Genomic DNA, 57,671 nt, shown 5'->3' on the forward strand with positions numbered 1-57,671 from the left:
GTTTTCGTGCTGATTATTTCATTTACGGATGAGCTTACGCTGGCCAGCAACGGCTATGCGATTATTCCGGACGTGTGGAGCCTGGATGCCTACCGGTATATATTCAGAACAGGCGATTCCCTGCTTCATTCATACGGCGTCACGATCTTCATCACCGTCGTGGGAACGCTGATCAGCCTGATTTTTATCACCCTGTATGCTTACGCGATTTCCCGCAAAAGCTTCAAGTACCGCCATTTCTTCAGCTTCCTGGCTTTCTTCACGATGCTGTTTAACGGCGGACTTGTCCCGACTTATATCGTCGTAACGCAGCTGTTGCATCTGGGCGACAATATCTGGGCGCTTATTCTGCCGATGGCGGTTAATGCGTTCTACATTATGATTATGCGCACCTTCTTCAGTACGATGGTGCCGGACGCGATCATTGAATCGGGCCGGATCGATGGAGCAGGGGAGCTGCAGACGTTCATCCGTCTGGTTCTGCCGCTCTCTCTGCCGGGTCTTGCGACCATCGGCCTGTTCAGCACGCTGGGCTATTGGAATGACTGGTTCAACGCCCTGCTCTATATCGAAAATCCGGACCTCGTTCCGCTGCAGTCGATGCTGATGCGGATTGAAACCACCATGCAGTTCATTACGCAAAATTCCAATAACTTCAATGCAGGCATGCTTCAGGATATGCCGCAGGAAACCTCGCGTATGGCGATGGTGGTCCTGGCAACAGGGCCGATTATTCTGGCTTATCCGTTTTTCCAGCGGTATTTTGTGCAGGGCCTGACGATTGGCGCGGTAAAAGAATAAATGTAAAGGTTGTTCAAAACGTCCGACTTCAATCGCGAAGATTACCAGGAAGCGGATCTTCTCGGTGCTAAAAGTCGAGCGTTTTGAACTTATATTTAAATGATGATCATATCCCCGTGGGGATGCGGGAGGAAATAAGAGATGAAGCAGTTCCGTTTACCGAAAATCACCATGCCGGAGCTTCCGCTTCCGGCCGCCGTTCAGGCAGTATTGGATGAGGCGGAGGAGAAGCTGGCCCATCGTCCCAAGCTGCTCCAGCTGTTCCGGAATTGTTTTCCCAATACGCTGGAAACCGCAACGAAGCTGATGGACGACGATACCACCTTTATCCTGACCGGCGATATCCCGGCCATGTGGCTGCGCGATTCCGTCGAGCAGGTCATCCACTATGTGCCGCTGGCCGCGGAAGATGCGGATCTGCAGCGGATTCTCGGCGGCTTGATCAAGCGTCATATGGCATCGATTATCATCGATCCGTATGCCAATGCATTCAATGAATCGGCGAATGACTGGCATTGGAATGCCGCAGATGAGACCGAGATGGGACCCTGGGTCTGGGAACGCAAGTTCGAGCTCGACTCCATCTGCTTCTCGGTCCGGCTGGCCCATATGTATTGGAAGGCTACCGGCCTGACAGACATCTTCGATGCGAATTTCAAGGCGGCGATGAAGGTCATTGTGAAACTGTGGAGAACCGAGCAGCGTCATGACGAGCTTTCATTTTACCGCTTCACGCGCAATAACGGCGTTGCAACCGACACCTTGCGCAATGACGGCGCCGGGATGCCGGTGAATTACACGGGAATGATCTGGTCGGGCTTCCGGCCAAGTGATGATGCGTGCGATTTTCACTATAATTTGCCCGCCAATATGTTTGCGGCGGTCTCATTGGCCCAGCTTGGCGAAATTGCCGAGTGGGTGTTCCGGGATTCCGCGCTCGTGCAGGAGCTTGGCAGGCTGGAGGCGGATGTCCGCCACGGCATTGAGCTTTACGGCATCTACCGTCATCCGGAATTCGGCTCGATCTATGCGTATGAGACCGACGGCTTCGGCAATTACTGTCTGGCTGACGATGCCGGCACGCCGGGGCTGATGTCGATTCCTTATTTGGGCTATACGACCGCCGCCAATCCGGTGTATCAGAACACGCGAAGGTTCGCTTTGAGCCGCAGCAACCCTTACTATTACGAGGGCAGTGCCGCCAGGGGAATAGGCAGCCCGCACACGCCTCCGGGTTACATCTGGCATATGGCTTTGTCGATGCAGGGAATTACCGCCTCATCGGATGTTGAGAAGCTGGCGATGATCGCCATGCTGGAGGCGACCGATGCGGATACGGGTTATATGCATGAAGGCTTTCATGCCGATGACCCTGGCGTGTACACGAGAGACTGGTTCGTCTGGTCGAACAGCCTGTTCTCGCAGCTTGTGTACAAAGTGATGAAGGAAGGCATTTTATAGAGCGGATGAAGATGAAAGACGCCGGAACGGTTGCTGTTCCGGCGTCTTTTTTGTGACGTTCACTTCTAAGTCTCACTTTTATAAAATGTCGGTGCACTCCATAATATACTGTTGATAAGCAAGGAGTTTCCCGCTTGGAGCAGCCGATGCTGATACGAGAGCGAATGGACAAAAAGAAAGGACCAAAATGATCCTTTTCTGTTGAGCTTAACGTACCTGTTAGTTTAACGCATCTAACATTAACAATAGGTTTTTATAACGAGATAACGTTTCCGTATCTTCAATTTTATAATCGGATTGAAAAAACAAAATATCCCCTGTACCGCCTCCTACTTGATTCCTTGCTTCGAGTATTCGTCTTAAATTTTTAGCGGTACCAATACTTCCGGAAATAATGTCTACTCCCACAGGAAATATTTTCTTTAGGCTATCTTCAAAAAAGGGGAAATGAGTACATCCCAAAACAACGGTTCCAAACTGGTTCAAATCAAATGACGATAATTCCTCTCTTAAATAGGGCATAATTCTTTCTTCATCGAATTCAAATTTCTCTGCGAATTGAACAAGTCCGGGAAGGGGTAATCTTTCAACTAAGTCTTGATGGTCTATGCTTCTCACAAGAGTATTAAACTTTTCCTCTTTTAGAGTTAAATTAGTCCCTAAAACCAAAACTTTTTTTTGCTTTCCTTCCCATTTTAGAACAGCTGGTTTTACGGCAGGCTCTATACCTACAATTGGGAAATCATACTTTTTGCGAAGTTCTTCAATACTTATACAGGTTGCAGTATTACAGGCAATGACGAGTGCTTTCACGTCTTGCTCGGCAATAAAGTCGACTGCATGGAAAATATAGTCCCTAACCTCTTCCTTTGGTTTTTCACCGTATGGAATATGTAAGGTATCAGCATAAAAGATGTAGTCTTCATGTGGAAGGAATCGCAATGCTTGATGAAGTACTGTTAAACCACCTATGCCAGAATCAAAAAATCCTATTCTCACGAAAATCACTCTTTCGCTTCACAATTTGTGTTCTATCTTATTTTATCATTCATGTCTTTCAAGTAAACTGCCAGTTAGCGTAACGAAGGGCTGCCGCGCGGCAGCCCTTCAGCATTGTGCTATCGTATCTGTTATCGTAATAATTAACGCCAAATCCTTTGAATAGTTGGTGATGCGTCATCAAATTGTAAGTGATAGACATCTGGATTTGATAGACCTTCCCATTCCTCGAAACCGATATTCTTGTCGAAATATTTAAGTAACAAGGACATTAAGTTCCCATGGGTAACGATGACAGCATTTGTTAATCCGCTTTCTCTTACATCCTTTATGACCGATAATGCACGATCCATCGTGGCGACACTTGACTCCCCACCTTTATAACACAACTCAAGGTCATTAAAAGTATTACGAAGCATTTCGCGCCAATTCGTATGGTTTTCAGCGCACAAAATTCTTTCTGATAAACGGTCATCTGTAATTATATTAACTTTGAGTTTCTGCGCTAATGGGGTGATTGAACTAATTGCCCTTACAAAAGGACTTGAATGGATGCTTTCAACGTTTTTTCTGTACAGAAATTCAGCAAGCCGGTTGGCTTGCGTATATCCTTCTTCTGTAAGATTAGCACTTGGTGATTGTCCATCCGCTTTGCAGTGTCTCACGATAAAAATGTTCAAATAATACCACTTCCATTCCTCAGATGTTTTCTCCGCCCTTGTTATGCTTTCCTTCGTCCAATGTAGTGTATTAGGATAATTCATTATTTCATCGTATGTCATCTAACATACCTTATCGACATTTGGTTTCTCCTTACATATCCCAGTTAAGGAAGCAAGCCACTTAATCGTCCGATCACGTTCAAAATATAATCCCGGTCCTTATCGCTCAGTTTACGTAAGCCTTCGATTATTTTAGTATGTTTCGTCCAAATGCTTTCCTTTAAGATTTGAGGTGGAGGTTTGATTGAACTTACCATCTGCATCTTTCCCATAAACATAATTTATCAATGGTTCGTCTTTAAATCTCACCTGTGCCTTGTAATCACTTGTTTTAAAGCTATAAAGTCCTTTCACTGACAATATATCTTCTGATTTATAATGCCGCTCAGAAATCAGGTATTTCTCCACTTCGTTTGCCATTTTATATTTACCTATTGGCGAACCTGCATAGAAATAATAAAAAATCGCAGCGAGAATTACAAATATAATTAAGACTATTAACACAACTATCCTTTGTTTTGTCACTACATGTATTCCACCTTTCTCTCCACTATGTTCCCGAGAACTCGTCAATTTTTCGTTTTTACCCACAATCGCGCATGACACCTGCTAACCTATTTTATAGCAGCACTAATAAATGTTGAACCAATAACAAGCGTAACTGAGTGACCACAATAATATATACTGTTTCTCTTTGTAATTCGGGAATATAGTGAAGGTTTCAATCTATTCCAGCTCATATGATTCCCTTTGGGAGTGTTAGTAATTTGAAATACATATCCGATGTTACAATTTTGTAACGACTTATTAACATCGCTCCTTTACCATAAAGGTATAGCAATGAACAGGGAGAGAGCGATATGATACCCAGAGAAACAGTCACAGCCAGAAACAGAAAGAAACGTCGTCGGTTTGTGCTGCTCATTATGTCGATAGCCGTCATTTTCTTTATTGCCGGATACAACACCCAGTCTGCATGGGAGCTGTGGGCGGATGAAGGAGTGAAGGGCGCCGTCGAAGGCACTGAGGCTCTTGGCGGAGCGGGGAACGCAGCATCCCATGAAGGCGGTAATGTAGCGTCGGCAGCAGGCAGGGACGATGGAGCGGAAGCAGCGCAATCGGAGGCGCAAGTCCGGGAGACTGCTGGCAGCAAGAATACGGCAAGCGGTCAGATTCAGAAAGCCCCTGAGGGCGGCAATACGGCGCAGAAGGCGAATGCCCCGGGTGGTGCAGCGGCAGTGAAGCTGGATAAACCGACACTCCCGGTTGTACAATATACAGCAAAGACTGGGAGCAAGCTGGTGGCTCTTACGTTTGATGACGGGCCGGATAACCACTACACACCGGCTATTCTGGATATTTTAAAGGAATACAAGGTCAAGGCAACCTTCTTCACGGTAGGCACGCAGGTTAAGAAATACCCCGATATGATGAAACGCATTGTTAAGGAAGGCCATGAAATCGGCAATCATACCTATCATCATAAGGATTTGACGAAGCTTGACAGCCTGCATATCGGCAATGAAATCATGTGGACGGACACGTTGATTCAGAAGGCGGTGGGATTCGTGCCCCGTCTGGTCCGGGCGCCTTACGGCGCGACTAACAATATATTGGATGCAATGATCGCCGGCAGCAACCGCGATCTTGTAGGCTGGACGGTCGATACGAGAGACTGGGCGGGCGAATCGGTAGCAAGCATCAGGGCCAACGTGAACAAAAATACGAAGCCGGGCGGTATTATTCTCATGCACTCCTTCGGCAGCAGCCATATTAAGAACTCGGTTGCCGCACTGCCCGGCGTGATCAAGGACCTGCAGAAGAAGGGTTATACCTTTGTAACCGTGGATCAATTATTGGCTGCGAAGAAGCATTAGGCTGCATACAGCATGAGGCTCGGAATGCCATAGGTCGTTCATTCATAAAAGCAGTTTTGCTGCATACAGAGAATGGTACAACATACAAAAGAAGACATCTACCCTTCGTAAGTGCTGCAAGCGAGTTTGCCGACTTGCCGCTTGCCGAAGAAGCTTTTTAGAATGATACAGCGGATGTCTTCTCCTGCAGCGGTTATGACGACCGGAAGGGACGGGGCAATAACAGATGAAGCGACGATATAAAAGGGGGCGCCCCGGCTGGATGCCGGGGTTAATCATGATCGGTATGCTCGTGCTTTCAGGCTGCCAATACACGACTACACCGGCAGACCTGCTGCTCAGTCCGCAATCGACGCCGGAGAACGCGAAGCTGGCTTCAGCGGTGCGCGACGCGCTTCCGGTCCGGGCCAAGCTTGCGCTTCCGGTTCAGGAAGCATCGAATGCCGCCGTCAACAAAACGGATATTGACGGCGACGGGGAGCAGGAAGCGATTGTCACGTTCGTCACGGAGAATGATACGGAGCAGGTTATGGTGCTGAAGCAGCAGAATGACCGCTGGAAAAAATGGTTCACATTCGACGAGTCCTCAAGCTACGGCATTGATTTGCTGCAGGTGGCCGATCTGGATCAGGATGGACAGCCGGAGGTGCTGATTGGCTGGAATCAATACGGCGAGCCTCAGCATAGCCTGGCTGTCTATCATATTAATGAATCGTATACCGGCGATAGTCTGCCCGGCCCCATTGCCGAGCTGCCCTATGACTCGCTTGGCATTGGCGATGCGGATGGCGATGGCCGCTCGGAGCTGGTGTTGATCCAGCTGGACCGCGAGCAGATGAAGGCTTCCGCCCATTTGCACCGCATTCATGAGGGCAAGGTGGAGGAAATCGCTTCGGCCCCTTTGAACGGCAATGTGAACGGGTATTATAATATCGTAGTGGGCAAAATCGCCGCTGACCGCTATGGCATCCTGGCTGACGCCAGTCTGGGAGCACACTCCTCCAGTACAGTCATGCTGGCCTGGAATGAAGGGAAGCTCAGCAAAATTTATCCCAGGCCTACCTCAAACGGCGAGGTCGTAGAGAATAATTCCCGGCAGACCGTAGGCGGGGACGGGAACGGAGACGGCATTCTGGACATTAACGTGACGCTGGAGGCTCCCGGACAAGCTCCGAACCTGCCGTACAGCGATCTTCTCTGGCTCGAACAATATAAGCAGTGGGATGGCGGGGAAGAGTTCCAGGTGGTACAGGAGAGATATGTGGACGAAACGGACGGCTACGAGCTGCGGTTTCCTGCGGAATGGCGTGAGAAATATACGGTGCATCTCACCAATGACAGCGATGTGAGAGAACTGGCTGTTGATTATTACAATCAGCAGACGGAGGACCGGGCGGAGCTGTTCGCGATTGAACCGGTGCCTCTGGCGGACTGGAGCGATAAAGAGCAGGAGCTGCAGGATGATTCCAGAAGAGTGACGGTGCTGACGGAAGCTGGCGGATTTGTGTATGCTGCCGTCTGGTCGGAGGCTCCGGAGGACTGGACCGCTGACAACAAGCAGGATTATGATCAGCTGCAGCTGGATGAAGTGACGCTGAAGCAGATTTTCAAGCTGATTCCCCAGCATTAATTATTCATGGGATTAATTATAAAGGTAGTCGTTGCATCAAATGGACGGTCCGCTCAAGGTTTATCCCGGGCGGCCCGCCGCTGTCGGGAGGTAGAAGCTATATATGCGAATATTGCTGCTGGAAGACGAGGAAGCCATTCGCGGTTTTATCCGCATTAATTTAAAACGCAACGGAATGGATGTAACGGAAGCCGGGGATGGAGAGACCGCATTGGCGCTTGCCTATGCGGCTTCTCCTCCTTTTGACGTAGCGCTGCTGGATGTGATGCTGCCGACGATCAGCGGTTTTGAAGTGTGCGACGAGCTGCGCGGGAGATTTCCGAGCATGGGAATCATTATGCTGACGGCCAAGTCCCAGGAGGAGGACAAAATCCGCGGCCTGGAGCTGGGGGCCGACGATTATGTGCAGAAGCCGTTCAGCCCCGGCGAGCTGATCGCCAGGCTGAACGCCCTGCACCGGCGGATGATGCCGGGCGGCTTGACTTCGCAGGATGCCCGGGCGGCGGGCAGCGGCGGCATTGCCGAAGCTGGAGCGCCCGATGACGCAGCCGGAAGCACAGGTGCTGGCGGTTCCGCTGCCCAGAGATCCGGGCAGGGCAGGCAGCCCGGCTCGCCTCATACGGACGAAGCGGCGACGGGAAGTACGGCAGCTAATATGGGGCGATCTGCAGGGGAAAGCCTAGGCATGCTGGGCGGAAGCACGCCGGCTCAAGCGGGGCAGCAATCCCCCGGCGAGCGTGCAGGCGAGCTGCGATCAGGACCGTTCCGGCTGTCGGCGGCGGAGCGGCGTCTGTGGAAGGGCGGCGAGGAGATCGTGCTTACGCCGACGGAGTGGACGCTTGTCCTGCTGCTCATGGAGCGCGAAGGGGAAGGACTCAGCCGCGACGATATTCTGGATGCGGTATGGGGGAGGCATTTTATCGGCGACCTGAAAATCGTCGATGTGAATATCCGGCGAATCCGCCAGAAGCTTGAGGACGAGCCATCCGATCCGCGATATATTGAGACCCTCTGGGGCTTTGGATACCGCTGGAAACGGAGCGGATTTTAGATGAGCAGCCTGAGGACTCGCATGGTATGGAGCTACGGGGTGCTCATTACGCTTGTTGTGGTGCTTCTCGGTGCCATGTTCGTTACCCTGGTATGGAATTATTATTATGGAAGCGCCGTTGGTTCGGTCATCCAGCGTGCGGAGACCGAGGCAGCCCTTCATAACCGCAATATTTCCTACCAGCCCATGGAGGATAAGGCAAGCTATATGCTGCAAAATATGTCCGAGGGCACCGCGCATCTGCAGCTGCTGGACTACACGGGCTACCTGGTGGTGGACAGCGACGGCCTGCCGGGAAACGGGGAAGTGGTTGAAACGCCCGATGTGCTTGAGGCGATGGGAGGCAAACGCGGCGTCTGGCGCGGAGTGGATCCTGTGACGAATGAGCGTATTGCGGCTGTCACGCTGCCGGTCAAACAGGATAAGCATATTGTCGCCATGTTCCGTTACACGGCCTCTTTGGTGAGCGTGGATGAAACAGTCCGCAATATGCTGTGGATCACGGTGCTGGTGGGCTTCATTGTGGTGCTGCTGTTCTTTGCCATGAGCGTGCTGCTGGCGAACCGGATTGCCAGGCCGATCCGTAATTTGACGCGGGTAGCCGAGCAGATGGCGGAAGGAGACTGGTCGCGCAGAGCCACCCCGCATGATCATGATGAGATCGGGCGGCTGGCGGAGACGCTCAATACGATGGCCTCCGAGCTTACCCGGCGGGAGAAGCTGAAGAATGATTTTATTTCTTCCATTTCCCATGAGCTGCGGACACCGCTGACCTCGATCAAGGGCTGGAGCGAAACGCTCGCAGGCGACCCTTCCGATGCGGAGGAGCTTCAGATGGGCTTGACGATTATTGACCGGGAGACCGACCGGCTGTCGGGGCTTGTGGAGGATCTGCTTGATTTCTCGAAGCTTTATGCCAAGAGCATCATTCTGCATCCCGAATCGGTGGACCTGCTGAAGCCGGTCAAGGAGACCATGCGCCAGTTCGATGCGCGCGTCCAGAGGGAAGGAATCCGCCTCACGGCAAACTTCGGGAATACGCCGCCGCTGCTGGTGGAAGCCGATGCCAACCGGATGAAGCAGGTGTTGATCAATGTGCTGGACAACGCCTTCAAATTCACCCCGAGCGGAGGAAGCGTGGTTGTATCGGCCGAGCAGGAACCCGGCTGGGCTCGTATTGCCATTCAGGATACGGGCTGCGGCATATCGCCGGAGGATCTGCCCCATGTGCTGGACAAATTCTACAAGGGCGGGAGCCAGAAGATGGGCAGCGGTCTGGGGCTTGCCATCTGCAAGGAAATCGTGGAGCTTCATGGCGGGGCTTTTCGCGTGGACAGTGTATGGGAAGAAGGCACAACGGTGACCATCCGTCTCCCGCTCGCGGTCCAGGAGCCGCCGTCTCCGGAAGAGCCGAACGTCTAAAGGGAGCGGGCTGTTATTCTTTATAAAAGAGGGATTTGCGCTTCGCGAAGATGTAGGCAACAGCCGCCGCTGCTCCTATTATCAGGACGATGACAAGCCAGTGGCGGCCCGTCCATTCAATCAGCTGGGGCATTATGCTTCAGCTCCTTTTTTTTTGAAACATCAGAAAGCATTAAAGTTGACTTGTCCTTTACTGATATTTCTTCCCGCAGGAAATGAACAGGTCTTAAGTAGTATGGAAACTTAGTGACACAGTATACCCACGAAATTGGCGGTATCCCCTGCCTGCTCAGACTCGCTCAATTGACATCAATTTCATTTGCATACTAATCTCTGTTCTTCCCCATGATATCCTCTCTCCAGAACGGACGCTCCTTGTTCGGCCAGGCGGACATCCATGAAAAACAAGACAATCCTCCTTTGCGTATGGTTTAATAAGGAAATAGGAAAAAGGCAGTCATCACAAGCAAAAAGGTGGTTTACTCATGGTTGATAAAGGCCGTACAACCTTCCGGCGCATCGCAGGCAGCGGGCTGATTGCCCTGTTCCTGCTGCTTATGGGCAGTCTCTCCGGGTGCAGTGGAGCCGATAAGCTGAATAGTGATCCCAAGCCGCTCACCGAGGAGAAGCCTGTCCCCATCCCGGAGCCTACTCCCAAGCCGGAGCCGGAGCCGGACCCCGTCCCTGCCTTCAGGGCGTCGCTTACGGGACTGCCGCTTGAGCAGGAAGCGTTGGAGCGTCCGATAGCGGTTATGGTCAATAATATGGCGCTGGCTCGGCCCCAGTCCGGTCTGCCCCATGCCGATATGGTGTGGGAGGTGCTGGCAGAGGGTGGAATCACACGTTTGGTAGCGATTTTTCAGAGCGATAATTTCAAGGATCCGATCGGTCCGATCCGCAGCAACCGCCCCTATCTGATTGAAATTGGAGATACCTTCAACGCGATTCTGGCGCATGCCGGGGCAAGCACGGACGGTTACGATATTTTGCAGCATCAGGGCAAGGCCTATCTCGATGAAATCTCCAATGCGGGCAGCTACTTCTGGCGGGAGTCGTTCCGCAAAGCGCCGCATAATTTATATTCCAACATCGAGAAGCTGCGGGAAGGCGCCGCCCACAAGAAATACAAGGACACGGTCGCAATACCGGCCTATCCGTTCTCCGATGTGGGTGCGACGGTCGGAGGGATGACGGCCACGAAGGTAGAAATTCATTTTCTGCTGAAGGATTACAAGGTTTCTTATGCGTTCGATGAAGCCAGGAAGATCTATGCACGGTCGATCAACGACAAGCCGCATACAGATTTGACCACGGAGGAGCAGCTGACGGCGACGAATCTGGTTATTATCGGGGCTGCGCACCACACCTACGACGATTACGGAAGACTGGAAATTGATCTGCAGTCCGGCGGCCCGGCGGTGCTGTTCCAGCTGGGGCAGGCGGTCGACTGCGAGTGGGTGCGGGCCGATGACGGAGCGATCAGGCTGATGAAGGAGGGGCGCGAGCTGCCATTTGTCCCGGGCAAGACGTTCTATCACATTGTACCGATGACCCCCTCGTTTGAGGAGCATCTGAGCTACAGCTGATGATTTCAGATGCTTAAGGCATGGTTTCAGACAGATAAAGACGGGTGACCGGGCGGCTGACATGCTGACCCGGTTTTCTTGTTGTATCCGGTCAATCGGGAGCATCCGGCTGGCTTATTCCGTGCTGTGCAGTTAAGCGGGAAATATCCGGTTTACCTTGGCAGCGGGGATGGCCTTCAGCAGATACACAATGATGATGCGGCTATGCCCATTTACACGGAATGTCTACAAGACTGGTTATTTTAAGCGGTTAAGGAAAACAATAGCGGTGCGGGCTGGATTTTTACTTCAATCATGCAGGGGTATTCGGGCAGGAAACGATTCCGGAATCTTAGCGGCAGATCCTTTTCTCCTTGAAAGGACCGAAAAAAATAGCTGGAAAATTTATTTTTGCTGTTTTTCATAAAAAGTCATAAAACCTTTACAATCCCTTAACAATTGCAAGGTAAACTATGTTAAGCTATTGTCGGTTTCATATGTTCACTTAAGTGCATGTTTTTCACAATAAAGATAAGGGCGAAGGGGAATACCGATGTTTAAGAAAAAGGACATTTTTTTTACGACTTTGGAAGCGATGGCAGATACGATTCTTGAGGCTGTTCAATATTTTGAGGTCAATGTCGCGAAAATCAGGGATGTTACCCAGTTCGCAAAGGATATGAAGGAGTATGAGACCACCTGCGACAGCTATGTACATACAATCCTGACAGAGCTGAACAAAACGTTTATTACGCCGATTGAGCGTGAGGATATCATGGCGCTGACCACATCGCTTGACGATGTGCTGGACGGTATTGAAGCATCTGCATCGCGCTTTGAGATGTACAATGTCACGGAGCCCGATGAGTATATTACCTTGTTCGCCGAAATTCTGCTCCGCAGCGCCCAGCAGATCAAGAAGGCGATCTATCTATTGTCGGAGAAGAAGCTTCTGGCAATCCGGGAGCCGGCTATCTCGATTAATGAACTGGAGAACCAGGCCGATGATCTGCTGCGGGTATGCATCAAAAGTTTGTTTGCCAATGTGAAGGATCCGATTGAACTGATCAAGCGCAAGGAAATTTATGAGCGGCTGGAGCAAACGACCGATTGCTGCGAAGACGTTGCCAACACACTCGAAACCATCATCATGCGCAACAGCTAAGGAGTAGGTGACGAGCGGGTATGGATATGATGTACATCTGGGTAGGAGCAGTCATTTTTCTCGCTTTGGCATTTGACTTTATAAATGGGTTTCACGATACGGCTAATGCCATCGCAACGTCCGTATCGACAAGAGCGCTCTCGCCGCGTATGGCGATTGTCATTGCGTCCGTTATGAACTTCACAGGAGCCATGCTGTTCACCGGCGTAGCCAAAAAAATCGGCAGCGGCATTGCCGACCCCGCCACGCTTGACAACGGGGTACAGGTAATCGTCGCCACGCTGATATCCGCCATTATCTGGAATTTGATCACCTGGTGGTTCGGCATTCCTTCCTCCTCCTCGCACGCTCTGGTCGGTTCGCTGGCCGGTGCGGTTGTTAGCGCGGACGGATTTGGCGCCCTCAATGGGGGCGGCTTCACCGAAATTGTAAAAGCACTTATTTTCTCGCCGTTAATTGCCTTTGCAGGCGGCTTTATTGTGATGTGGCTCCTGAAGAAGATTTTCGCCAAATCCAGCCCGCATCAGATCAACAAAGGCTTCCGTACGGGGCAGATCATAACGGCTGCCTTCCAATCGTTCACGCACGGCACCAACGATGCGCAGAAGGCGATGGGAATTATGACCTTCGCGCTGGTGACGGCAGGCCTGCAGGACAACATCGAGCATATACCGCTGTGGGTCAAAATATCCGCAGCAACCGCCATGGCGCTTGGCACCTCCATCGGCGGCTGGAAAATCATCAAAACGATGGGCACCAAGATTTTCAAAATCGAGCCGATCAACGGCTTTGCGGCAGACATCACGTCGGCATCGGTTATCCTGACCGCCACGCTTACGCATCTGCCGGTCAGCACCACGCATGTCATTACCTCCTCGATTCTGGGCGTCGGCAGCGCGAAGCGCTTCTCGGCTGTGAAGTGGGGGCTTGCCGGGCGGATCGTGGTCTCCTGGATCGTAACCATTCCGGTGACGGTGCTTCTATCCGCCCTGATCTATCAGATTATGCTGCTGTTTATGTAGCTTCCCGTGAATGATAACAGGCTGGCTGTCAAAGCCGCAGGCGCATCAAGCGTCCAGCGGCTTCTGACATCCAGCCTTTCTTGTTCAATGTTGGTTACATTTGCTCACTCAAGTTCGTTTTATCCCATAGAATGTTCTTGAATGTCGGGCATCCCAACAGGATGAGCGTGTCTGCCCCCAGGCCGTTTGCGATTTATTACCGCTTCCGTTTCTTGCTGACAGGGCGCCGCTTGCGCTTGGAGCCGGAACCTGCCCCTCTTGGCCGCCGGCGCTTCCTGCGCCGCGTTATTGCCGCATCCTCCTCTTCGTCTGCGTCTTTTTTGCCGAAGGAGCCTGCCAGCACCTTGATCAGCGGGGCCATCTGGGTAATGCTGCCGACAACCTTCTGCACCTTGGTCATCGTGCTGACAATACCCTCGATGCCGCCCATCCGGTCGACAATTCCTTTGATATCGCTCAGGCTGGTAGGCAGCGAGAAGCCGCCTACTTTGGCCGGCACTGCCGTGACGCCTTCGGTAATCGTCTCCGCAAGCGGAACGATGGCGCCCGGACCGGGGTTCTGAAACTGCCCGGGATTGAAGGGAGCTCCCTGGTTAAAGCCCATATTTCCTCCGCCGAAGAAGGGATCGGAGATGCCCGGAAAGGGGCCGGGACCCGGCCCCCCGAGAGGCGGCTGCTGAAAGCTTCTATGGGACGGATCGTAGCGGTATTTCACGCGGATCACAACCTTTTTCCGTTTTGTTTATAGTCTATGGCATAGGCAAACATAAGGATTGGACGAATGCCCGGTTTTGCCTTAAAAAATTCCGCAGGTGCGGGTATTTGCGACCCGAACGGTTCTTCTATCCTGTAATGCGTGAATACGGTAACGCTTGAAAAGTAAGCCTGAAACCGATACAATGAGAATATTAGTTCGGGTAGGGAGGAAGCAAACGATGCAGCTTAAGAAGCTTAACGATAAAACGGTCGATCAGCTGTTTGAAGCGGTATTGACGCTCAAAACAGTCGAGGAATGTTATGTTTTTTTTGACGATTTGTGCACGGTGAACGAGATTCAATCGTTGTCGCAGCGTCTTGAAGTGGCGCGAATGCTGGGCAAGGGTTCCACATATAATCAGATAGAGGCGGAGACCGGCGCAAGTACGGCTACGATTTCGCGCGTGAAGCGCTGTCTGAATTACGGCAATGACGGGTACAAAATGGCGCTGGAGCGCGCAGGACGCTAATCGATGAAGCCGGGGGTGCTGGTTATCAGCCACGGTTCGCGGGAAGCGGATTGGGTGCGGCTGGTGGATGACGCGGTGAAGTCGGCAGCCTCGTATGTGAAGCAGCCTTTGGCGAGCGGTCAAACGCAGGCAGGAATATCCCCTAGCGTGCATGGATCTTCATCACTTTCAACGGCGGCCGGGAAGCGGCTGGAGATGGCTGCTGCCTCTGGCGGACAGGCGGTTCCGGTCGTTTCGTCCTTTCTGGAGATTGTCGAAGGGCGGCTAATACAAGATGGCATTGACAAGTTGGAAGCGGAAGGTGTGACGGATATTTACGTCCTTCCGCTCTTTGTCTCGTCCGGCAGCACGCATGTGGATGACATCGCCCAGGCCTTCGGCCAGGCGCCGGTATCCCCGGCGCGGACCGGCGAGCTGGAACGGTTTCGCTGGAATCCGGGGACACGTATCCGGTTCGGCGTGCCGATCGACGATGATCCGCAGATCGCCGATCTGCTGCTCGCGAACATCCGCGGGCTGTCGGAGGCGCCGGAGCGGGAACGGCTGCTGGTGGTGGCGCATGGCTCACGCGAAGCGGTCTTTCATGACCGCTGGAGAAGCGGCATGACGAAGCTGCTCCAGCGCTTGCAGCAGCTTGGCGGCTTCGCGGGCGGGGATATCGCCATGCTGCTGCCGGATCAGGCGGCAAGCAAGCTGGACGCGATGCTGCGCAAGCGGCCGGATCAGGCGGTTATTGTGGTGCCGCTGTTTCTGAGTGAGGGATATTTCACCCGGACGGTGATACCGGCGAGGCTGGGCGGACTGGCTTACCGCTATAACGGACGCGCGATGCTTCCGCATTCCTGCATGGCCGGCTGGATGGAGCGGCAGATGAGCGGATGGCTTGCCGGGCTGGGTTAGAATCGGACCGGCTGCCGGCGATTCGCAGGGCCGGAGATTGGTTTAATCGATAGAAGTAAAGATATATGATAAGGGGAAGGGTAACAGGCCGGTTTCACTTGTAGCCAAGCGGCCGCGGGAGCGGCGCTTGCACGGTTGGAACATGCCGTAGGTGGCCACAATGTCAATTAAACGGGCAAGATTAATTTATAATCCGACCTCGGGGAGAGAAGAGATCAAGCGGCGGCTGCCGGATATTCTGCAGCGGCTTGAGCGGGGCGGCATCGAGACCAGCTGCCATGCTACTGAGAGCGAAGGGGACGCCACCATAGCGGCATCGGAAGCGGCGGACCGCGGCTTCGACATGATCATTGCGGCGGGCGGAGACGGAACGCTGTATGAGGTTATCAACGGTCTGGCGACCAAGGAATCGCGGCCGCCGCTCGGGATTTTGCCGCTGGGCACGACCAACGATTTTGCCCGGGGACTGGGTATTCCCAAGCAGTGGGAGTCCGCCTGCGATCTGATCATCCAGCAGTTTAAGCGTCCGATCGATCTCGGGAAGGCAAACGAGCGGTATTTTATCAATATTGCGGGCGGCGGCTCATTGACGGAGCTGACTTATGAGGTGCCCAGCAAGCTGAAAACGATGATTGGACAGCTGGCCTATTATATGAAGGGCCTTGAGAAAATGACGCGTCTGCGCCCGACCGAGCTGATCCTTCAGGCTGATGAGATCGGCGAGATGCACGAGGAGATCATGCTGTTCCTCATCTGCAACAGTAATTCGGTCGGCGGCTTCGAGAAGCTCGCGCCGGATGCCACGATTGACGACGGGCTGCTCGACGTCATCGTGCTGAAGAAATGCAATCTGGGCGAATTCATCCGGATTGCCTCGCTTGCCCTGCGCGGCGAGCATCTAAATGATCCGCATGTGGTTCATTTTCAGACCCGTGCGCTGCAGGTGACGACGCCGGATTATATTCAGCTTAATCTGGATGGCGAATACGGCGGCACGCTGCCTTGTACGTTTAATATATTGCCGTCGCATCTGGGAATCTTCGTGGATGAAGAGGGCAATACAACCTATAAGTAAACTAGAGAATAACGGAGCGATCGAAAGCAAATGAGTGTTCCAGTCAGCAAAAATGATGAAGTCGTCGTCGACATTGTCGGCTTGACGCATGAGGGAGAAGGGGTAGGCCGTGCAGACGGCTTTACCCTTTTTATACAGGGAGCGCTTCCCGGCGAGCGCGTGCGCGCAAGAGTGCTCAAGGTCAAGAAGCAGTATGGCTATGCCAAGCTGCAGGAGCTGGTTGCGGCCAGCCCCGACCGTGTCGAGGCGCCGTGTCCGATCTATATGCAGTGCGGCGGCTGCCAGCTGCAGCATATGGACTACGACGCCCAGCTGCGCTGGAAGCGGCAGCATGTGGTGGATAATCTGGAGCGGATCGGCAAGCTGCGCATTGCAGCGGGTGAGGGCGGAGATAGCGGAGATGTGATCGTGCATCCTGCTATCGGGATGGACAAGCCCTGGCATTACCGCAATAAGGCGCAGGTTCCGATCGGGATGGTGCCGGAAGCGGGCAGAGCGGCTGATGGTTCGGCAAGCGTCAGGGATATGAGGCTGGTTGCGGGATTTTACGCGAGGGGCAGCCACCGTATTATCGATATGGATCAGTGCCTGATCCAGCATTCGGTCAATGACGAGATTGTGGCCGAGGTGAAGGCCGTTGGCCGTGAGCTTGGCATCACGGCGTACGACGAAGAGACAGGCCGCGGGCTGCTGCGCCATGTGATGGCGCGGGTCGGCTTTGTCTCCGGTGAAGCCATGGTTGTGCTGGTGACGAACGGACAGCGGATTCCGCAGATCGAGCGCTGGGTAGAGCGTATTCGCGAGGCGGTTCCGGGTGTGACGAGTATCGTGCAGAACGTCAATACGCGCAAGACGAATGTGATCTTCGGCGATGAGACCCGCGTCCTGTGGGGCAGCGATGTGATCTATGACGAACTGGACGGGATCCGCTTCGCGATTTCGGCCCGTTCCTTCTATCAGGTGAACCCCGTGCAGACGGTGGAGCTGTACCGCAAGGCGGTAGAGTATGCGGGGCTTACCGGATCGGAGACGGTCATTGACGCGTATTGCGGGATTGGCACGATCTCGTTGTTTCTGGCCCGCCAGGCGGGCAGGGTGTATGGCGTGGAGATAGTGCCGGAGGCGATCGAGGATGCGCGGCGCAATGCTGCGTTGAATGAAATCGGCAATGCCGAGTTCGAGGCGGGTCCGGCGGAAGTGGTTATTCCGCGCTGGCGGAAGGAAGGCATCGTGCCGGACGTGATCGTAGTCGATCCGCCGCGCAAAGGCTGCGACGAAGCGCTGCTGGAGACCATTCTGGCGATGCGGCCGGAGCGGGTGGTGTATGTATCCTGTAATCCTTCGACACTGGCGAGGGATCTGCGCATGCTGGAGGATGGCGGGTACCGGACGGTTGAGGTTCAACCGGTGGATATGTTTCCGTGGACGGTGCATGTGGAGGCGGTTGTATCACTGGTGAGGAATTAAACAGGAGCTGGGAAGCCTTATATATCAAGGGTTTTTGGCTATAATGTCCGTTGATCTGAAAATGATGTGAAAAACCTGATTAATAGATATTCGACACAATCGATTACAAAGAAGGCGCTGGGAGCGACACTCTCGAGCGTCTTTATTTTTGTGCTTTTGCTTGCTGACTGAAGGGCATGACCGTAAATGTTCATCGTGGTCGATATACATCGCTTAACCTACTGAAGCGAATACGCAAGGGAAAATGAACCACTCCGTTTCCCGCTTCAGCGGATAAAAGAGTGGTTCTATATGATATAACAACCTCCCCATATTAAGCCAAGGATGTCACTTGATATTCAAGGCTTGCTGAAATATTCGTTTAGCGAATTTTACGACCGTGCTCCGAGGCAGTAAACGCGGCAGCTGAGCCGTAATATAATTATTTCGTCCAACTATGATGTGGCTGCGATTCCTTTCTACCGCTTTAAATGCCGCGTTCACGACATCAATCGGTTCCATGCGCTTACTTTTCAAATTGTCCGAACCGGATACATCATGAAATGAGTGGATCGAATGCGTTTCTTGAAGTTCATTTGCAATTTGTTTGAGTTTATCCTCTGACCGGGAAACTAATATTAAGGTACATCCTTTTTTGGCAAGTTCGTTTGCGAAAATCTCCCCTATTCCGGATGATGCGCTTCAATGAACAGGATTCGATCGATTTCACCGTTCAGGAGTTTTTTTATATGCTTCGAACTTCTGTACGAATGCTTTCTGTTTCGCCGGGTCCGCCTTCGCCAAAGTGTATGTAGGCACCGTAAAACTAAGCTTCAAACGATAGAGCAATTCTCGGGATCCACGGTCCGAGTACATCACGCCAAATTCTCGTTCGATCCATTTCCGGATGATCGGTGAAGTCCAGTTCATTTTGGCGGGAAAGCCAACATCCGCAGGTGTCTGATTCACAATTGTTTGATAGACGAGTTGCTCTTGTTCGGCGTTCAGGAAAGGCCTTGCTCCAGATCGTTGTTCGTACGGGGTTGTTTCCATCGCGATAATCCCTGTATTTGAAGGTAACTTGTCCGTTTTTCATGCTGCAGATCCTCTGGTTGGAAATCGCAATTTTATGGGTATACCGTCCCAAATAAGCAAGAATGTTCCGGCCTGACGAAGGGAGGCTTGCAGTATACCACCCAACTTTTCTGGTACAACAATGAAACCTGTTTAAGTTAATGACATTTTGAAATTAAAGGGACTTTATTTTAGCGTGTATTCTAATTTTACCGATTTACTGTCAAACTCGGGTTCATTCAAAAGTTATTGAACAGAAAAAGGATCTTCTATCCCGGTATAGGGTTCGATAGGAAACTCCTCACCATTCAAAAATTTAACAATGGCATCAGTGTAAGTCTGCTGGTAGGGCTTAGTGATTACGTGTCCAAGCCCCTTAATTGGCAGTAGCCTGGAGTTCTGGAATGTATCCTGGAATTCACGGGTCTGCTCCCAGGCAATATAATCATACTGTCCACGAATGATTAAGACTTGTGTTGTATCCTTTTTCAAGGCTGGCCGCGGATCTGGGACTTTCTGAGAATCCAATGCCATTTTCACATTAACCCAGAAACCAAACCCTTCAGAAGGAGACACCTCATTCGTATCTGGATTCGGATTACTCGGTTCCATGTTAAGCATATCTACAAAACTTTCGTATAATCCATCGAGTGATTTTTCAGGCATCAAGACGTATAGACCTTGTGTGCCTCCCGCTTGAGAAATGATTTGAGCTAGGGTAAAGCGTAAATTTGCTGAAACTACTTCACTTTGATCCTTTTGTCCGGCTTCATTTAATTTAGGTCCAATATCACTGTTATTTCTAAGCCAGATACCTCCTGGGGACAGAAAGACAGCCTTCTCAACGTTAGGGTAAGCCGCCATGTAGTTTGCAGTCAAGGTTCCGCCCCAGGATTCACCGACTAAAATCACTTTATCCGCATTCAATTGTTTACGGATGGCTTCCAAATCCTGTACTTGTCTATCTACAGTATATTCATCTGGATTATGCCGACTGGAAAGGCCGGCACCGACTTGGTGGTAGTTGTATACGTCATACCCTTCTTGGCAAGGGCATTAGCATAATCATCGTTCTCCAAAGAGGGTGCGCCTGCGCCCCCATGAACGAGTAAAACGGGATATGGCTTATCCACATTCTCGGAGATATGTGTATACGCAATTCGTGAACCAGTGGATAAATCCCAGTAATGTACATTATCGCTCGGTTGCATTGGATTTGATTCGACAGGAGCATAAAGGAAACCGAACATGAGCGATGCGGACAAAAGTAGAGCTATTCCAGCAGAAAACATGGAGTATTTCCTGTTTGACCGTACCTGATTTCCCTTAACATTCGTCCGGTGAAATACCCACCTCCACCTGCAATGATAACAAGAATAACTATCCCGGCTACAAAAGCGATTATTCTATTCCCTGAACTTCCAGCAAAGTATATTGTCGCGACCATCGAAACGATCATTCCTACAATGCCAGATACGGTCAATAGAGCCCAAGCTGAAATTTTCTTAAAAATTGTTGGAGTAACTCCTTTTGTTATAGGGGTGATATCTCCCATCTTATCTTCCTACCTTCCTTATATGTGTGGTTGCAACTCTCTGTTGAGAAGCATTCTTGTTTTTGATTCTGCTCGAGACAATCGTTTTCTTACAATTCCAGTAATTTCCATGTAGAGTTATAATTTTACGATATACGACTCTGCTTTCATTGTCCAGAAAATTATTCCAACTATCTAATGCCGAATATATAGTTCACGATGCTCAATGGAAAATTATAAAAAACCTATTTCCACCGGACGAGAAACAAGGGGAAGACCTCCAAAGGACATTCGAATTATATCCTATGATGGGTTCATCGCGAACGTTTCGTTTGATTCGTTAAATATTTAATGTAAAATTGATGGAACAAGAAAGCCTTGGGCAAAAACCCGTTAGATCATACGTTCCCAATCTAAGTAAAAACAATAAGGGGGAAACTAACATGACCAAGAAAAGTGAAGTCAACAATAAACAAAAGTTGTCACCAGAACAACAAGAAGAACTACTCCGAGCATTGAAAACCCGTTTTGATAAATACATGAACCGCCATAAAAGTCTTGAATGGACAAAAATACTAATAAAGCTTGAAGCGAATATTGAAAAACTGTGGTCGCTCAATGAAATGGAAAGAACTGGCGGCGAACCGGATGTTGTAGGTCATGATAATGAGACAGGCGAATACATTATTTGTGATTGTTCAGCGGAGAGTCCCAAAGGCCGCAGAAGTGTTTGTTACGACCGTGAAGGGCTGGAGTCAAGGAAAGAACATAAACCCGAAAACAACGCGATTGATATGGCTGCTGCCATGGGCATTGAGCTTTTAACGGAAGAACAATACCGGGAGCTGCAGAAGCTTGGAAATTTCGATACGAAAACATCAAGTTGGGTGAAAACGCCTGCCAATATCAGAAAACTCGGCGGGGCCATCTTTTGTGATCGCCGCTACGATACTGTCTTTGTATACCACAATGGAGCCGATTCCTACTATGCTGCCAGGGGGTTCCGTGGCTCGCTAAGGGTCTGACTGATAGTGCCAACATTCTATATAATTGTAAAGAGCTTAAGCGGCCCAGGAGCTCGTCATATCAAGGTTTCAGCGGATTGCAACAGATAACATCCCAAGTCAGAATGTTTCAGGATACGGGGCATGTGGAATGCTTAATATTGATGGTTCGAAAATGAGATGTGACAGTATCACTCAAACTATTAGACTAACGAGCAGTTAAGGCAAATCGCGGTGAACCTTGCCACAAGTGATGGCAAGTTTTTGGTGACAGCATTAAGTTTCAAGGGGGCAGCCAATGAACAAAACAGACCGTTTATTAGCCATCGTGCTGGAGCTGCAAAGCAGAGAAGTGGTAAAGGGCGAAGATTTGGCGGACCTATTCGAAACCAGCGTGCGGACCATCTATCGTGACATTCAGGCACTTAGTGAAACGGGCGTACCGATTATAGGTGCCCCAGGCACAGGATATTCTTTGATGAAAGGCTATTTCCTGCCGCCGATCAGTTTCACGGTAGAAGAAGCCGTAACCTTGCTTATAGGAACGGACTTTATCGAGCAGCGATTTGATGATGAGTATCGTGTCAAGGCTCAAGCCGCTCGGAGGAAAATCGAGGCCATTCTATCGGAGAGCGTTCGCAATGAGACCTCTCGTGTGCGCAAGGCGCTGCGCTTGCTCACTCCCGGTAAACGGGTCGCGCTGTCAAAAGAAAGGGAATATTTCGAAAAAATCCGTCGAGCGATATTAGATGAACGAAAGATCAGATTTCATTATTCGAAAGGGATTGGGGATTCCAAGGGGAATCACCATAGTGATCGTACCGTCGCACCCTATGGCCTGGTACTCGTTGAAGGATCTTGGATGCTCGTGGCCCGTTGCGATCTACGCCAAGACATTCGCCATTTCCGTTTGTCCCGAATGACCGGACTTATCGATCTGGAAGAACGATTCGAACTACCGGCGCATTTTAACTTAAGGGAATATACCCCTCCGGATGATCGCCACTTGCTAGTTCGCCTTCGATTTAACCATGACATCGCTGATAAGGTGAAGGAATCGAACTATCATTACATGGAGGATATGGAAGAGCATCAAGATGGATTGCATGTGGTCTTACGCGTTCGTCAACTGGATGAATTGCTGCAATGGGTGCTTGGCTGGGGAGCGGGTGTGATCGTATTGGAACCTGAATCATTCCAAAATCGGATTCGTGAGGAAGCCCAAAAAATGCTAAAACGCTACTGACATAACGTTGTCAGTAGCGTTGTTTTATAATCGGGTATGTAAACATAAAGGGGTGGTGAGAATAAATGCGAAGTACGTCTTGCATCGGTTGGGGACATAGCCAATCTATTTTTTACAGCTACTATGCCCCTTAAGGAAGCTTCGCTGGTTCTGGCCCGCGATATGATACGATATTGTATCATTAATTATAGGAAGGATGATATCTTGTGAATTTCGCTTCTGTGCGCATCATTACCGACGACGTGGATCGTCTCGTCGAGTTCTATGAGAAAGTCATGGGTGCTTCGGCGGAGCGCCCCGCGCCCGTTTTTGCCGAACTCGTTGTGCCATCATGCACCCTGGCAATCGGCCACTCCCAGACGGCGCAACTATTCGGCGCTGGTTCCGTAGTGGCGGCCAACAATCACTCTGTCATCATCGAGTTCCGCGTCGACGATGTCGAAGCCGAATACGCGCGCTTAAAGCCATTTGTCGATGATTGGGTAAAGGAACCGACAACGATGCCGTGGGGGAACCGTTCTGTGCTTTTCCGCGATCCCGACGGCAACCTCGTTAACCTCTTCGAGCCGGTAACCGAGGAAGCGATCAAACGGTTCAGCGGTAGGCTTTGACGGACAGTTAAAGTGAGTGAGGCCTCAATTTAGGGAGTGGCACAACGATTCGTAAAATATATGGCCATCTAGTAGTTTAAATGGTCTAACAATAATTTCCCTATTCAACGATTCAAATGACAAACACCTATCTTCCTCCTCATCGGGAGGTTTTTTTCATGCGAACATATACTCAGAGATGGGGGTTCGAATTCAGAAGAAAATTGAGAAACGCAAGGTTGCTTGTATTTAGTATGATCGATGTGTTGGTTATTGTATTATGGATAATAGAGAGACTGCCTCTATAGAGGTTTTTATAATATGGAACATAGGAGGATACATGTCCTGGAGCAAATTGAAGCAACATCTGGAGAGTTTTCTCTGTCCTGCGTTATATGGAAGGGTCGAATACCGTTCAACCAGCTACCGTTATTTACCCGATAAAGCAGGACTTTGTTATATTACGGTAGATAAAAAGAACGTACTCAATATGAGTGATATATCTACCTTAATCAGATGGTATCAGACGGAGCTGGAAATTAAGAATGATTCAGATATCCAAATTCCTATCAACAATGAAGAAATTGAAGCGGTCAGAAAAGATACCAAGGGAATAGTTCCGGAGGATCGTCTAAAAGTAATGGCAAGAAGTAGAAAAATATCAGAATATGCAAAGGAGCTTTTGTCAGCACAGTCATCATTAAGTAAATCAAATTTTATCGTTGTAGCTAATAAGTTTTTATCCACTTCTATAGAGGAAAGCATAGAGAGCAATGATATCTTATTGAATATTCTAGCTTTGGTGGACAGACGAGTTGGAAAAAAGCGAATTTTAAACATGACAGAGAAGATGAAGTTAAAGCATCCAATTGTGCAGTATTTTTATAAACTACGGCTTAGTACGTTATGAAAATAAATAACTCATTCACCTCCAATCTGGAGGTTTTTTCATGCCAGTTAGCGCTCATTTGAGACGTTTCCTGTACCGTGCTTTGATCGAACGACCAATGTGGTGAATGGCAGCTCCATGCTGCTCACCGAATTATTCGGTGAATTGGCGATTTGGACCATATTGCCGCTTGGCTCCGGGTTGACGGTTTTGATATTGCCAGGCACGCACGCACAGCAATGGGCGTTGCAGCCACGCCTCTGAATTGCCCGGTGGTGATCGCGGCGGAGCTTGCGCTGCGCTAATAATATTCAGGAGGATGAGGGAACGCCGTATCCTGCGACATTCCCTTCTCATACAAATAATGGCCGGTCGCTCTGATTATTCAGAGCAGCCGGCTTTTTGCGCTGCAGCGGATTCGATCGGGCTGACCGGGGGGCAGCCAGCCGCTGTACGATCATACCCGGCGCCGTTACCTACTCGTTTGAAGTGTGGGCTATATGGTTCAAATGAGAGGTTAGAACTTCCGGCTGCGAGAAGAACGGCGAGTGAGCCGTATCCATGATGATGACTTCTTTGCAAGGAGACTGGGCGTACATTTGTCTTTGCAAACCAATCGAGATCGCTTTATCTTTGAGGGTTTCAATATATACCCGGGGAATCGATCCGAAATTATCGTCCGTTAGATGGACAGGCGTGATGAAAGGCCCCATCGGATCAGGGCAAATCCTTTCTTTGGCAAAAAGTACATCCTCATCTGAGCAATCGTCATAAAAGCTCGTCTTGACGAAATCTCCGTTGAGTGACATGTATGTTTGATCGTCGCTAAGCACAACGGCAGAAGGCGTATCGGAAGTTGTATCTCTTTGCTCACTTTGAGCGATTTGAAGTACGGTCTGCTCATTTTTTGGAAGATATGCGCATAGATACACAAGCGTTTGAATTTTTTCCGGGCGGTACTCGGCTGTCTGGGAGATGGCGTGTCCACCCGAGCTGTGCCCTACCAAAATTACCTTTTCAGACTCGTTGTCTAAAACGCTGCAAAGGCGGTCCGTGTAGTCTTTAAAGGTAACCTCTTGTACCGGTGTTGTATCTAACCCATGTCCAGGCAAGTCTATGGCGATGACTCGATGACCTGCATTTTGCAGCGAAGGGGTAATTTTATCCCAGCACCATGCTCCGTGCCATGATCCATGAACCAATACGAAAGTACTCATGAAACAGTAATCCCCTTCCAATAATAAACATATTTTATGCTTATATAATTTAATCCGAATTTAACATTAAAAGAATTTAATTTTATTGTCAATAAGACGGCGATGGTTTGCACCATATGGTTCTATTTACCATATTTAATAAATAAATCGTAAGATCTAGAAAAACGGGCTTATCCTATTCCCGAAGCTGCCCGATGGAGCAGCATATAGGGTTTAAGCGTCCCTTACATTTGCTTATCCTATGTGTTGGAACTGCCTCTTCAACAAACGTGGAGGAGGTTGCTGTACAGGTGAGGGATATAAGCAGGATGCTTGTTTTTTCTTTAGGGAAAGTTTGGTAATCTTATAGAGATCCCGATAACTGGACTCTGAGGCATTATGAATAATAGACGATGGGACGATGTGAAACTCAGAAGAGAATCTTATATTACCTACCATTAATGCTATTAAAGGCAGGGTGACATGAATGAAATATGGAAGAATAATGGGTGAAGGCAATACGGCAACTGTATATGAATGGGAAGAAGGTACAGTGCTTAAGCTTTTCGTTCAGGGCTATCCAAAAAATGCGGTAGAAAGAGAGTTTCAAAACGCAAAGGCAATTAATGATATGAACTTTGCAAAGCCAAAGGCCTATGAAATTATTAGCTGTGAAGAGCGAACGGGTATTGTCTATGACAGAGTGGAGGGCGAATCCCTGCGGGATTGGGTTTTGAAAACAGGCGACCTTCAGGGCTGTGCAGAATATATGGCGAGGCTGCATAAAACAATCGTTCAGAACAATGCCCGCAATGTACCGGATTACAAGGAATTTTTAAGATCCAATATATTAAACGCGCAATCGCTTAATTCAATGGAACAGGAAGGAGCATTAGCATTCCTGGATAATTTGAAAGAAGGAAAAACGCTTTGTCATGGAGATTTTCATCCGGGAAATATATTGCTGTCTAATGGGGATACCGTGGTGATAGACTTCATGAATATATGCCGCGGAGATTTTTTGTACGATGTTGCAAGAACTGTTTTTTTGGTGGAATATACGCCTGTACCTGCAGAAGCGAATGATCGGGAAACCCTTCTGCAGTTTAAGAAAACATTGGCAGACTTATATCTGATCGAAATGAATGTTACCCGGGAAATGATCCAGGATTATTTATCCGTCATTATTGCGGCCAGAGCGGGTGAATGTCCCGACGAATAAGGTCGGGTTTTTCTAAGAAGCGGTTCTATAGAGCCTGTCCAAAGAAGAAATATTAGAAAACCGCCTTTTGGTGAATGGCGAGCAGATTTACGGCAACAACATATACCATGTATTCTGGTCAATCGTACAGACATGAAGGACGTATTGGAGAAAAACCAAGATCATGTCCTTCATGTTTGGAAAACAACTTATCGACTATTGACTTCATTACCTGTCCGCCCGCTGTAGGTTAGTGTATGGTGAATAATGTTAGGGGAAACGGCTTAAGCCTATGATAGTAAGACTTTCAGCGGTACGGATTGCGATAGCGTCATGACGCAGGCTGCCGACGAACGGCAGCCTTCGCTGCAGCATTACCGCAGGCGGCTTAAATAAAGTGTTATAAGACATTGAACTGGCATGCGGACGAAGATTCTGTCGGGCAGCAAAAGACCCCGTTGAACCAGTTCAATGGGGTAATTTTAATATTGAGTATTCTGTATCCATTCAGGTTTTAAAAATTAAATAAGCAATAATCCCTTGCTGGCTTTTTCCATCAGACATGAGAAAATCTACATAAGGAGAAGATGTTATGAATATTGGTGAAAAGCTAAAGGCAAGAAGGAAAAAGGCAGGATTTACCCAGGAAGAAATAGCAGAAAAGATGAATATTACAAGACAAACGCTGTCCAATTGGGAAGTCGGTAAAAACTATCCTGACATTGATTCCATTATTAAGTTAAGCCATATTTATGAGCTCTCCTTAGACGAATTGCTGTTAGGAAAAATCTTTTTTAAAGGAGCGTTTCCAATGATAAAGAAGTTAACTGAGGTGGAAATTGGGGCTTTGATCAAAAAGCATTATCCCGCTGCATTAAATATTAAAGAGCTCCACGGCGGGCTGGTTTCACAAACCTACTCCTTTCAGGAAGGCGAAAATCGCTTGATTTTCCAGGCAGGAAATAGCCTGGAAGCATATGAAAAAGAAAAATGGATCGATAAAAATATTCATACCATTCTCCCGGTGCGCAAAGTGTTAGAGGTACAAGTGACTGGGAACGAGCTTGTTTACTCCTTTTCAAAATTTATAGAAGGAAACAAATTGTTTGATTTAAACAGTCAAGAGTTACTTGATATTGTTCCTGCCGTAATAAAAACCTTGGAAGCTCTGGAAAAAGTTGATGTGACTGATTCAGAAGGATATGGACGTTTTGACAAAACGGGACATGCGACTTATCCCTCGTGGTTAGATTTTATTAAGGCAGTCTATAACGATAATATTTATAATTGGTCGGCCTTGGAGAGTAATGGATTAGACTCGGAAGTAGTAAAAAATGCCATTCAGGAACTAAAGGCTCATATTAGCAGTGTCACATTGAGGGAAAAAAATATGGTTCATGGGGATCTGGGCTCATTCAACCTGTTGGCAAAAGACGATCAAATTTCAGGAATTATAGATTGGAGTCTTGCGTTATATGGAGACCATCTGTATGACAAGGCAAATATCTTGTTCTGGAATGAAGATAAGCTTCAGCCGCTTGTTCAACAAATTACTCAACGGTATATTGCGTCTCCCGAGTCCAAAGAACGAATCTATTGCTATATGCTCCGCATTGGATTAGAAGAAATCTACAATACCGTGATTCTTAAAGAAGTAGGCTATGACATTGAATGGGTTGCAAATCGATTGCAAAAAATTATGGACAATGATTAACACAATGTACAAGATGGAGGGAAAAGTGATTTTCAAGGTGGTTGAAGATCCTATTCATGAAAAAAAGCCCTCCCCGATATTATTTTCGGGGCGGGCTTTTGCGCTTGCTTTTATTTCAGGCAGTCGGTCCCGCGGTGGTGATCATCCACATGATGCCGTATTTGTCTTCGATTTGTCCGAACAAGGCTCCCCAGAACGCCGGCTCAAGCGGGCACTTCACATTGCCGCCCTCAGCCAGTTTATCGAAGGCTTCGCGGGCTTCGGTTTCTGTTGCAAACTCGAGACTCAAATTTATGGCGTTTCCCCGAATAATCGGCTCAAATACGGAATCGGACATTAAGAAGTTAATTCCTCCTGCCATCAGACTCAAGTTAACGACTTTGTCCTGGAGCTCTTCCCTTGCTTCAGGAAGCTGCCCATGCGTCATAACGGACATAATCTCTCCACCGAGCGCATGAGTGTAGAACTCAGCTTGAGCTCTTGCGTCCTCCGACATAATATAAGTGGTGTGTTTTGCCATCTCATAACTTCCTTTCATCCCTTGGTTTGTGGACTGTCTTGTCAGCCTCTATGAAGACAACGTATGAGATAGGATAAAATCGACAGATTCCAAAAAAAAAATTAAAATAACCGGGAATATGTTGTTCCCAGTGCGGGGCGATCAACTAGCTTGACGAACAGATGGAGCAGTACGACCAGACGTCGGAGGCAATTCCGCGTTTCCGCTTAATTTGCCTCCTAACAAAAGAGGGTTCATCCATGCGAATGCCGCTCGCAGAATGGGGGAACTGGGCGAACGAATCCGGGAAGCTTATCAAACCTTCCTCCCAGCCTGCCACTCCGCCGATATAAGCCTGCCTAAACAGAATATGTCTTGATATAATAGGGGAAAGAGAAAAAGGGAAACATGAGAAATAACCCTACAGGAACGATGGTGATTATGAAGATTGATTTTGAAGCTCATACAATCGAATTTAATGTTCAATATGGAAGCAGAGAAAAGATTTCGATTCAAATCGATTCTTTGGGCCACATAACCGTTAGGGCTCCTAATCATACAGGTGATGAAATAATTATGAGGGCTGTGGAACATCATGGGCGAAGGATTTTGGATAAATTACAATCCATTGCGAAGGCTCGGGATACCTCCGGGATAAGAGATTATCAAGACAACGGGAAGTTCCTGCATCTTGGCAAATATTATTTTCTTCACGAGCTAATAGAGACCGGGGATTTAAATGAAGATGAGCTTAAAAGCAGTTTGAAGAAATTCTATTTCGCAAGCTGCAAGAAGATTGTGGGGGAACGGATCAAAATATATCAGGCACAGCTGAAAGTAAAACCCAAAACCATGGAGGTCGTCGAATCTAAAACCAAGTGGGGAAGCTGCAGCTCGGATAAAAAATTAACCTTTAATTATCGTTTGGCCATGGCTCCAATTGAAGTTATCGATTATGTGATCATCCATGAGCTGTGTCATCTCACGCATATGAATCATGATCGTTCATTCTGGCGGCGGGTAGGAAGCGTGATGCCGGATTATAAGGAAAAGGAAGAGTATCTGGCCAGGCACGGGCATAATATGACACTTTAAAACAAAACAGCAAAGGGAGTTCACAAATGCCAACCATTAGCGCAAAACCATTTGATCCAGACATGCAGAACCTGTTAAGCGAATTGAAATCCGGCTATCATGCAGGAGAATTGAGCAAGAAAGACAAGTCGGATTTACCGGAAGACATCTATATCATTGAAGCGGATACCACTATGGTCGGGTACGGTGTGGTATGGGAATACGATAACGGGAAACAGTTAATCCGCAAGGCGGAAAAGGATTATTTTAATGATGATGAAAAGTACCTGGAAAGAGACTTCTATATTGATATCAAAAACAGAACCCATTTTATATTTATTGAAGCGTTGGATGTTCTGAAGGAATTTGAAGGCAAGGGATATGCCGCTTTTTTTATAAATTGGCTTAAAGAGAAGTATTCCAATAAAAAAATGTACGTATATACGCTGGATAAATCGCGGAACTTCTGGTTTAAACAGGGGTTTGAGGTTTTGGGAGATACAGTATGGATGACATATAATTGAATGGGTAATGATGGATATATTTGATTATATATAGAAATTTATGAAATCTAACTCCCACAGCCTTTGGGCTGATCAAGGATTTTCGAGGGAGCAAATTCAGCCGGACACATCCGAGAAATAAACTCTGAAAATGGCAGGTTGGGAATGATGGCGATCCACGTAGGATTCAAAGCTAACTTCGCGGGAAGAGCAAGCAACGAATGCTTTCAATTCTCCTTGAGAGAGGGCTGGATTTAAAAATTAAGGATGACTTAGAACAATATAGCTCGAATTCTTGGACCCGAGGCTGCCACTTTCAGTCAGGAAGCTGGCTTGAGGGGATAGTGCTCACCGGGTGTGAGGGTTCAAATCCGTCCGACCGCATAATAAGAAAAACCCTTATGTATCAAGGGTTTTTCCCTTTTTAAGGCTTTTGTCGGCGTGATGAATTCGTGAATGATCCAGCACAATCACTTAGTCTTCCCCGTGAATGACATGACCCGTTTCGTAATCAATCGGCGCAAATAGTTTGGCTCCTTGATGCTGGCCATAAGTGGCTGCATCAGCTTTGTTCATTTATATGGTTGCACTTTGTTTGAAACTTTGCCTTGCCCTCCAGCAAATCATGTAAAAATGTTTTCGACGTTTCCAGACTCGCCTGAAGGTCTTCTATATGCTGAATTTTACCCGTAACAATGTGTTTCTTTTCCTCATAAGCAGCCTCGTTTTCATTCATTAGGGAACTCAATTCTTGAATCGTAAAACCTACTAATAACAATGTTTTCAGATCGTCAAGTAAATCAATAACTTCTTCATGATATACCCGGTAGTTATTCTCATCTCTAGTTACTAGCGGAACCGGAATCAACTTTTTGCGCTCATAAAATCGCAAGGTGGAGATCGGCAACCCTGTTAGTTTTGAAATCTCATTAGCTTTCATATGTCTCTCCCTTCTCATGTGATTATCCTATAACAATACTAAGGCTTATATGGCTTCCACGATGTATTTGCTATAAACCTAGGTTCATAGTTCATAATATAAACATGATAACCAGTGACATGTCTAATGTCAAAAACATCTGGTGTTATCAAAAGGAGAGATAACATGCTGGACCGTATTCAAAACAATGATTTTTCGAATATCATTAAGGGACGACGCACTGTACGCCATTATGAAGAGAATATTAAAATACCGGAAGAAGAATTGAATGACATCATAGCAGAGGCGAGTTTGGCTCCCTCTTCCGCAAATATGCAGCCTTGGCGTGTTGTCATTGTCCATACCCCGGAAGGGAAAAATAAACTGCGCCCGCTGGTGCGTTTCAATACGTTGCAAAATGATACTTCATCTGCCATGTTAATCATTTTGGGTGATACACAAAGCCATTTGAATGTGGAAGAAATTTATGATACAGCCGTTAGACAAGGAAAAATGCCGACGGACGTACGGGATAAACAAGTGGCACAAATTATGAGCATGTATCCGGATCTACCTCGAGAAGTCAGAAGCGAGGTGGCGAAAATTGACGCAAGCCTCTTTGCCATGCAGCTTATGCTAGTGGCTCGCGCACATGGTTATGATACCAATCCTATGGCTGGTTTTGAGCAAGACCAAATTGTAAAAGCGTTTGACTTAGATGAAGAGCGGTATGTACCTGTCATGATCATTTCCATCGGCAAAGCTCAATCAGAAGGACATGAATCTGTACGGTTGCGCAGTGATCAAATTACATTTTGGCGCTAAGTAACGGAGACGTCCGCATGACCGCATTGTTTTCCATATAAGCGAGAGTGATAATTTCCTTTCATGCAAAAAAAGCCGATTGCTCTGAAAAGAAGCAACCGGCTTTTTGCAAAATATCTATAATAAAAGAGAACGACCTGATTTTCTAAATTTTCCATTTCATGAAGGATTACCAATTGAGGGAATGATGATCAATCGGAAGAAACTGAATTTGTTGAGGGGCTGTCCCCTTTGCTGTTTCAACATTCAACAATCGATGAGGAAGGAATATTTTGGTATCGGTAGAATGTATAGAAAGAGGTTTGTATCCTATATTTCTAGGGGCGCGACTAATTGAAGAAGATAATAATGATTCCAATATCACTTATATTCTACTTGTATATTGCTTTATCAAAAGCAAAGGATTGTATTTTGGAGTCTTAGTTTAGTTCATTTACTGCTAACATTCTGGTTATTTCAACTTAATGGGCATTTAGGATCTACAATCGTGAGGAATTGATATCAGCTTAAAACACCGTATTTTGAAAGGATAGATATGAATAAGAATGTAGTGAGAGTTTTATTGGCTTTATTATTTATCATTATTATTTTGAATATCAGCATTCCAAATGACAAGAGGTATATCAACTGGCTTCTTGAGGAACACCAGATTTCATGTTCCGGTGCTAAAATAACAGAGGATTGCACAATAAGAATATTGGATCAGAATAAAAAACTGGATTGGATTTCAAGAGCAAAAACGAATACAGGTATTTACCTGAAAATAAAAGATACGTTCAAAGATCAGAATGGAAATATAAAGGTCATCAAATCCTTAGGGATAATGAATAATTTTTTTAGGAGATAATCTTCCTAGTAGTAAGAGGGTTATTAGTAAAGGGGGGCGTTCGTTTTTTGAGCATAAGTATGTTTGCAAACCCTACAAGAGCAGAGGTGAATAATGTCTACAACGCCCAAAGAAGTGCAATCCAGGACATGGTTTGTACTCTTGACCATATTGGCATCATTAAGCTCAGTGCTGGTTCTTTATATTAATATATTTCGGTGGAGATTAATTTACGAACTTACCCCAATTCTCGAACCGTTTTTAGAAATGATCATTTATGGATTTTTTTATTTAGTTGTTTGTATTTCATTATTATATGGATTAATAAATTTATTAAAAGCAAGATCGCTGAAGAACTTCCAAAAGAAGAAGACCATACCGTTGTTAATCGGCATTAGTATTATTGGTATAAATTATTTTGTTCCTTTGGACAAAATGATTATTAATAGGGACTTTCATCGTTATTTAAGTGAGCGTCTTGAAGTAGTCGATTTAATTGATGAGGGTAAAATCCGAAGTTCGATTAATAAGAGTACGGCCGTATTGCCAGATAATTACGCTCATCTGTCGAAGGGAGGAGGAGAAGTAATCATACTCGGTTCTCCAGATAATAGAGAAGTGATTTTTTTCACGTTTCGTGGGATTTTAGGTAGTTTTTCGGGATTTGTATATACAAGCAATGGTAATGCACCTGATCAACAGTTGATGGGCTCAAAATTTATTGAAGTCAAGAAACATAACGACCATTGGTATTGGTTGAGTGGTATGTAGTGTTATGGGCATCCGGATCGAAGCTGGTCTCTTGAGGTCAATGGACAATGTGGATGATCTCTTTTCAAGATTGACACAAGCTAAGGCGTATACAATAGAGCCTTTTGTTACTCAACTGGAAGTAAATCAATATCGGGATAATAAGTTACATTGGCTCCAAAATAATGATAACGAGCCAAAGATTAAACCGGCATATTTTCACCCAGAGGCTGTTAAGAATTTTATCAATCAAACATCAAATGAACTGAAGGAGCTATTTAAAGTTTGGGGTATCACGTTTATCGAAGATAGCCGGATTATCAGCTAATATCATAATCACGCAGAAATTCAATTAACGTCACGAAAAGGAGTCAAGAAAGGAGAAATCATGGACGGAAACAAAATCACGTATGAATCTGTTGATGAATATATCTCAACATTCCCATCCGAGATTCAGGCAGTGCTTGAAGCGTTAAGGAAAGTGATCCAAGAGGCGGCTCCTGATGCAAAGGAGAAGATAAGCTACCAAATGCCTACATACGCGCAGCATGGGAATTTGGTGCATTTTGCAGCTTACAAAAGCCATATTGGATTTTATCCGGCGCCAAGCGGCATTGTTGCATTCAAGCAGGAGTTATCGAAATACAAAGGGGCAAAAGGGTCCATACAATTCCCTTTGGATGAGCCGCTGCCTTATGAATTAATAAGCAGGATCGTTCAATTTAGAGTGGAAGAGAATATAGAAGCGGCAGCAGCCAAAGTAAAAAAGCAGAGTTAGCTTCCTTTTCTGAGAAATAGGGATACGTTGATCAGACTCACCGCGGGTTCCATTTGCCATATCCCTACGGTCTGTGTTATTTTTAACTTACGAACAATGAAGGGGGTGAGGTAGGTGAATCACGAAATGGTTAACAACCGTATTAGCCAGCTGCCGATTGCTATGGCTGGCATTGTTCATGCATTTTCCGCGAACGGGATCAGTCTGTCCAATGAAGATTATACGTTTGAACCATTCGCGAGAAGACGCCTACCTTAACCACACGGATAGCTTTACCATCCTAAGGGTCGCGGGCTTGTTGCCGCGGCTCTTTTTGTGTATTCAAGCTGGGGTCTTCATCCAACAGGAGGCTCTTAATGATGATTATTGTTAATGTTCAACAGATAAAGAAATACCATGCGGCAAACCTGGTGCTGGACGGGATCACGCTGCAGCTCCATGAAGGCGAGAAAGTCGGTCTGATCGGCCGCAACGGGAGCGGAAAATCCACGCTGCTCCGGTTAATTTCCGGCCTTGAGCAGGCAGATGAGGGTATGCTGACCATCCGGAAGGATATGCAAATCGGCTATTTGCCGCAAATTCCGGCCGAGTTTGAGGAGCTGACTGTATATGAAGTGCTGGCCTATGGCTACCGGGAGCTCACGGCCGCCAAGCAGGAAATGTCGGTGATGGAGCAGCAGATGTCCAGCCCGGAAGCGGCTGTCGATCCGGAAATGATGGAGCGGCTGCTCAAGATGTATGCGCTGCTTCAAGAACGGTTCGAGCAGGCTGGCGGCTATGAAATGGATACGGCCATTGATCAGGTGGCGAGCGGCCTGCAAATCGATCGAAGCCACGACCGGCGAAGGTTCGGCAGTATGTCAGGCGGGGAGAAGACCCGGATTGTTTTGGCATCCCAGCTGGTTGTCCATCCCGATCTGCTGCTGTTGGATGAGCCGACGAATCACCTGGATCTCAAGGGCATCGAATGGCTGGAACAGTTCCTTCAGCGCTATGGCGGCGCATGTGTCATCGTATCGCATGACCGTTATTTTCTTGATGCTGTGGCCACGAAAATGATCGAACTGGAGGACGGCGAAGCCCATACGTATCTCACCAACTACAGCGGGTATATGAAGGAGAAGGAAGAGAGGCTACTGCAGCAGTTCGCGCAGTATCAAGAGCAGCAGAAGGTGATGAAAAAGATGAAAGAGACGATCCGCCAGCTTGAGGAATGGGGGCGTATCGGCGGAAATGAGAAATTCTTCAAACGGGCAGCCTCGATGCGAAAAGCATTGGAGCGGATGGAGGCGGTAAAGCGTCCCGTTCTGGAGCGGAAAACGGCAGACTTCGAGCTGTCTCCCCTTGATCGTTCGGGCCGTAAGGTCATCACATTCGAAGGTGTGGTGAAGCAATTCGGAGATCGGTTGATTTTGGATGGTACTGAGGGAAGTCTCCTCTACGGCGAGAAGGCCGTACTGCTTGGGGATAACGGTTCGGGGAAAACGACGCTGTTCAAGCTGCTTTTGGGCGAAGCTGAGCCGGATGCAGGCGAGATCGTGCGGGGAGCGCGTGTGGAGATCGGTTATTTGGCTCAGCAGGAGCCGCTGGGAGAGAACAAGCAGACGGTACTGGAGTTTTTTCGCACGGAGGGCGCACTGGAGGAAGGCGAGGCGCGGAATGTGCTGGCAAAATATTTGTTCTATGGCGCGGACGTCTTCAAGCCGCTGAACATGCTCTCGGGCGGTGAATGGTCCCGTCTGCGGCTGGCATTATTGGTGAGGCGGAAGCCGAACCTGCTTTTGCTGGATGAGCCGACGAATCATCTTGACGTGGCATCACGTGAAGCGCTGGAGGAAGCGCTGGAGGATTTTCCGGGGACGGTGCTGGCCATTTCCCATGACCGCTATTTTATTAACCGTCTGGCGAAGCGCGTATGGGAGCTGCATCAGGGCAGGATTACCGCTTATCTCGGTAATTATGATGATTTTAAAGAAAAGCGTGGGGAACCGCATATTCAGGAGAGCGCACCGTCGCGTGCAGAGACGCAGGGAGCCAAGACGGCATCCGCTGATCGGCAGCGGCCGGGAGCAGGAACCGTCGCAGCAAGCAGCGGCTCATCCCGGACGGTCGAGCGGAGACGCGAGCAGCTGGAGCTTGAGATTGCTGCAATGGAGACGGAGCTGGCCCGTACCGATGAAGAGCTGCACCATTTCGATCACAGAGGCGATGCTGTCCTGCTTGAAGCGAGATGGCGTGAGCGGGAAGAGAGGCAATCGCAGCTGGATGAGCTCCTGGAAATATGGATGGAGCTGTCGAATTGAAGGTGCTGGTCAAGCGGGGGAGGCTCGTTGCGTCGATAGAATCGGCGAAATTTGATAAGCAGCGCTGTTGTTAGAAGCTGTTGGTGTAGGTTATACTGGTTTTCATTACTGGTGCGAAGTGATAACAATTAGTGATTGAGCCCCGGATGCCCGAATTGGACGAAGGGGCTCCACTTATGTGGGCCATATTAATGGGATGAACGATAATAGATCGGAGTGGTCATATGGCTAAGGGTAAAGGCGGAACAGGCAGAGGGACAGACCGCAAGGGCTGGACCCGATGGGACAAGAGCGCCAAGGCGAAGAGCGCCGTGAAGGTTTTTGGGAAAGGCAAAGGCAAAGGGAAAGCGGCGGAAGCCGGGAAAAGTGATGGCGGTACAGGCGGGAGCGGGGCTGATGGAGCGAAGGGCAGGAGTTGATGAATAACCGTGGATAGGATAAGTCGTTGAAAATGAATATTTGATCTGGCGAGAGAAAGAAACAACCTGCAAAGATGCTTAGGATGTTTCTTTTTTGCTTTTAAACGGGCAATAAACCTTCTGGAGCTGCAAAGAATCTGTTCGCATTTGAATTCCCTTTATTTAAGACTGGTTAGAGTTTAGGCTTTAGCGTTTTGAGGAGGTTGTTCGATGAATCACGTTCAGGCGACCGGTACGTTTATCAAAGTAAACGAACATATTTTCAGGACGGCAGCAGAATTGCGCTTTGGGAATGGATCGGGTAAGAAAATCAAGCTCACTATGTTGAATCCAGGCGGATCGCGGCTATCCGATGAAGAGGAATGGACAAATTTGCTTTGCCAAGACGGCTCCCCCGTTACAGGAACGATTGCCCTCGATCAAACAATGAAAGCAGTTTGCGAAATTATGTATCAGGCACTTCCCGGGTATGAAGGAGTTGTTCGCATTGAAAATCTTTTTAACCTGAGATGCGGCAATCTCGATAAAGCGCTAAAGTTATATTCAGAGCTCAAGAATAAGGGAAGTTACATCAAAGTTATTGAAACGGATCTTCATTCCATGTCGGCCGGAACTTACGTTTGCAATTGGGTTGGCTGGTCATTGAAGGAACATAGCTTGCTGAATAAAAGAAAGCGGGAGGTATTCGACTTGTTAAGCGTGGAAAAATCCGGTATTCCAAGGATTGGTAAACACCGGAATGACAATGTTGACAGTATTCATATGTGGCATGTCCGTCCGCAGTTGAAGGTACAAGCAGAAGCGTACAAAACGTTCATCGTTCCTTTATTGCAGCGTTCTTTAATTTAGCAGATTCTTGATAGGATTAACAATGGGTTCATGGGCCAAGAGGCGCCGGGACGATCACAGCTCTACCGGCAAATCATAAAGATACATCCGCAAGCAATCCGTATTTCTCCTCAGCGCGTCCATCGTTTTCCGGTTGGGCGCTGCAAACAGAACCGGATAATCCTCCTCGCCATATTCCGCCCGGACAGGGAAGGCCAGCTTTTCTTCCGTAATGGAAAATGCAGCATGGACGCCAGCCTTATTGCCGCGGGCGTCCAGACGAATCCATCGCTGCTGCGCAGTAAGATAGACGCCGTTCAGAGCATGGATACAGTACCCGGTCTCCGGCGTATCGCCAATCGTCAGCTTCTGATAGCAGAAACCTGCCGGAATCCCCTGCAGCCGGAGCAGTGCGGCCAGCAGATTCGATTTTGCGTAACAGATGCCCTCCCGGTGGAACAATACCTCCGAAGCCTTCCTGGTGATGCGGCTGCTCTGGATATCCCAGGAATGCGAGACTTCGTCCCTCACGAATTCATAAGCGGTCCTGATCCGGGAGTATTCATCCTCATCCCCGTTTGCAAACAATCTGCTGACTAACCGTTCAATCTCAGGGTGATGATAATCAACTTCTTCTGTTTCCTCTACATAATTGGACAAGTATGGGGATTCTGCGATTAGCTGCAAAGGGTCTCCCTCCTGAACGGGTTAATAGGGGTGCTAGCCATTTCTTCGCGAGGGTGTCCGTTCCATGGGACGCCGGCTGTCCTGAACGCCTGCCAGAACGGATTGGGCCACATCCACGAGCTTTCTTCTTTCCGCCATCGCTTGGGTGCGCATCATCTCGTAGGCCTTGGTTTCGCTCATATTATTAATGGTGCTAAGCATGATCTTGGCATTGTCTACCACCTTGCGCTCCTCGAACTTGGTAGCCAGAAAGGAATATTCCCGCTCGAGATGAAGCCGCCTTTGGTAGTTTTTGATGCTGACCAGCAGCGACCATTGAAGCTCGTTATCGTTCATGCCGCAGCAGAGCACCCCGTCGATCTTGTCATGGGGAACGGCTGTTGCAGGCTTCCTCTCCTCACACCACCATACAAGCGGCACATTATAGTGATTATTGGCCTCATAAAGCCACTGTTTGAGCCGGCAGGCCGGGACGTCGAGCACCATGAATTCGAACCGGGTTGATTTTAATGTATCCATCGCATTTGCTTCAATAGAGGATACCCTGTAATTCAGTTCCTTCAATTTCTGATCAACCCGGCACTTGGGGGTCGGGATATCATGTACATGCAACACTCTAGTCTTCATCGTAATCATCACCTCGGGCATAGGATAATAATAAACGAGTTATATATGTGTTAAGTATCGATCATTTTCTATAGGAATGTCAACATCGATGTAATATTATGCAGCTGGGAAAGTTTGATTCCATTAACGGCGTAATTTATATGTTAAATATGTTGACATTACCAAAAAAATCTCCTATACTAGCCATATCAAACAACTGCATATCACAAATTCCCACCCGGTGGGGATTTGTAAAGGCAAAGAGGCCACTTCTCAAAGAAGGGCCTCTTTTTGTCTTTTATTAGAAGAAACGGCTGACACGGTCCTCTGACTGTTAAAGCAGGCTTCTTCCACACGGAAACATCAGAAGGGTGAGGCTGCATCGTAACCTTTCTGAATATTGCGAAAACAAGGATGGAGTGATGGGGATGAAGTACCGCCCGCAAATCGAGATTGGTACAGGTAAGCCGCAGTTCGCAGGGATTTATACGTTTATGCACCTGCCGCATGTTCAAACGCTGGAGAATGTGGATTATGCCGTAATTGGCGTGCCGTTCGATACGGGAGTCAGCTATGCGGTCGGCGCCCGCTTCGGTCCTTCCGCCATACGCACCATGTCGCAGCGGATTATGCCGATATCCAGGCATCATCAGATTAATACCTCCGACTATTTGTCGGGTATCGATTATGGGGATCTTAAGGTCTACCCGGCTTATATCGAACAATCCTACACGATTATTGAAGAACAGCTGAAGCCGGTCTTCGAGGCGGGAATCGTCCCGATCCTGCTTGGCGGCGACCATTCGATTTCATTGCCCCATCTGAGAGCTGCCGCTGCCACCCATGGTCCGGTATGTCTGGTTCATTTTGACTCCCACTCGGATACGGGACGCTCGGATACGCCAGAACGGATGTGGTCGCATGGCGCGGTGTTCAGCTATGCCGTGGACGAGGGGCTGCTCGATGCAGAGCACTCCATTCAGATGGGGATGAGGGGTACGGCGTATCGGGCAGGCAATCTGGATGAAGCCCGGAAGATGGGCTTCGAGGTCATGACGACAGATGATGTGCGTGCCATCAGCATTCCGGAGCTCTGCGAGAAGGTCAAGCAGCGGGTTGGGGATCGGCCCGTATTCCTCACCTTCGACATCGACTTCCTCGATCCGGTGTATGCACCGGGAACGGGCACGCCGGAGGTTGGCGGGTTCACCACCTATGAAGCGCAGCAAATGCTGCGGGGTCTGGCAGGGATCAACTTCATTGGCTTCGATTTGGTGGAAGTGCTGCCGGACCGTGATTCCAGCAGCGTCACGGCGCTTAATGCCGCTAATATTGCGTTTGAGTTTGTCAGTCTGCTGGCAGTCAGACGGCGCCTTGAGGGGGCTTCGGGGATTCAGGAGGAAGCCCCGGCCCTATAGCAAGCGAAAGTCGAATCACATGCATGATCCAAAAAAACATAAGGGAGAGGATCCACTTGTATCGTCCTCAAATTGAAATGGGTAGACCGTTGTTCGCCGGCATTCATACTTTTATGCATTTGCCTCATATACAGACCTTGGAAAATGTAGATTTTGCAGTAATCGGCGTGCCGTTCGACACCGGCGTGAGCTATGCAGTAGGCGCCCGCTTCGGCCCTTCCTCGATCCGCACCATGTCGCAGCGGATCCGGCCGATATCGGTCGTTCATGACATTAATATTTCCGATTACCTCTCGGGTATCGACTATGGAGACCTGAAGGTGTATCCGGGGTACATTGAACAATCCTATCAAATTATAGAAGAACAGCTGACTCCTATCTTCGAAAAAGGCATTGTGCCGATCATGCTCGGCGGCGACCATTCGATCTCCTTGCCTCATCTGCGGGCGGCTGCGAAGAAGCATGGTCCGGTATGTCTGGTCCACTTTGACTCCCATTCCGATACGGGACGCTCCAAGTTCCCTGAGCGGATGTGGTCGCATGGCGCGGTATTCAGCTACGCCGTTGACGAGGGATTAATTGATGCCCAGCATTCCATCCAGATGGGCATGCGGGGAAGCACCTTCAAGGCAAGCGGGCTGGACGATGCGAGAGAGATGGGCTTCGAGGTAATGACGACCGACGATGTCCGGCAGCTCAGCATACCGGAGCTGTGCGAGAAAATTAAGCAGCGTGTTGGCGACAGGCCGGTGTTCCTGACCTTTGATATTGATTTCCTTGATCCTGTCTATGCTCCGGGTACAGGTACGCCGGAGGTCGGCGGATTCACAACCTATGAAGCGCAGCAGATGCTGCGGGGTCTGGCTGGTCTGGACTTTATCGGCTTTGATCTGGTGGAGGTGCTGCCGGATAGGGATTCGAATCAGATTACAGCCTTGAATGCAGCTAATATTGCGTTTGAGTTTGTAAGCCTCCTGGCAGTCAGGCGGCGCATGGACAGCATGACTGAACTGCAAAGCGGGATTACGGTGTAGAAGACCGGTGAAAAGCCTGGCAGCCCGCGCATATCCGTCTTCGGGTATTCGCGGGGGCCTTCCGGATCAGGTGAGGCAGTTCACACACAAAAGGGGATAGATGGATGAGGAGACTATATAAACAATGGGCCGTGTTATCGCTATTGACTGCATTGCTGGTCACCGGTTGCAGTTCAGGCGGCAGTAAGACTGAAGGAACTGCGCCCGCCGCGGGTAATGCCGGCGGTACAGCAGCCGCAGTCAAAAACCAATTGAATATCGGGATTACCAATCCCCCGCTTATGTTCAACCCGATTGATTCGGACGGCAGCGGCTCAAGCGGAGCGGTGTTCGCGTACCGTTACTTCTTCGATTCCCTGGTCAAGACCGTCGGGCCGCTCGATTTCAAGATGATGCTGGCTGAATCCTTTGACACCAAGGACGATCAGACCTTCAGCATCGCGATTAATCCGAATGCGAACTGGACGGACGGCAAGCCGGTAACGGCTTATGACGTTGAATTTACATTGAATCTGATTGCCAATCCCGCTACCATCACGACACAGCGTTCTGCAATCTTCGCATTGGATGGACTTAATGAGAAGGGGATGCTGCCGGAAGGCCAAGAGAAGCTGAGCTCGGTTAAGGTCATTGACGACAAGCATCTGGAGATCAAGACGGCGAGTCCGGTCGATCCTAATCTGATTTATGAGCGGTTCTCCGATGTGTTAATCGTTCCGAAGCATGTATTGGAGAATGTCGATCCGGTCCAGCTGAACCAGAATCCGTTCTGGAGGAATCCGAACGTCACATCGGGCGCTTATAAATTCGTGAAATATGAGAATAAGGCTTATGTCGAGCTGGCTGCCAATGCTGATTACTACAGAGGCGCGCCGAAAATCGAGAAGGTGTTCATCAAAATTATGCCGGCAGCGAACATCGTCGCCCAGCTTCAGTCCGGCGAGCTGGATATGAACGCCGCGCAGGGAACCGGGAATATTCCGGCCGCGGAATGGAAGACGGTGAAGACCTTCGCGAACCTCAAAACAAGCGAGGAACAGACGCGGCGCTACAACTCCATTGAGATCAATACGGAGCGCTTCCCGGATAAGAAGGTCCGACAGGCGCTTGCTTACGCAATCGACCGCCAGATGATCGTGGACCAGTTAATGCCGGAAGCCGGCGAGCTTCAGGACGGTCCGTACGCGAATTCCCATCCGTATCACGACAAGAATGTGAAGAGCTACGGGTATGATCCCGAGAAAGCGAAGCAGCTGCTGGCGGAAGCGGGCTTTGATATGAAGAAGCAGATCGAGCTGATTGTGCCTACCGGCGACCGTACACGCGAAATGGCGGGAAATATCATACAGCAGAATCTGCAGGCAATCGGGCTTAAGGTGAAACAGACCAATTATGATTTTCCGACGACAGTTTCCTATCTGATCAAGGGTGAATTCGATCTGACGCTCAGCAGCTTCGGGAGCATCATGGACCCGGATGGACCCGCTACCGTCTACCGCTCGACAGCAGCTCTGAACGATATGAGATTCAAGAATGCACGGGTGGATGAGCTGTTCAATCTGGGGATGAAAGAGACGGATAAAGACACGCGCTTCAAGCTGTACTCCGAGCTGCAAAATCTGATTCAGGAAGAAGTGCCGCTTATCACGATCTATTCGGAATTTAATCTCATGGCGCTGTCTAAGGATGTTCAAGGCAAGGGCGGCGTCGTGGACGGCATGCATTATGACGTGAATGAATGGTCCCGTTAAACCAATAACGAAAACAGGGTGAGGCAAATGGGCAATCTCTTGGAAGTCAGGCAGCTTCGAACGGCCTTTCGCACGGAGGACGGGGAAGTGACCTCGGTGGATGATGTGAGCTTTTCCCTCGAGCAGGGTGAAATTCTGGGAATCGTAGGGGAATCCGGCTGTGGCAAAAGCGTGACCTCGCTGTCCATTCTGAAGCTGCTCGGACGCAATGGTTACATCAAGAGCGGATCGGTCATGTTCCAGGGCCAGGACCTTGCGGCTTTGTCCGAGAAGGAGCTGGAAGCGATCCGCGGCAAGGATATTGCGATGATCTTCCAGGATCCGATGTCTTCGCTGAATCCGGTATACACGATCGGCAATCAGCTGACGGAGTCGATCCGGCTGCATCTGGGGCTTGACCGCAAGGAAACCAGGAAGCTGGCTGTAGAGCTTCTGAAGAAGGTGGGATTCGCAAGGGCGGAGGAGTTGATGGGGCAGTATCCCCATACGCTCTCCGGCGGGATGAAGCAGCGTGTCATGATCGCCATCGCGCTGGCCTGCCGGCCAAAGCTGCTCATTGCCGACGAGCCGACAACCGCCCTGGACGTTACGATCCAGGCCCAGATTCTGGAGCTCATCAACACGATCCGCAAGGACGCGAACACTTCCATTATGCTCATCACGCATGATCTGGGAGTCGTTGCCGAGATGGCGGACAGGGTCATTGTCATGTATGCCGGCCAGGTGGTGGAGGAGGCGGATATATTCGAGCTTTTCGACCGGCCCAAGCATCCCTACACCGTTGGATTGATGGGCTCCATTCCGCATATTGAGTTAAGCGACGAGAAGCTGAGCTCCATACCAGGAACGGTTCCTTCGCTGCGCGACATGCCGGCCGGCTGCCGTTATCAGGCGAGATGCCCGATGGCAGCCGAGAAATGCGGGGAGGCCCCGCCTCTTGTCGAGGTGAGGGAAGGACATAAGGTACGCTGTTGGTTCGCAAACGGGAAGAAGACGCATCACGACTTCAAGCAGGTCGTACAACTTTAACGGGAAAAGGGGAATTGCGATGCTGACGACGATAAGACCGGAAATGGCTTTGTCAGAGCCTCTTTTGAAGCTCGAGGGCGTGAGGAAATATTACCCCATCAAGAAGGGCGTGTTCTCAAGGACGGTTGGCCAGATCAAAGCGGTGGACGGCATCGATCTGAATATCTATCCCGGTGAAACCGTAGGGCTTGTCGGGGAGTCGGGCTGCGGCAAATCGACCCTTGGGCGGAGCATCATCAAGCTGGAGGAATTGACGGAGGGCCGCGTTCTCTATCAGGGGCAAAATCTGGCGCCCATGAGCATGTCGCAAATGCGCAGTCTGCGCACGGACATTCAAATGATCTTTCAGGATCCCTATTCATCCTTGAACCCGCGCAAACGGATTGTGGATCTGATGACCGAGCCGATGAAATTGCTGCTTGGCCTCAGTGAATCGGGCGCCGTGCGCCAGGCGGCCGAGCTTATGGAGGTTGTGGGATTGTCGGCCCAGAGCCTGGGCAAATACCCGCATGAATTCTCCGGCGGCCAGCGTCAGCGCATCGGCATCGCAAGGGCTGTGGGACTGAAGCCGAAGCTGATCGTATGCGACGAGCCGGTGTCCGCGCTTGATGTGTCCATTCAGGCGCAAATTCTGAATCTGCTGAAGGACCTGCAGAAGCAGTTCCATCTCACGTACCTGTTTATCGGCCATGGACTGGGAGCGGTCAAATATATGAGCGACCGGATTGCCGTGATGTATTTGGGGAAAATCGTCGAGCTTGCCCCGACGGACATGATATTTAACGCGCCTAAGCATCCCTATACGAGAGCGCTGCTGGATGCCTATCCCGTGCCTGACCCGCATTCAAGAAACAAGCCGCGCATCGTTCTGGAGGGAGATGTGCCAAGTCCGGCCTCCCCGCCAAGCGGCTGCAGCTTCCACACCCGCTGCCCGATGGCTACGCAGCAGTGCAGAGAGCAGGAGCCCGCTTTGACAGGACAACAGGAGCTTGTCGCCTGCCACTATCCGCTAATGGATGATGCTGCCGTCCGGATTGCAGCTGTTGCCCATGGTTAATTATATCATCCGCCGGCTGCTGATCTCGATTCCGGTACTGCTTGGTGTTACCTTCCTGAATTTTGTCCTCATTAATATGGCGCCCGGAGACCCCGTCGACATGTATGTCAATCCGGATGTATCGGAAGCGGATAAGGAGATCCGCCGGGCGGCGCTCGGACTGAATGATCCTTTTATGCTGCGTTATGTCAAATGGCTGTGGCTGCTGGTCCACGGGGATCTCGGACATTCCTTCAGCTCGTTTCAGCCGGTCACCCAGATGATCGCCGAGCGTCTTCTGCCGACGCTGATTTTGATGGGAACATCCATCCTGTTCGGTTATTTGATCGCCATTCCGATTGGAATCTACTGCGCGGTCAAGCAGAATACGAAGTTTGATTATCTCATGTCCGCCGGTTCCTTCATGGGCGTATCGATTCCGAGCTTCTTCCTGGGGCTTGGCCTGATTTATGTATTCGGCGTACAGCTTGGCGTGCTGCCGACCGGAGGGATGAATACGATGGGCGGAACGGGCGGCTTCTGGGATTCGCTCAAGCATCTGATTCTCCCGACGGTCACGCTTGGAACCGGCATAGCCGGGGGGATGGTGAGGTATGTCCGCTCAAGCGTCATGGAGGTGCTGGGGCAGGATTATCTCCGGACGGCAAGGGCCAAGGGAGTCAGCGCATTTAAGGTTGTTAACAAGCATGCGCTCAAGAATGCGCTCATCCCCGTCATTACGATCGCAGGACTGGATATTCCGATCCTGATCGGCGGCGCCGTGATTACAGAAAGCATTTTTCAATGGAATGGAATGGGACAGCTGACCATCCAGGCGATTTTCTCCCGCGATTTCCCGCTGCTGATGGGGGTTAATATGCTTGCGGCTCTGACGGTGCTTACCGCCAATCTATGGTCGGATGTAATGTATGCGGTCGTAGATCCGCGAATCAAATACGATTAATTCTCACGCGAAGGGAGGAAAACAAAATGACGCCTGAGCTGCAAAAAGAAATGAACGCGCCGGATTCTCTGCTCGCCTTTCTGAAGCCCGAGCCGGTCGTGTATAAGTCCGACAGTTATATGAAGCTGATTGCCAGGCGGTTCGTCCGGCATAAAATGGCTGTAGCCGGGCTTGTCGTATTCGCCCTGTTGATTCTGATCGGCATCTTCGCTCCCTGGATCGCGCCTCATGATCCCAATATAATCGGCAATGCTTTCTCTGCCGCTCCATCCGCAGCACACTTGCTCGGAACGGATCAGGTAGGACGCGATGTGCTCAGCCGTCTCATTTATGCGACGCGGGTATCTCTGACAGTGGGTGTAGTTACCGTTGCCATCTATATGGTGGTCGGGATTATTATCGGTGCCATTGCCGGCTATGTGGGCGGATGGGTGGATATGGTGATCAACCGGATCATCGATGTGTTTATGTCTTTCCCCAGCCTGATGGTCATATTGGTGCTGGTTACGGTCCTGGGTACGGGCTTATCCAATATTATTATTGTACTCGCTTTGCTTGGTTGGCCGGCTGTAGCGAGGCTTGTCAGGGGCAGTGTGCTCTCCTTGCGGCAGACGGAATTCGTCAAGGCCGGCGTTGCGCTGGGGCTGAACACGCCGCGGCTTATCTTCGGTCATATTCTTCCGAATGCGATGGGGCCGATTCTGGTCAATGCGACGTTTGGCGCGGCAGCAGCCATTTTGTCCGAATCCTCGCTGAGCTTCCTGGGCATGGGGGTTCAGCCTCCCACTGCGAGCTGGGGCAATATGCTCAATGCCGCCCAATCCATCACGGCCCTGCAGAGCCAGCCCTGGCTGTGGATTCCGCCGGGCGTGATTATTGTGATTTCGGTGCTCTCGATCAATTTCATAGGCGACGGCATCCGCGATGCCATGGACCCGAAGAAAATCAACGCTTAATACGGGGTGAAAATAACCTTAAATTCTAAAAATGGTGGTCCAACATGAAGCCTAATCTGCTAATGTTTCAATCCTTGTCCGTCCTGCGGACATTCCCGAGAGATGCCTTGTTCTTCCTGATGGCAAGCTTCGTCAATTCGACCGGAAAGGCCATTATGTGGCCGCTCACCACCCTGTACGTGCATAATGTCATGGGCAAGTCGTACGGGGAAGCGGGTTTGATCCTGCTGTATCAGGCGCTGGCAAGTGTAGTCGGAGAATTTATTGGCGGCAATTTGTATTACCGCGTCGGGCCCAAAACGCTGATCACGGCAGCCTTCACCGTTTCCTCCGCAGCCTTGTTTACCATTGCCTTTACGCATAACTGGCCTCTCTATATGGTGCTTGTCTGCCTGCTTGGCATATCCAACGGGATCTCCATGCCCTCCATGAACGCCTATGTAGGGTTCCGGTGGAAGGAGCATCGGCGCAAGCTCTATAATGTCATGTACGTGTGCAATAATTTCGGCTTATCGATCGGCGCGATGGTCGGCGGGCTGATTGCTTCGATTTCCTTCTCCTTCACCTACATGCTGACGGGAGGCACGACGTTTCTGTTCGCTGTGTTTCTGTTCTTCTTTATGAAAGAAAGCGCTCCGGCTGACCTGCTTGCCGATGCGGGAGATGGCGGTAAGCCCGGGCGGAGATCGCGCGGCGCTTCCGGCCCGATTGAGATGGATCGGATAAAGCTGCTCAAAAATTTCCGGATCTATTTGTTTCTGGCCTTCGGGTCGATGTTCTTCTGGCTGTCGTTCACCCAGTGGTCGACCGGAGTGGCTCCTTATATCGACCAGAAAGGGCTGGATCTGAAGTATTACAGCCTGCTCTGGACGATCAACGGCGTCGTCATCCTGGTGGGTCAGCCGCTCACCAGCTGGATCAAGAAGCATGCTGCCCCGGATATCGTGAGGCAGATGGTCATCAGCGCCATATTTACCGTGTCGGCTTTCTCGTTTGTACTCGTCTTCCACGAATACTATATTTATCTGGTCGTCGGCATGATTCTGGCCACTTTGGGGGAAATGATGCTGCTGCCCACCATCCCGACCTTCTTCTCGGAGCGGACGGGAGCTTACGCGCCGTTCTATATGGGCTTGGCCGGAGGCTTTGCCAATCTGGGGCGTATGGTCGGTCCGCTGATGTTCGGCCATGCGTTCGATTTATGGGGAATCGTTCCGGTGTTCCTGATCGGCACCATCGCTTCCATTGCCGCGCTGCTCATGTTCTATATTCATGCAAATATGAACAAGGAGCCGGATCCATTGCCGGAGCTGGAGCTGCGCACGTCTTCGTTGTAGGGAAAATAGCCGGCATTCGCGAGCGCGCATCACTCCCGGTGCGCGCGCATGCTGCTGTATAATGATGGCCGGACCGATGCCTTTAGGTAAGAGCCGGCTAGGGATTATTTGACGCAAAAACAAGAGCTCAAGCCGGATTCGGCTTGAGCTCTATGTTATTTAATCAGCTGACATAACGAATATGAATTCGCTTTCATTCAAAAAACCGCAAACCACATTCAAATCCGCACATTTACACGCTTTTTCCAGTCGATTACGATAAAGCTGAAACTAAATGACTCGGAGGGATGCGTAATGACCAAGTTAAGTTGGTACGATTTTATGACCGAGCAGGACAAAGCACATGATGAGCTTCTCGGCAAGAAAGAGCTCGCCGGATTTGGCGAGACGCCGGCATTGGTGCTGATCGACATCTATTACAGCGTGCTTGGCTTTCAGCGGCTGCCGATTATGGAGTCCGTACAGACATGGCCGATGAGCACGGGCCTCGAAGGCTGGGAAGCGGTGGACCGGACGGTCACGCTGCTCGCATCGGCGCGCAAGAACGGCATTCCCGTCATTCATGTGAAGGGTCTGCATACCGGCGTCAACACCTGGTCGCGGGGCGGCAAGAAGCGCCGCGATTTCTCCAGGCTGACGGAGGAGATGATGATCAAGGGACGGGAGATCGTCGAAGAGGTCAAGCCGCTGCCGGGAGAGCTTGTCATCGAGAAGGCGGCCGCAAGCGCCTTTCACGGAACGCCTCTGCTGTTTCAGCTGGTCAGCCTCGGCATCGATACGGTTATCGCCTGCGGCGAGACGACAAGCGGCTGCGTAAGAGCTTCGGTCGTAGATGGTGCCACCTACCGCTTTAAGATGGGCGTTGTGGAAGAGTGCGTGTTTGACCGGACGCAGTCCTCACATTATATGAATTTGTATGATATGCACCAGAAATATGCGGATGTCGTGGATCTTGGCTATGCTACCCAATATTTCGATACGATCGGCAGCAGGAGCGGACAAACCGTTACGGCCTGATTCGCAGTGTAAGCTTGAAGAAAGGGGCGTGCTTCATCCTTGGGCAGGATGGGTGCGTCCCTTTGGGTATTTTAGGGACTATAGAGAGGCGGGAACAGCAATGGAGCATCGGCAGCTTGGGAACAGCGGCTTGCGCGTGTCGCAAATTTCGCTGGGGTGCATGGCCTTCGGTCGCTGGATCGGAGAGAAGGAATCCGAAGCGGTAATGGATGAAGCGATCGAGGCGGGTGTTACGCTATTCGATACGGCGGATATTTACGGCAAAGGGATGGACAACGGCAACCCGCTTGATTCGGGGGAATCGGAGACGATTTTAGGCCGCATATTGAAGGGCCGCAGACCGCAGATCCTGCTCGCCACGAAGGTGAACGGCCGTACCGGCACAGGGGTAAATGATGCGGGACTGAGCCGGTTTCACATCTTTCGCGCCATTGAGGCAAGCCTTCGGCGGCTGCGGACGGATTATATCGATTTGTACCAGGTGCACCGCTTTGACCCGCATACCCCGCTTGAAGAGACATTGGGCGCCTTGCATGATTTGATCGCGCAGGGCAAGGTGCGCTATATCGGCTGCTCCAATTATGCCGCCTGGCAAATAGCCAAAGCGCATGGCATCAGCGCCGTGCATCGCTGGCATCGATTCATTTCTGTTCAGCCGCCATACAGCCTGCTCAGCCGCGGTATCGAAGAGGAGCTTCTTCCGTTCTGCGCCTCGGAAGGCGTCGGCGCAATCGTATACAGTCCGCTGGCCCGTGGCCTCCTGACCGGCAAATACCAACAGGGCCAGGAGGCTGCATCCGGAACGAGAGCGGCGGCGGGGGATCGTGCGCTCATGCGGCTGCTGGATGAGCCGGAGAATTTCCGTATTGTCGAAGAGCTGCAGGCCTATGCGGAACTGGAGAATATGAGCCTGCCGCAGCTGGCGCTCGCATGGGTTCTTGCCCGGAAGAGGGTCGCGGCTGCGATTGTGGGGGCATCCAGGCCGGAGCATATCCGGCAGGCTGTTCAGTATGCCGATACCAGGCTGTCAGGCGCGCAGCTTGATGCGATTGAGCGGATAGCTTCACGGGGGCAGGCGCCGGAGCGTTGACGGCAAGCTTCAGCTTGCGCCTGTCTTGTGGAAAGTCGCGAGAGCGGCGTTTGTCTGGGGCTTCCGGTTGATCCGGTCCTCGAAATGCTTGATGAACAAATAATCCAGACTGTGAAGCTCATTCTCGCGGTAGGTGACAAACACCTGGCTGAGCGGGAAAGGATTGTCTTCAATTTCCAGCTGGACCAGCTCCTTGTCGTTAATCTCCTGCAGCATATAGGCGCTGCCGGACAGAAACACGCCTGCATTGCGTTTGAGAAAATGCTTGATGAGCTGAAGGTTGTTTGTTTCCAGCTTCGCCTGATAAGTCAGATTGAACTGGTTCAGCGTCACATCGATCATGTTGCGGTACTGGGTTTCCTTCGGGTAAGTCAGTATCGGCTCCTGCAGGATCTCCTCCAGCGTAACCGACTTGCGCTTGGCAAACCGGTGCTCCGGCGACACGAACAGCATCGCCTTCTCGCTCAGGACCGGGCGGTACGTCAAGTTGCTGTCATTACTCGTGTAACGGGTGATGCCCAGCTGAAAATGCTGGTTTTTCATTAGCCGGACCAGCTCGCTGGAGGCATAGGTGTACACCTTGATGGATACATGGGGATAATCCTTGCTGAAGGATTCCATCACATCGGGCAAAATATAAGCGGCGAAGGAATTGTTGCAGCCGATGGACAGCTTGCCCTTCAATCCTTCGCCAACCCGTTCCACGGCTTCCTGTCCTTCCTTCAACGTCCCCAGAATACGCCGCGCGTAAGGCAGGAATGCCTTGCCTTCCTCTGTCAGCCTGACCTTGCCTTTGCCTCGAATGAGCAGCGATTTGCCCAGCTCCTTCTCCAACTGGTTGATCCGGTGGGAAACAGTCGGTTGAGGCAGATACAACAATTCCGCTGCCTTCTTGTAGCTTCCGCTTTGATAGACTGTCAGAAACGTTGAGATTTGCTCCAAGTTCATGATCCCAGATTCCTCCTGTATTTTATTGTTAGTATTCTTAACGCAAGTCTAACAAAATTACAACATATTAACAATGGAATTCAATGTATAATAGTCAGAAAATTCGTTCATGTATCCGCTATCATTCGTTTTATGAATAAAACCATTCAAAACCGATTATTTACCCCTCCAATAATCAACTGTATGATGAGGTCATCACAAGAACGAATAAGAAAGAAGTTAGTTTCGAGTTAGATTTTATAACGCAAAATGTTTGATGAGGATAGCCGTCTAAATCAAGAGGAGGAGTAGGAATGAATTCAAAAGGGTGGGAAAAGTATTTTTCGGAGCGTGACAAGCAGCACAATCAGCTGACAGGCAAGAAGGAACCGGCTGGCTTCGGGGAGAAACCGGCGCTGCTGCTGATCGACATTTATTACAGCGTGCTGGGAACGAAGAGAGAACCGATCTTTGAATCGATGAGCTCCTGGCCGGGCAGCACAGGGCTGGAAGGCTGGGCCGCCGTGGACAAAACCGCGGAGCTTGCAGCTGTAGCCCGGGAGGCCGGAATACCGGTCATCCATGTGAAAGGGATGCAGAGCGGCATCACCCCGTGGATTCACCGCAAATCCCGTCCATCCGCCCAAACGGAGGAGCAGCGCAGCATTGGATTCGAGATTGTCGACGAGGTAAAGCCGGCCAGCGGCGAGCTGGTCATTGAGAAAACGGCTCCGAGCGCATTTCAGGGCACGCCTCTCCTGTTTCAGTTAATCAGCCTCGGCATCGATACGGTCATCTGCTGCGGCGAAACGACCAGCGGCTGCGTCAGAGCCTCCGTCGTGGATGGCGCAACGCACCGGTTCCGGATGGGCGTCGTAGAGGAGTGTGTGTTCGACCGGACGGAAGCCTCCCACTGGATGAATCTGTACGACCTGAATCAGAAATATGCCGATGTCGTGATGCTGGATTCCGTCAGAGACTACTTCCGCAAGGTGGGCGCCAAGGTAACGGTTTAGGTGCCAAATGATGACCATTAATCAAAACCAAGTGCAGAGCATGAAACGTAAATCAAATTTCAGGAGGTCATGGACATGTATGGATGGGAACCGTATTTAAGCGAGCGGGACAAGGAACACGATAAGCTGTGGGGCAAGAAGGAGCTGTATGGCTTCGGAAGCAAGCCCGCTCTGGTACTGATCGATATTTACTACAGTGTGCTGGGCCTCAAGCGGGAGCCGATCTTCGAATCCATGCAGATGTGGCCAAGCAGTACGGGGCTGGAAGGCTGGGAGGCGGTCGATAAAACGGCTGAGCTGCTGGCGGTGGCCCGCGAGAACGGCATTCCGGTCATTCATGTCAAAGGACTGCACAGCGGAGTGAACCACTGGGGCAGGAGAAGACGCAAGCAGGTGGAGATGTCGCCGGAAATGCGGCATCGGGGCACGCAAATCGTCGACGAGGTGAAGCCTCTGGATAATGAGCTTGTGATCGAAAAAGCTGCGCCGAGCGCATTCCACGGCACGCCGCTAACCTTTCAGCTGATCAGCCTCGGCATCGATACGGTTATTGTGGCAGGGGAAACCACGAGCGGCTGCGTCCGCGCATCCGTCGTCGACGGAGCGACCCAGCGGTTCCGGATGGGCGTCGTCTCGGAATGCGTTTTCGACCGGACGGAGTCCTCCCATTATATGAACCTGTACGATATGCATAACAAATATGCCGATGTCGTGTTCCTGGAAGATGCCAAGGCGTATTTTAACGGCATCGGAGCGGCCAACAAACAGAAAATCCACGCGTAGCGTAAAAAAGGATAACGCTGCTGCCGGTAAATGTATGATCACAGGGGGAGAAACCATATGAAAAGACAATGGAAGCTGAATCTCGGCATTTGGATTGCTTTTGTACTTCTGTTATCTGCTTGCTCCAACAGCGCAAATCCATCTGCGGACAATGCGCCGCCCGCCGATGCCGCCGCTGCGGGGAATGAAGCAAGCGGGAATGCCGATACCGCCTCGGCGGCGGCCGGTCAGCCCAAGGTGCTCAAGGTCCGGTTCTACGATGATCCCGCGGGATTTGATCCGGCCAATATTTTCCGCATCGAGAACGAGAACATCGCCTTTAATATTTTCAGCGGGCTGACCAGCTACGCGTCCGATACCGGGGAAATCATACCGGATCTCGCGGAATCGTGGGAGACCGAAGGCAACCAAGTCTGGACCTTCAAGCTGCGGCAGGGTGTGCAGTGGCAGAAGGACTATGGGGAATTCACCTCCGCCGACGTGCTGTATTCGTACAACCGGATTCTCGATCCGGCCACCGCTTCGCCATACGCTGCCGAGTTCAATAACGTGGACAGCATCGAAGCGCCTGATAAATACACCGTGGTGATCAAGCTCAAAACGCCGGACGGCAACTTCCTGCATCAGGTGGCGAACTATCATCAGGGACAGATCGTGAAGAAGGAAGCCATCGAGAAATTCGGCGATCAGGTCAAATGGAATCCGGTCGGAACCGGGCCGTTCGAAGTGGAGAAAATCGATCCAAGCTCGGAAATCATCCTCGTCCGCCATGAAGGCTATTATCAGGGCCCGGCGCCGATTCAGAAAATTATCTTCAGCATCATCAAGGATGAAGCGACAGCCAACATCGCGCTTCAGAACGGCGAGATCGATGTTATTATGCGCGCCAACCGCGAGGAGAATCTGGATATTCTGGAGAAAGCCGGCTTCAAATTGAATCATGTGGACAATTATGCGGTTTCATTGAAAGTCTTCAATCTGGACAATCCCATACTGTCCAACCTGAAGGTCCGTCAGGCCTGGGCCTATGCTGTTGACTTCGATGCTATCTCTGAAGGCGTATCCCCCCGGCTGCAGAAGGGAGCCAAGAGCATCCTGCTGGACTGGATGGAGGGCTACAGCGAGAACGCGACGCAGTACAGCTATGACCCGGAGAAAGCCAAGCAGCTGCTGGCGGAAGCCGGTTACCCGGACGGCTTTACGATCAAGCAGGACGGCACTTCGGCGACAGGGGTTACCGAGCAGATGCAGCTGGAGCAGGAATACCTCAAGGCCGTCGGCATCAATCTGGAATTTGATCTGGTCGACACGCCGACCTACAACGAGAAGCGCAACAGCGGGGATTTCGATGTATCCGGACGGCTGCTGCCAGCGGTGAACCCGGACACGATTTTGTTCAGCTACCTGCATCCCGACAATATTGCTCCCAAGGGGCTGAACGGCGCCCGTTACAACAATCCCGAGCTGACGCAGAAGCTTGAAGCTGCCCGTGCCGAGACGGATTCGGCGAAACGGCTGAAGCTGTATGAAGAGGTGCAGCAGATTGTTATGAACGACCTGCCCTACCTGCCGACATACGCAAGCAATGTCTATTGGCCGAGCAAGGCGAACATTGAGGGCATTGTCATCAACAAGCTGGCGCAGGTCAATTTCTACGGCGTTGATATCAAATAACGGGCAACTCCATTTTTGATAAAGCACGATAGTGGAGGTGAAACGCGATGCTGAGCTATACGATGAAACGGATTTTGCAGCTGGTTGTCACCATGTTTGGCGTCGTAACGCTTGTATTCTTCGCCATCCGCATGATCCCGGGCGATCCTGCGGCGGCGATGGCCGGCGATAACCTGTCCGGCGCCGCGCTTGAAGAATTCCGCCAGAGGCTGGGGCTTGACGCCCCCCTCTGGCAGCAGTACACGGATTATCTTCTCAGTGTGGTCCGCTTCGACTTTGGCAGCACGATTACCACATCCTTGCCGATTGCGGGTCTCATGTTCAAGGCGCTGCCAATTACGCTTATGGTTGCGGGACTGACGGTACTGCTTGCGGTTGTGCTGGCCATACCGCTTGGAACGCTGGCTGCATTTCTGGCGAACAAAGGCAGGAAAACGCTCGATAACGCCATCACCTGGACGGCGATGATCGTCGATCTGATGCCGGCCTTCTGGACGGCTCTTCTCTTGATGCTGTTCCTGTCTCTTAATCTGGGGCTGCTTCCGGCAAGCGGAGCGGTTTCCTTCGACGATCCGGCGCTTATGCTGAGGCGCATTGCGCTGCCCGTTATCGTGCTGGCCATTTCCCAGGTCGCGACGCTTGCGCGCATCACGCGGACAGCTGTGCTTGAAGTGCTGAACGAGGACTATGTCCGTACCGCGCGTTCGCTTGGAATGTCCGAGATTGTGGTCGTGTTCCGCCATGCGCTCAAGAACGCCATGCTCCCGATCATTACCGTCGTCGGACTGAGCTTCGGCAATCTGCTTAACGGCACCGTCATCGTTGAATTTATTTTCTCCATTCCGGGCATCGGCACACTGCTGGTTTACGGCATCAACAGCCGCGATTACCCGCTTGTGCAAAATGTCATTTTATTCTACGCGTTCGTCTTTGTCGCCATCAATTTCATTACGGATATGGTCTACAAAAAGGTTGATCCGCGCGTCCAGTTCTAAAGCCGGCTTGAGCCACAATGAAACGAAAAAAGTACCCCGTGAAGTAAACGTTAGGAGTGATGAAACGTGGAACAAGATGCTGTAGTCAGTGCGGCCCGGCAGCCGGTTGCAGCGGCACCGCCGCGAACCCGGATCCAGCTCCCTTATTTGCGCTTTCTCTATGTCAACAAAAATGCCAAATGGGCGATGATCATCCTGCTGCCCATTCTGCTGTTGACCTTTCTGGCGCCGGTGCTTCCGCTGCCTGCGCCGCTTGTGAGCAATATCCGGGTAAGCCTGAACCCTCCATCGCTGGATCATCCATTCGGCACCGACAAGCTGGGCCGCGATGTCCTCAGCCGTACGCTGTCCGGCATCCAGGTATCGCTGCTTGTCGGCTTCACGGTCGCGCTGATCGCTCTGGTGTTCGGCATTGTGCTTGGCACCATTTCCGGATTTTTCGGAAAAGCTGCCGACCGCATCATTATGGGAGTCGTCGATATTTTCCTGGCGTTCCCGTCGCTGCTGCTCGCAATCGGCCTGGTTGCGATACTTGGCGCGGGAACGGTGCCGGTCATCTGTGCGATTGCGCTGGCCGACGTGCCGCGCTTTATCCGGCTGCAGCGGTCGCTCGTGCTGAGTCTGAAATCCCGGACCTTCATCGACGCCGCCCGAACGGTGCAGGCTCCCCAGCTGTGGCTGATGGCCAAGCATATTGTGCCCAACACCATCGCTCCGCTGCTCGTCGCCGCCAGTATTGCCGCCGCCAACGCCATTCTGATCGAAGCGAGCCTGAGCTTCCTGGGTCTGGGTATTCTGCCCCCCGAGCCGTCGCTGG

The 57,671-nt window shown here is 50.2% G+C and carries 57 protein-coding genes and 3 pseudogenes (2 of these 60 running past the window's edge); 45 read left to right on the top strand and 15 right to left on the bottom strand.

The window, feature by feature from the left end; genetic code table 11:
- Nucleotides 1-801, top strand: the 3' portion of a protein-coding gene (locus tag AC0YNV_RS21710) for a carbohydrate ABC transporter permease (RefSeq protein ID WP_475769878.1). It extends 111 nt beyond the left edge of the window; the window shows 801 of its 912 coding nt (coding positions 112-912); the start codon falls outside the window, past its left edge; its stop codon occupies nt 799-801.
- Nucleotides 802-942: 141 nt separating this feature from the next.
- The gene (locus AC0YNV_RS21715) at nt 943-2,262 is read left to right on the top strand and encodes a glycoside hydrolase family 125 protein (protein WP_475769879.1); all 1,320 of its coding nucleotides are present in this window, start codon (nt 943-945) and stop codon (nt 2,260-2,262) included.
- A gap of 219 nt (nt 2,263-2,481) precedes the next feature.
- Here the strand turns inward: AC0YNV_RS21715 and murI are convergent, their stop codons facing one another.
- The 3 genes from murI to AC0YNV_RS21730 all read right to left on the bottom strand — a co-directional run bounded on the left by murI (nt 2,482) and on the right by AC0YNV_RS21730 (nt 4,574).
- Complete coding sequence (murI, locus tag AC0YNV_RS21720) at nt 2,482-3,261, bottom strand: glutamate racemase (RefSeq protein ID WP_475769880.1); 780 nt, start codon at nt 3,259-3,261, stop codon at nt 2,482-2,484.
- A gap of 143 nt (nt 3,262-3,404) precedes the next feature.
- Nucleotides 3,405-4,043 carry a histidine phosphatase family protein gene (locus tag AC0YNV_RS21725; protein ID WP_475769881.1) on the bottom strand — a complete coding sequence of 213 codons (639 nt, stop codon included), beginning with the start codon at nt 4,041-4,043 and terminating at the stop codon, nt 3,405-3,407.
- 132 nt (nt 4,044-4,175) lie between these two features.
- Nucleotides 4,176-4,574: a DUF3139 domain-containing protein gene (locus AC0YNV_RS21730; RefSeq protein ID WP_475769882.1), complete on the bottom strand. Its 399-nt coding sequence runs from the start codon at nt 4,572-4,574 to the stop codon at nt 4,176-4,178.
- A gap of 269 nt (nt 4,575-4,843) precedes the next feature.
- On the opposite strand from AC0YNV_RS21730, the gene AC0YNV_RS21735 reads away from it, so the two are divergent.
- The 8 genes and pseudogenes from AC0YNV_RS21735 to AC0YNV_RS21770 all read left to right on the top strand — a co-directional run bounded on the left by AC0YNV_RS21735 (nt 4,844) and on the right by AC0YNV_RS21770 (nt 13,715).
- Complete coding sequence (locus AC0YNV_RS21735) at nt 4,844-5,860, top strand: polysaccharide deacetylase family protein (protein ID WP_475769883.1); 1,017 nt, start codon at nt 4,844-4,846, stop codon at nt 5,858-5,860.
- 262 nt (nt 5,861-6,122) lie between these two features.
- The gene (locus AC0YNV_RS21740; protein ID WP_475769884.1) at nt 6,123-7,490 is read left to right on the top strand and encodes an FG-GAP repeat domain-containing protein; all 1,368 of its coding nucleotides are present in this window, start codon (nt 6,123-6,125) and stop codon (nt 7,488-7,490) included.
- A gap of 103 nt (nt 7,491-7,593) precedes the next feature.
- Nucleotides 7,594-7,962, top strand: a pseudogene (locus AC0YNV_RS21745) (response regulator transcription factor); the annotation flags it as partial.
- Nucleotides 7,963-8,175: 213 nt separating this feature from the next.
- Nucleotides 8,176-8,541 carry a winged helix-turn-helix domain-containing protein gene (locus AC0YNV_RS21750; protein ID WP_475770045.1) on the top strand — a complete coding sequence of 122 codons (366 nt, stop codon included), beginning with the start codon at nt 8,176-8,178 and terminating at the stop codon, nt 8,539-8,541.
- A complete protein-coding gene (locus AC0YNV_RS21755; protein ID WP_475769885.1) occupies nt 8,542-9,963 on the top strand; it encodes a sensor histidine kinase in 1,422 nt (473 codons plus the stop codon).
- A gap of 485 nt (nt 9,964-10,448) precedes the next feature.
- Nucleotides 10,449-11,549, top strand: coding sequence for a DUF3048 domain-containing protein (locus tag AC0YNV_RS21760; protein WP_475769886.1), 1,101 nt, complete (start codon nt 10,449-10,451; stop codon nt 11,547-11,549).
- A gap of 532 nt (nt 11,550-12,081) precedes the next feature.
- The gene (locus AC0YNV_RS21765; protein WP_210042353.1) at nt 12,082-12,693 is read left to right on the top strand and encodes a DUF47 domain-containing protein; all 612 of its coding nucleotides are present in this window, start codon (nt 12,082-12,084) and stop codon (nt 12,691-12,693) included.
- Between the two features lie 20 nt (nt 12,694-12,713).
- Nucleotides 12,714-13,715, top strand: a complete 1,002-nt coding sequence (locus AC0YNV_RS21770; protein WP_475769887.1) for an inorganic phosphate transporter — start codon at nt 12,714-12,716, stop codon at nt 13,713-13,715.
- A gap of 196 nt (nt 13,716-13,911) precedes the next feature.
- On the opposite strand, the gene AC0YNV_RS21775 is transcribed toward AC0YNV_RS21770, so the two are convergent.
- Nucleotides 13,912-14,439: a hypothetical protein gene (locus AC0YNV_RS21775; RefSeq protein WP_475769888.1), complete on the bottom strand. Its 528-nt coding sequence runs from the start codon at nt 14,437-14,439 to the stop codon at nt 13,912-13,914.
- A 211-nt stretch (nt 14,440-14,650) separates the two neighbouring features.
- On the opposite strand from AC0YNV_RS21775, the gene AC0YNV_RS21780 reads away from it, so the two are divergent.
- From AC0YNV_RS21780 to rlmD, 4 genes are all read left to right on the top strand, one after another.
- Nucleotides 14,651-14,941: a YerC/YecD family TrpR-related protein gene (locus tag AC0YNV_RS21780; RefSeq protein ID WP_188996801.1), complete on the top strand. Its 291-nt coding sequence runs from the start codon at nt 14,651-14,653 to the stop codon at nt 14,939-14,941.
- Nucleotides 14,942-14,944: 3 nt separating this feature from the next.
- A complete protein-coding gene (locus AC0YNV_RS21785) occupies nt 14,945-15,841 on the top strand; it encodes a sirohydrochlorin chelatase (RefSeq protein WP_475769889.1) in 897 nt (298 codons plus the stop codon).
- A gap of 160 nt (nt 15,842-16,001) precedes the next feature.
- On the top strand, nt 16,002-16,916 hold the full coding sequence (locus tag AC0YNV_RS21790; protein ID WP_475769890.1) for a diacylglycerol kinase: 915 nt from the start codon (nt 16,002-16,004) through the stop codon (nt 16,914-16,916).
- A gap of 30 nt (nt 16,917-16,946) precedes the next feature.
- Nucleotides 16,947-18,383: a 23S rRNA (uracil(1939)-C(5))-methyltransferase RlmD gene (gene rlmD, locus AC0YNV_RS21795; protein WP_475769891.1), complete on the top strand. Its 1,437-nt coding sequence runs from the start codon at nt 16,947-16,949 to the stop codon at nt 18,381-18,383.
- A gap of 327 nt (nt 18,384-18,710) precedes the next feature.
- Here the strand turns inward: rlmD and AC0YNV_RS21800 are convergent, their stop codons facing one another.
- From AC0YNV_RS21800 to AC0YNV_RS21820, 5 genes and pseudogenes are all read right to left on the bottom strand, one after another.
- Nucleotides 18,711-19,049, bottom strand: coding sequence for a hypothetical protein (locus AC0YNV_RS21800; protein WP_475770046.1), 339 nt, complete (start codon nt 19,047-19,049; stop codon nt 18,711-18,713).
- Between the two features lie 39 nt (nt 19,050-19,088).
- The gene (locus tag AC0YNV_RS21805; protein ID WP_475769892.1) at nt 19,089-19,415 is read right to left on the bottom strand and encodes a winged helix-turn-helix domain-containing protein; all 327 of its coding nucleotides are present in this window, start codon (nt 19,413-19,415) and stop codon (nt 19,089-19,091) included.
- Nucleotide 19,416: 1 nt separating this feature from the next.
- A pseudogene (locus tag AC0YNV_RS21810) lies at nt 19,417-19,576 on the bottom strand (transposase); the annotation flags it as partial.
- A 106-nt stretch (nt 19,577-19,682) separates the two neighbouring features.
- Nucleotides 19,683-20,471, bottom strand: a pseudogene (locus AC0YNV_RS21815) (alpha/beta fold hydrolase); the annotation flags it as partial.
- Nucleotides 20,472-20,709: 238 nt separating this feature from the next.
- Entirely contained in the window at nt 20,710-20,991 is a 282-nt protein-coding gene (locus AC0YNV_RS21820; protein ID WP_475769893.1) for a hypothetical protein, read from the bottom strand.
- Between the two features lie 422 nt (nt 20,992-21,413).
- Here AC0YNV_RS21820 and AC0YNV_RS21825 point away from each other — a divergent pair, with 422 nt between their 5' ends.
- From AC0YNV_RS21825 to AC0YNV_RS21840, 4 genes are all read left to right on the top strand, one after another.
- Entirely contained in the window at nt 21,414-21,995 is a 582-nt protein-coding gene (locus AC0YNV_RS21825) for a DUF4256 domain-containing protein (RefSeq protein WP_475769894.1), read from the top strand.
- Between the two features lie 277 nt (nt 21,996-22,272).
- Nucleotides 22,273-23,220 (top strand): helix-turn-helix transcriptional regulator, encoded by a 948-nt coding sequence (locus AC0YNV_RS21830; protein ID WP_475769895.1) that lies wholly within the window; start codon nt 22,273-22,275, stop codon nt 23,218-23,220.
- Nucleotides 23,221-23,426: 206 nt separating this feature from the next.
- Entirely contained in the window at nt 23,427-23,831 is a 405-nt protein-coding gene (locus AC0YNV_RS21835; RefSeq protein ID WP_475769896.1) for a VOC family protein, read from the top strand.
- Nucleotides 23,832-24,150: 319 nt separating this feature from the next.
- Nucleotides 24,151-24,720 carry an SF0329 family protein gene (locus AC0YNV_RS21840; RefSeq protein ID WP_475769897.1) on the top strand — a complete coding sequence of 190 codons (570 nt, stop codon included), beginning with the start codon at nt 24,151-24,153 and terminating at the stop codon, nt 24,718-24,720.
- Nucleotides 24,721-25,175: 455 nt separating this feature from the next.
- Here AC0YNV_RS21840 and AC0YNV_RS21845 read toward each other — a convergent pair whose 3' ends face one another.
- The gene (locus AC0YNV_RS21845; protein WP_475769898.1) at nt 25,176-25,916 is read right to left on the bottom strand and encodes an alpha/beta fold hydrolase; all 741 of its coding nucleotides are present in this window, start codon (nt 25,914-25,916) and stop codon (nt 25,176-25,178) included.
- Between the two features lie 466 nt (nt 25,917-26,382).
- On the opposite strand from AC0YNV_RS21845, the gene AC0YNV_RS21850 reads away from it, so the two are divergent.
- Nucleotides 26,383-27,117 (top strand): phosphotransferase family protein, encoded by a 735-nt coding sequence (locus tag AC0YNV_RS21850; RefSeq protein WP_475769899.1) that lies wholly within the window; start codon nt 26,383-26,385, stop codon nt 27,115-27,117.
- 571 nt (nt 27,118-27,688) lie between these two features.
- Entirely contained in the window at nt 27,689-28,810 is a 1,122-nt protein-coding gene (locus tag AC0YNV_RS21855) for a helix-turn-helix domain-containing protein (RefSeq protein WP_475769900.1), read from the top strand.
- A 115-nt stretch (nt 28,811-28,925) separates the two neighbouring features.
- Here AC0YNV_RS21855 and AC0YNV_RS21860 read toward each other — a convergent pair whose 3' ends face one another.
- Entirely contained in the window at nt 28,926-29,330 is a 405-nt protein-coding gene (locus AC0YNV_RS21860) for a VOC family protein (RefSeq protein WP_475769901.1), read from the bottom strand.
- Between the two features lie 420 nt (nt 29,331-29,750).
- On the opposite strand from AC0YNV_RS21860, the gene AC0YNV_RS21865 reads away from it, so the two are divergent.
- Nucleotides 29,751-30,404, top strand: a complete 654-nt coding sequence (locus AC0YNV_RS21865) for a M48 family metallopeptidase (protein WP_475769902.1) — start codon at nt 29,751-29,753, stop codon at nt 30,402-30,404.
- 26 nt (nt 30,405-30,430) lie between these two features.
- Nucleotides 30,431-30,907: a GNAT family N-acetyltransferase gene (locus AC0YNV_RS21870; protein ID WP_475769903.1), complete on the top strand. Its 477-nt coding sequence runs from the start codon at nt 30,431-30,433 to the stop codon at nt 30,905-30,907.
- A gap of 541 nt (nt 30,908-31,448) precedes the next feature.
- Here AC0YNV_RS21870 and AC0YNV_RS21875 read toward each other — a convergent pair.
- Nucleotides 31,449-31,826 (bottom strand): MerR family transcriptional regulator, encoded by a 378-nt coding sequence (locus AC0YNV_RS21875; protein ID WP_475769904.1) that lies wholly within the window; start codon nt 31,824-31,826, stop codon nt 31,449-31,451.
- Nucleotides 31,827-31,991: 165 nt separating this feature from the next.
- Between AC0YNV_RS21875 and AC0YNV_RS21880 the strand changes: the two genes are divergently transcribed.
- From AC0YNV_RS21880 to AC0YNV_RS21915, 8 genes are all read left to right on the top strand, one after another.
- Nucleotides 31,992-32,630 carry a nitroreductase family protein gene (locus AC0YNV_RS21880; RefSeq protein ID WP_475769905.1) on the top strand — a complete coding sequence of 213 codons (639 nt, stop codon included), beginning with the start codon at nt 31,992-31,994 and terminating at the stop codon, nt 32,628-32,630.
- A 940-nt stretch (nt 32,631-33,570) separates the two neighbouring features.
- Complete coding sequence (locus AC0YNV_RS21885; RefSeq protein WP_475769906.1) at nt 33,571-34,227, top strand: hypothetical protein; 657 nt, start codon at nt 33,571-33,573, stop codon at nt 34,225-34,227.
- A gap of 40 nt (nt 34,228-34,267) precedes the next feature.
- Entirely contained in the window at nt 34,268-34,534 is a 267-nt protein-coding gene (locus AC0YNV_RS21890) for a hypothetical protein (protein ID WP_475769907.1), read from the top strand.
- A gap of 60 nt (nt 34,535-34,594) precedes the next feature.
- Complete coding sequence (locus AC0YNV_RS21895) at nt 34,595-34,984, top strand: iron chaperone (protein WP_475769908.1); 390 nt, start codon at nt 34,595-34,597, stop codon at nt 34,982-34,984.
- A 114-nt stretch (nt 34,985-35,098) separates the two neighbouring features.
- Entirely contained in the window at nt 35,099-35,242 is a 144-nt protein-coding gene (locus tag AC0YNV_RS21900; RefSeq protein WP_210044744.1) for a hypothetical protein, read from the top strand.
- 101 nt (nt 35,243-35,343) lie between these two features.
- Nucleotides 35,344-37,287, top strand: coding sequence for a ribosomal protection-like ABC-F family protein (abc-f, locus tag AC0YNV_RS21905; RefSeq protein WP_475770047.1), 1,944 nt, complete (start codon nt 35,344-35,346; stop codon nt 37,285-37,287).
- Nucleotides 37,288-37,511: 224 nt separating this feature from the next.
- A complete protein-coding gene (locus AC0YNV_RS21910) occupies nt 37,512-37,706 on the top strand; it encodes a DUF3934 family protein (protein WP_475769909.1) in 195 nt (64 codons plus the stop codon).
- Between the two features lie 210 nt (nt 37,707-37,916).
- Entirely contained in the window at nt 37,917-38,555 is a 639-nt protein-coding gene (locus AC0YNV_RS21915) for a hypothetical protein (RefSeq protein ID WP_210044742.1), read from the top strand.
- Nucleotides 38,556-38,609: 54 nt separating this feature from the next.
- Here AC0YNV_RS21915 and AC0YNV_RS21920 read toward each other — a convergent pair whose 3' ends face one another.
- A complete protein-coding gene (locus AC0YNV_RS21920) occupies nt 38,610-39,221 on the bottom strand; it encodes a transglutaminase-like domain-containing protein (protein WP_475769910.1) in 612 nt (203 codons plus the stop codon).
- Between the two features lie 33 nt (nt 39,222-39,254).
- Nucleotides 39,255-39,848 carry an ANTAR domain-containing response regulator gene (locus AC0YNV_RS21925; RefSeq protein WP_210044740.1) on the bottom strand — a complete coding sequence of 198 codons (594 nt, stop codon included), beginning with the start codon at nt 39,846-39,848 and terminating at the stop codon, nt 39,255-39,257.
- A gap of 407 nt (nt 39,849-40,255) precedes the next feature.
- Here AC0YNV_RS21925 and speB (AC0YNV_RS21930) point away from each other — a divergent pair, with 407 nt between their 5' ends.
- The 10 genes from speB (AC0YNV_RS21930) to AC0YNV_RS21975 all read left to right on the top strand — a co-directional run bounded on the left by speB (AC0YNV_RS21930) (nt 40,256) and on the right by AC0YNV_RS21975 (nt 51,459).
- A complete protein-coding gene (speB, locus tag AC0YNV_RS21930) occupies nt 40,256-41,245 on the top strand; it encodes an agmatinase (RefSeq protein ID WP_475769911.1) in 990 nt (329 codons plus the stop codon).
- 56 nt (nt 41,246-41,301) lie between these two features.
- A complete protein-coding gene (gene speB, locus AC0YNV_RS21935; protein WP_379114661.1) occupies nt 41,302-42,279 on the top strand; it encodes an agmatinase in 978 nt (325 codons plus the stop codon).
- Between the two features lie 104 nt (nt 42,280-42,383).
- Entirely contained in the window at nt 42,384-44,030 is a 1,647-nt protein-coding gene (locus tag AC0YNV_RS21940; RefSeq protein WP_475769912.1) for an ABC transporter substrate-binding protein, read from the top strand.
- A gap of 27 nt (nt 44,031-44,057) precedes the next feature.
- Entirely contained in the window at nt 44,058-45,059 is a 1,002-nt protein-coding gene (locus tag AC0YNV_RS21945) for an ABC transporter ATP-binding protein (protein ID WP_475769913.1), read from the top strand.
- A gap of 19 nt (nt 45,060-45,078) precedes the next feature.
- The gene (locus tag AC0YNV_RS21950) at nt 45,079-46,116 is read left to right on the top strand and encodes an ABC transporter ATP-binding protein (protein WP_475769914.1); all 1,038 of its coding nucleotides are present in this window, start codon (nt 45,079-45,081) and stop codon (nt 46,114-46,116) included.
- On the top strand, nt 46,109-47,059 hold the full coding sequence (locus AC0YNV_RS21955) for an ABC transporter permease (protein ID WP_475769915.1): 951 nt from the start codon (nt 46,109-46,111) through the stop codon (nt 47,057-47,059). Before AC0YNV_RS21950 ends, AC0YNV_RS21955 begins: the two co-directional genes overlap by 8 nt.
- A gap of 26 nt (nt 47,060-47,085) precedes the next feature.
- Nucleotides 47,086-48,015, top strand: coding sequence for an oligopeptide ABC transporter permease (gene opp4C / locus AC0YNV_RS21960; protein ID WP_475769916.1), 930 nt, complete (start codon nt 47,086-47,088; stop codon nt 48,013-48,015).
- 44 nt (nt 48,016-48,059) lie between these two features.
- Nucleotides 48,060-49,352 (top strand): MFS transporter, encoded by a 1,293-nt coding sequence (locus AC0YNV_RS21965; RefSeq protein WP_475769917.1) that lies wholly within the window; start codon nt 48,060-48,062, stop codon nt 49,350-49,352.
- A 294-nt stretch (nt 49,353-49,646) separates the two neighbouring features.
- Nucleotides 49,647-50,369, top strand: a complete 723-nt coding sequence (locus AC0YNV_RS21970; RefSeq protein WP_475769918.1) for an isochorismatase family protein — start codon at nt 49,647-49,649, stop codon at nt 50,367-50,369.
- A gap of 100 nt (nt 50,370-50,469) precedes the next feature.
- Nucleotides 50,470-51,459, top strand: coding sequence for an aldo/keto reductase (locus AC0YNV_RS21975; protein ID WP_475769919.1), 990 nt, complete (start codon nt 50,470-50,472; stop codon nt 51,457-51,459).
- A gap of 9 nt (nt 51,460-51,468) precedes the next feature.
- Here the strand turns inward: AC0YNV_RS21975 and AC0YNV_RS21980 are convergent, their stop codons facing one another.
- Complete coding sequence (locus tag AC0YNV_RS21980; RefSeq protein ID WP_475769920.1) at nt 51,469-52,407, bottom strand: LysR family transcriptional regulator; 939 nt, start codon at nt 52,405-52,407, stop codon at nt 51,469-51,471.
- Nucleotides 52,408-52,700: 293 nt separating this feature from the next.
- Between AC0YNV_RS21980 and AC0YNV_RS21985 the strand changes: the two genes are divergently transcribed.
- The 5 genes from AC0YNV_RS21985 to AC0YNV_RS22005 form a co-directional block, all read left to right on the top strand.
- Nucleotides 52,701-53,402: an isochorismatase family protein gene (locus AC0YNV_RS21985; RefSeq protein ID WP_475769921.1), complete on the top strand. Its 702-nt coding sequence runs from the start codon at nt 52,701-52,703 to the stop codon at nt 53,400-53,402.
- A gap of 75 nt (nt 53,403-53,477) precedes the next feature.
- Entirely contained in the window at nt 53,478-54,185 is a 708-nt protein-coding gene (locus AC0YNV_RS21990; protein ID WP_475769922.1) for an isochorismatase family protein, read from the top strand.
- A 57-nt stretch (nt 54,186-54,242) separates the two neighbouring features.
- Nucleotides 54,243-55,859, top strand: coding sequence for an ABC transporter substrate-binding protein (locus AC0YNV_RS21995; protein ID WP_475769923.1), 1,617 nt, complete (start codon nt 54,243-54,245; stop codon nt 55,857-55,859).
- 47 nt (nt 55,860-55,906) lie between these two features.
- Nucleotides 55,907-56,854 carry an ABC transporter permease gene (locus tag AC0YNV_RS22000; protein ID WP_210044728.1) on the top strand — a complete coding sequence of 316 codons (948 nt, stop codon included), beginning with the start codon at nt 55,907-55,909 and terminating at the stop codon, nt 56,852-56,854.
- 66 nt (nt 56,855-56,920) lie between these two features.
- On the top strand, nt 56,921-57,671 hold the 5' portion of the coding sequence (locus tag AC0YNV_RS22005; RefSeq protein ID WP_210044727.1) for an ABC transporter permease. The gene runs 149 nt beyond the window's last position; 751 of the gene's 900 nt are visible here — the first part of the coding sequence; it begins with the start codon at nt 56,921-56,923; its stop codon lies beyond the right edge, outside the window.

The sequence above is a fragment of the Paenibacillus sp. JT31N11 genome, assembly GCF_056269285.1.

Excerpts from the sequence above, each read along its gene's own strand:
- AC0YNV_RS21865 (WP_475769902.1), top strand. The coding sequence starts at position 29,751 with ATGAAGATTGATTTTGAAGCTCATACAATCGAATTTAATGTTCAATAT.
- AC0YNV_RS21985 (WP_475769921.1), top strand. The coding sequence starts at position 52,701 with ATGAATTCAAAAGGGTGGGAAAAGTATTTTTCGGAGCGTGACAAGCAG.
- AC0YNV_RS21870 (WP_475769903.1), top strand. The coding sequence starts at position 30,431 with ATGCCAACCATTAGCGCAAAACCATTTGATCCAGACATGCAGAACCTG.
- AC0YNV_RS21940 (WP_475769912.1), top strand. The coding sequence starts at position 42,384 with ATGAGGAGACTATATAAACAATGGGCCGTGTTATCGCTATTGACTGCA.
- AC0YNV_RS21770 (WP_475769887.1), top strand. The coding sequence starts at position 12,714 with ATGGATATGATGTACATCTGGGTAGGAGCAGTCATTTTTCTCGCTTTG.
- AC0YNV_RS21915 (WP_210044742.1), top strand. The coding sequence starts at position 37,917 with ATGAATCACGTTCAGGCGACCGGTACGTTTATCAAAGTAAACGAACAT.
- AC0YNV_RS21825 (WP_475769894.1), top strand. The coding sequence starts at position 21,414 with ATGACCAAGAAAAGTGAAGTCAACAATAAACAAAAGTTGTCACCAGAA.
- AC0YNV_RS21885 (WP_475769906.1), top strand. The coding sequence starts at position 33,571 with ATGTCTACAACGCCCAAAGAAGTGCAATCCAGGACATGGTTTGTACTC.
- speB (WP_475769911.1), top strand. The coding sequence starts at position 40,256 with ATGAAGTACCGCCCGCAAATCGAGATTGGTACAGGTAAGCCGCAGTTC.
- AC0YNV_RS21785 (WP_475769889.1), top strand. The coding sequence starts at position 14,945 with ATGAAGCCGGGGGTGCTGGTTATCAGCCACGGTTCGCGGGAAGCGGAT.
- AC0YNV_RS21855 (WP_475769900.1), top strand. The coding sequence starts at position 27,689 with ATGAATATTGGTGAAAAGCTAAAGGCAAGAAGGAAAAAGGCAGGATTT.
- AC0YNV_RS21820 (WP_475769893.1), bottom strand. The coding sequence starts at position 20,991 with ATGGGAGATATCACCCCTATAACAAAAGGAGTTACTCCAACAATTTTT.
- abc-f (WP_475770047.1), top strand. The coding sequence starts at position 35,344 with ATGATTATTGTTAATGTTCAACAGATAAAGAAATACCATGCGGCAAAC.
- AC0YNV_RS21860 (WP_475769901.1), bottom strand. The coding sequence starts at position 29,330 with ATGGCAAAACACACCACTTATATTATGTCGGAGGACGCAAGAGCTCAA.
- AC0YNV_RS21735 (WP_475769883.1), top strand. The coding sequence starts at position 4,844 with ATGATACCCAGAGAAACAGTCACAGCCAGAAACAGAAAGAAACGTCGT.
- AC0YNV_RS21740 (WP_475769884.1), top strand. The coding sequence starts at position 6,123 with ATGCCGGGGTTAATCATGATCGGTATGCTCGTGCTTTCAGGCTGCCAA.
- opp4C (WP_475769916.1), top strand. The coding sequence starts at position 47,086 with ATGACGCCTGAGCTGCAAAAAGAAATGAACGCGCCGGATTCTCTGCTC.
- AC0YNV_RS21715 (WP_475769879.1), top strand. The coding sequence starts at position 943 with ATGAAGCAGTTCCGTTTACCGAAAATCACCATGCCGGAGCTTCCGCTT.
- AC0YNV_RS21925 (WP_210044740.1), bottom strand. The coding sequence starts at position 39,848 with ATGAAGACTAGAGTGTTGCATGTACATGATATCCCGACCCCCAAGTGC.
- AC0YNV_RS21910 (WP_475769909.1), top strand. The coding sequence starts at position 37,512 with ATGGCTAAGGGTAAAGGCGGAACAGGCAGAGGGACAGACCGCAAGGGC.
- AC0YNV_RS21750 (WP_475770045.1), top strand. The coding sequence starts at position 8,176 with ATGCTGGGCGGAAGCACGCCGGCTCAAGCGGGGCAGCAATCCCCCGGC.
- AC0YNV_RS21965 (WP_475769917.1), top strand. The coding sequence starts at position 48,060 with ATGAAGCCTAATCTGCTAATGTTTCAATCCTTGTCCGTCCTGCGGACA.
- AC0YNV_RS22000 (WP_210044728.1), top strand. The coding sequence starts at position 55,907 with ATGCTGAGCTATACGATGAAACGGATTTTGCAGCTGGTTGTCACCATG.
- AC0YNV_RS21765 (WP_210042353.1), top strand. The coding sequence starts at position 12,082 with ATGTTTAAGAAAAAGGACATTTTTTTTACGACTTTGGAAGCGATGGCA.
- AC0YNV_RS21970 (WP_475769918.1), top strand. The coding sequence starts at position 49,647 with ATGACCAAGTTAAGTTGGTACGATTTTATGACCGAGCAGGACAAAGCA.
- AC0YNV_RS21975 (WP_475769919.1), top strand. The coding sequence starts at position 50,470 with ATGGAGCATCGGCAGCTTGGGAACAGCGGCTTGCGCGTGTCGCAAATT.
- AC0YNV_RS21850 (WP_475769899.1), top strand. The coding sequence starts at position 26,383 with ATGAAATATGGAAGAATAATGGGTGAAGGCAATACGGCAACTGTATAT.
- AC0YNV_RS21845 (WP_475769898.1), bottom strand. The coding sequence starts at position 25,916 with ATGAGTACTTTCGTATTGGTTCATGGATCATGGCACGGAGCATGGTGC.
- AC0YNV_RS21760 (WP_475769886.1), top strand. The coding sequence starts at position 10,449 with ATGGTTGATAAAGGCCGTACAACCTTCCGGCGCATCGCAGGCAGCGGG.
- AC0YNV_RS21755 (WP_475769885.1), top strand. The coding sequence starts at position 8,542 with ATGAGCAGCCTGAGGACTCGCATGGTATGGAGCTACGGGGTGCTCATT.
- AC0YNV_RS21725 (WP_475769881.1), bottom strand. The coding sequence starts at position 4,043 with ATGACATACGATGAAATAATGAATTATCCTAATACACTACATTGGACG.
- AC0YNV_RS21990 (WP_475769922.1), top strand. The coding sequence starts at position 53,478 with ATGTATGGATGGGAACCGTATTTAAGCGAGCGGGACAAGGAACACGAT.
- AC0YNV_RS21805 (WP_475769892.1), bottom strand. The coding sequence starts at position 19,415 with ATGGAAACAACCCCGTACGAACAACGATCTGGAGCAAGGCCTTTCCTG.
- AC0YNV_RS21945 (WP_475769913.1), top strand. The coding sequence starts at position 44,058 with ATGGGCAATCTCTTGGAAGTCAGGCAGCTTCGAACGGCCTTTCGCACG.
- AC0YNV_RS21995 (WP_475769923.1), top strand. The coding sequence starts at position 54,243 with ATGAAAAGACAATGGAAGCTGAATCTCGGCATTTGGATTGCTTTTGTA.
- AC0YNV_RS21895 (WP_475769908.1), top strand. The coding sequence starts at position 34,595 with ATGGACGGAAACAAAATCACGTATGAATCTGTTGATGAATATATCTCA.
- rlmD (WP_475769891.1), top strand. The coding sequence starts at position 16,947 with ATGAGTGTTCCAGTCAGCAAAAATGATGAAGTCGTCGTCGACATTGTC.
- AC0YNV_RS21980 (WP_475769920.1), bottom strand. The coding sequence starts at position 52,407 with ATGAACTTGGAGCAAATCTCAACGTTTCTGACAGTCTATCAAAGCGGA.
- AC0YNV_RS21875 (WP_475769904.1), bottom strand. The coding sequence starts at position 31,826 with ATGAAAGCTAATGAGATTTCAAAACTAACAGGGTTGCCGATCTCCACC.
- AC0YNV_RS21955 (WP_475769915.1), top strand. The coding sequence starts at position 46,109 with ATGGTTAATTATATCATCCGCCGGCTGCTGATCTCGATTCCGGTACTG.
- AC0YNV_RS21840 (WP_475769897.1), top strand. The coding sequence starts at position 24,151 with ATGTCCTGGAGCAAATTGAAGCAACATCTGGAGAGTTTTCTCTGTCCT.
- AC0YNV_RS21890 (WP_475769907.1), top strand. The coding sequence starts at position 34,268 with ATGGACAATGTGGATGATCTCTTTTCAAGATTGACACAAGCTAAGGCG.
- AC0YNV_RS21830 (WP_475769895.1), top strand. The coding sequence starts at position 22,273 with ATGAACAAAACAGACCGTTTATTAGCCATCGTGCTGGAGCTGCAAAGC.
- AC0YNV_RS21790 (WP_475769890.1), top strand. The coding sequence starts at position 16,002 with ATGTCAATTAAACGGGCAAGATTAATTTATAATCCGACCTCGGGGAGA.
- AC0YNV_RS21880 (WP_475769905.1), top strand. The coding sequence starts at position 31,992 with ATGCTGGACCGTATTCAAAACAATGATTTTTCGAATATCATTAAGGGA.
- AC0YNV_RS21950 (WP_475769914.1), top strand. The coding sequence starts at position 45,079 with ATGCTGACGACGATAAGACCGGAAATGGCTTTGTCAGAGCCTCTTTTG.
- AC0YNV_RS21780 (WP_188996801.1), top strand. The coding sequence starts at position 14,651 with ATGCAGCTTAAGAAGCTTAACGATAAAACGGTCGATCAGCTGTTTGAA.